Origin of the sequence: Falsiroseomonas selenitidurans (assembly GCF_012103215.1) — a bacterium.
Lineage (GTDB): Bacteria > Pseudomonadota > Alphaproteobacteria > Acetobacterales > Acetobacteraceae > Falsiroseomonas > Falsiroseomonas selenitidurans.
On record NZ_JAAVNE010000044.1, the window covers coordinates 1 to 45,727 of the forward strand.

Consider the following 45,727-nt stretch of genomic DNA (forward strand, 5'->3'; position numbering starts at 1 on the left):
CCTCGAGCTTGAACTCGCGGCTGAATGTCCTTCGTCCCATGCAAGGGCCTCCGATTGGGTGAAAACCTTATCCAGGTGTCCACCAAACCGGCAGCAGGCCAAACAGCGTCGTCGTGCCATGGCGCTTGTAGTCGTGCGTCATGGTCGCGCCCCGGCCACGCTTCATCGGCAGCCCCGGCTGGGTGCGGTCGAGCGCCTGGATCTGGCTCTTCTCGTCCACGGACAGCACCAGGGCGTGTTCAGGCGGATTGACGTAGAGGCCGACGATGTCGCGGACCTTCTCGACGAACTTCGGATCGTTCGAGAGCTTGAAGGTCTCGACCCGGTGCGGCTTCAGGCCGTGCTCGCGCCAGATGCGATGGATGGTGGACGGCGCCAGGCCGCTCGCCTTGGCCATCGAGCGCAACGTCCAGTGCGTCGCCGCGGGTGGCTCCTCGTGCAGCGTGCGCTCGACCACCGCGGCGATCTGGTCGGGCGAGGCGGCGGCGAAGGCGCGGCCTCGCGGGGCGTCACGGAACAGGCCGTCGGCACCGTCCTGCATGTACCGCGCCTGCCAGCGCCAGATCGTCGGCTTGCCTTTCCCCGTGGCCGCCCGGATCGCCATCGTCCCCGCGCCGTCCGCCGTCATCAGCACGATCCGCGCCCGCCAGACGTGGTGCTGCGGGCTCTTGCGGTCGCCGACCACACCTTCGAGCCGCTCCCGGTCGCCCGGACGAAGCCGGACCTCAACGCCTTCCCTCATGCGCCCAGACTCGCAGGTCCAGGCCAGCATGGGAATCATCAACATCGATCAAACCACTAGAGATGGCTGGTGGTGAACGGTAGCCCCCCTGGTATCGTTTCCACCTGTCCAGCAAGGGAAGGCTGGGAGTATCCAGCGACGCCAGAGGAGCGGTTAACTATCTGGAGGAAGCCCGCAACGCAATCAAGGCGCTTGGCCGTTCAATCATCTTGGTCCACCTCGATGAGTGGGCACGGCACCACCGGCAGCGCGCGGGCCTGCATCTGCTGTATCAGGACCACGATGGGGTTTACGACGGCTTCACCCTGTGGCTCCGCCTTCTCCCCATAGCTCCTCGGCAGCATCTTCGCAGCGAACCACCGTCGCGCATCGAACTCCAGCCGGCCAAGGGCGGCGTCAGTTGCTCGCTGAGCGCCGTCCAGCGCACCCTCCGCGATGGCGTGCGCCTGGGCTTCGCGCGCGCGCGCGTAGAGCGCCGAAAAGCCATCGCGGTCCTCGATGGCCCAGAGACGAACGGTGCTGTGTGCCGGCATGCCCGGCGCACGACAGATGGCGGTCAGCGTTTCGCCCTCGGCCATACGGCGACAGATCATGGCAACAAGCTCACGCGAATAGGCGCTGGGGCGGCCAGTCAGCTTGGCAAGCGGCTTCGCCATGGTGGTGGTCGGGGTCTTCCTGCTCATGGTGTTTGATCCTAGCGCCGCAGGTGACAGCCCGCGGGAGGCGGCGCGCGCCCGGTGCCGCAGGGAGAAGGCGCGAGCGTGAAACGTCGCACCCGTCGCCATGCGCGCGCGGACGGCCAGCGCGTGTGGCGACAGGTGCGGAAGGTCCTGCTTCAGCGACCCGAGAGGGTGATTTGCGGGGTTTGCGGGGTCTGCGGGGTTGGTTTCAGCCACCCTATGCAAACTGTCACCACGCACCGCTGTCTCATGTAGAGAGACGCAATCAGAAACTGACAGTTCGCGCGTTGGGGCTGAAACAAGCCCGCCAAACCCCGCAAACCCCGCAGAATAGGTCAGGAGCAACTCTCGACCCTCCACCGCTGAACCTTCTCATGTCCGTCTGCGAGGCCGCGCTTGATGCGGAGGCCGGCCACGATCCGGCCCTCCCGCGCCAGCAGCCATTTGCCAAGGCGCCGCCCGTTCACCTCGCCGCGCTCGCCGAACAGGCGCAGCAGGGCCTCGCGGAGATCGGGAAACCGGTAGTCGGTCGGTTCGCCTATCCGGGTTTCTTCACGGCGCTCAATCATCTGCGAAATCTCGCGGATGGTCATTGCGTCTGCGCCGATCGCCTCGTGCCAAAGCCCCGTCACCTCGCGCAGATCGGTAAGCTCCGGGTCATCCTCCCGCGCCTCCTCCATGGACTTCGCCGGGTCTTCGCAGCCCAGCCAAACCAGGGCGGAGCGAACCCGGTCCGACCAATCTCCGAAGGACGCGATCGGCTTCAGGCGCCCCGGCTGTCCTGCGGCTTCGTATGCCCGCACGATGATAATGCAGGCGGAGACGTAGAGGTTGCGATCGGCCAGCACCGTGACGACGGGTTCGGCCTTGAACTCGCGCAGCTCCGGCCGCTCAACGCCGGCGTCCAGGCTGCAAACGACGGTGCGGCGGACCATGTCGCCGCGGACGCGGAGATTGTTGCCGGTCGCGAAGAGCGTTGCGCGGCTTTCGACTTCCACGATATCGGAGCGGCCCAGCGGCCTGAGTCGGACCAAGGGGCGTTCGATCGCCTGGCACAGCAGATCGCCGCCGAGTTCGCCATTGACGTTATCGAGGCTGCAAATCGGGAAGCCGGCCAGCAACAGGCCGGCGATCCGCTTCTCCGTCTCTGCTTCGTCCGGCGCCGCGGAAGCGACGGGGCAAGGCCTGCCGGTGCTGATCGCGCTAGCGACATCCGCGAGATAAGACTTCCCGGTGCCGGCCGTGTAGGCCTTGAACGCGTGCAGCGGCGCAACCGACAGCGCGCCGCGCACCACTGGCGTGATGAGGCCCGACAGCGCGACAGCGCGGCTGACGTTATCCACGAACGGGAACTCGGTCAGCAGCCGGGACAGCAGCACCAGCGCCTTTTCCGCATGGGATCGGGTCGGGGCCTTGGTGGCGGGGTGAAGGCGAAGATTGGGGTCGGCCATGTGGAAGAGGCGGGTGGCTTCGTCGTAGCCGGGTTCAGCGAGGATGCTCCCGTCCGGCCGCAGGGTCGGCGTGGTGATGACGCCCGCGATGCGCTGGAACTGCCATTCGCCCATGCGGGACAAGATCGTTTGTGCCACCGACATGGGCGGATTGACCTGCACCCAGTCGTCGGAGCGGGCGTCGAACCTCTCCCAGGTCGCCACGCTGCAAAGCTGGTCGATCATGCCATGCGCCGTGATTGCGACCAGGCATGCCGAGTTGGTCGTGCGGCCATGTGCCGCCGGGACAACCTGCAGTGCCGGTCGGACCAAGCCGATGCCGCGCTGGTAGATCGGCCGGCCCGCCGCGATGATGGCCGCTTCGCCGGCCGTGGCTTCCTCGTGCAGGTGACCGCCACGGAGCCGGATAAGGTCGGGCGCACCGGGGTCTGACTCCGCCCGCACGCTCGACGCCTTCCGGCGTGCCTGCTTCTGCGCGGCCGCCGGCGCTTCCACGGTCGGCGCGCTTTCTGCCAAGCGCAGCAGCGCATCAGCCGTGCCGCCGGCAGCCAGCCAGTCGGAGACATCGCCCTTCGTGGGCAGGTCCGGCAGGGCGAGGATGCGAACCGATGCCGCGGTACCGGCGAGGCTGCGTGCAACGTCGGCAGCGTGATCCTGGCCCGGAAGCACCGGCCGACCGTCCGGATGATGAAGCGGGATGCCTCTCGCGTCCTTCGCTTGCGGGTCGTTGTCGGGCAGCACCACGACCGCGCTGCCACGGAAGTAATCAGCGTACTCCTGGCGCCACTTCCCGGCACCGCCCGCATTGCAGGTCGCATAGAGGCCCAGGGCTCGAAGGGCATCGACGTCCTTCTCACCTTCCACGATGAAGACGCGCGCCTGCGGCGGCGCGGCCAGCAACTCGGGCAGGCGGTAGGGCACCAGGTGGGTGCCCTTGACGCTCCAAGTCCACCCGCCAGCGCCGTCGTCCCTGCGCTGCCGGAAGGTCTTCGGCTCGTAGCGCACCACCTGGAAGGCATGGGCGCCGCTGGCGTCATGATAGTCGTAGGTCGCCACGATCCGGCCGAGGGACGACTTCCTCACAGTCGCAGAGGTGCCCCTTGAGGCCTGCGTCTTGATCTCGGGACCGACTTCGCGCTGAAGCCACTCAATGGCCTCACGGTCGACCAGACGCGTTTCGCGCCGCACCAGGTCAAGCACGCCACCGCCCTGCCGCCCTTCATGGTCGAACCAGGTCCCGGCGCCGTCGCCGGCGAGCTTCACAGACAGGCTGCCATTCCGACCGAACCGCAGTTCCACTTCACTGGACAGGGCGTCGTTAGGCTCCCCCAGCAGACGGCGCGCGACGGGGCCAATCATGGAAGCAAAGTCCAGGGCAATGCCATCAAGCATGCGGCTCACCATTCAGCCGCTCCGCCGCGCGCTGCCACATAGCTTCCAGGTTCCGCGTCGCGACCGGGCCGAGGGGCGTTCGTATGGTCAGCAGAGAGACCAAAAAGGCGCGGAGCGCGGGCGAGAACTCCTGAGCATGATAGACCAGCAAGACGCGAGCCCTTGCCTTGACGATCTTGACCGGGAGGCAAGGCGTGCTGGCACGCACGCAATCGGGTGCTTGCATTGAAATCTGTGGTGCAGCGATGTGAATGCGTGCCGACAAGGGCAGGATAGGGTCAGCCCCGGCGGATGCCGCGGGCGCGGCCTTGGAGGGCGCCACAGGCTGGGTGGACGGCGCCGGCGGCATCGGTGCCCACGCATCGCCCAGAAATGCCAGCGCCCAGGCATAGGCGTCCCGCTTGGGGTTGCGCAGCAGATGCGCCACCAGCCCCAAGGGATCGCCGCTGGTCCCAGCTTCGTAGTCATGCCACGAACCGCGCTTCGGCCCGGCCACGATCACGGCAAGGCTACCCTTGCTGCGGAAGCGCCATTCATCGCGGCTGCGGCTGGTCGGCTCCCCAGCAAGCTTTTGCGCCAATTCGGTCATGCGCTCGGCAAGCAACCAATTGACGGTCGGGATGTCGTGGGAGGCGGTCATGCCATCGCCCCCCACGGCTGCTGGCGGGCCGTCACCCGAACCGCCAGCAGGGCGTCGTGTTCCAGCAGGTCGGCGGCACCGTGATCGCCATGGCGGCGCGCGTCGGCGGCCGCGGTCAGAAGTGCGCGCAGCCTGCCGGCGGTGAATGCCGGAAGCAGTGGATTGGGAAGGCGAGGAACGCTAAAAAGGCGAGGATCGTGCTGCCAGGCCGATACCCCGCCCCGCGTTCCGGTGTTGTTGCCGGGCGTGGGGCTTTCCATATTCTAAACGCCCCTACTGCGCTCAGCGCCGATGCTTGCCGCCGGCAAGCTGGCCACCAGCGCCGCCAGCGAGGCGCCGTCGACGATGGTAGTACGGCCGCATTTGCGGAACAGCAGGCGGCCGGCACCCGCCTCGCGGTAGAGCGCGCTGCGGCTTAGGCCGCTCCATGCCACGGCGCCAGAGATGGTGAAGCCGGCGCGGGCCTCGGCAGGTTTGATCGAAGGTTGTGTCGATGAAGCTGACAGCATGCGGGCGGGTTCCTTCCAGAGTCCCGGGGATCTCCGGGGGATGACTGGAAGGTCCATAAAAAAAGCGGGATTGTAAAACTAAACAGGTCGCCTTCGTAAATGAGCGATCCTGCGTTATTTGACATTACTCTACTTCTTTATTTGCCGAATCGCAGCGGTCGCGAATCGATCCCGGCAATCCCCCTTGAGGAGCCCGTTTAGGTTTTTGCGCCCGATGGTGGCTAGTGGAGTGATTCCAGCAGACGTTTCCCGCGTTGGTGCTTGCCGATGATGGTGTCGGCGGGCGCGGTCCAGCGGAATGGCTTTGGGTCGGCGTTGTGCGCGGCGAGGTAGGCGCGGATGGCTTGGTTCAGCTCGATGACGGAGCGGAAGACGCCGCGCTTCAGCCGCCGCTTGGTCAGGGTGGCGAACAGGCCCTCGACGGCGTTGATCCAGGAGGCCGAGGTTGGCGTGAAGTGGACATGGAAGCGCGGGTGGCGGGCCGTCACAACATGCGAGCAGGCCACCCACCACGTGCCACGTGACCTGCCCCCCCCTTGCCGCGGCTGGACCCGCGGCGCGTGCCACGTCAAGGTGGAAGCAGTGCCCGGCATGGAAGCCTCCCTTGCCGCCTGGGTGCCGCACACGCTGAACGGCTTGGCCACCGGCGGGGGCAAAACCATCAAGGCCCCCGACTTGGCACCCCGCCTACCGAAACGTGTCGAGGCGCAGCGGGTGCTGTTGTTGGCGGATCACGCCTTGGCAATTGGTCGGCCGGCGCATTCGCCAGCTCCAAGCACAGCGGCACCCGCCTGCCGTTCACCGACGCACTCACCGTTCAGCACCTGTACGCCCGAGGCGCCGCCAGCTTGGGTCAGGCAGGCGGCTGATCAGCCAGCTTTCAAGGTCGATGCGGGCAAGGATGGGCGGCACGGCAGGCGGTCTTCGCAGGTGCGAGCGGAGGACAAGGTGCAATTACTACCTTCGGCGCAACGGCAATCTCGGCGGCACCCAAGTGGTGGCGACCGCTGCCGCTCAACCCTGGGACGTGCCGACAAGAGGCACAATCTGTGAATTCTCTAATTTTGTGTTTTAATGTCGACTTATGTGTTTTCCGGTCACTGGTGTTCCCCCCCCGGTCGGTGCACGTTAAGGGGAATGGCGCGAGAAGCCGGCATGGGAAACGATGCAAACAGATACTGCGGGTGAAGTCCTGTGTGTGCTCGTCGTCGATGACGAACCGCAGGTCACGCATCATCTCGTCCAAGGTCTCTCTCTCCTCGGCCTGTGTGCCTTGGGGGCAGGCTCGGCGGCGGCCGCCCTTCAGATCCTTCACGACGACCCGCGCGTCGCCGTGGTCATCACCGACATTCGCATGCCAAACCAGGATGGCCTTTCCCTGGCGCAGGCCATCACTGGGTCCCGCGAGGAGGACCAGGCGATCGAGATCATCGTCATGACCGGCCACGCCACGCTGGACGATGCCGCCGCGGCCATGCGCAGCCGCGTGTCGGATTTCCTGCGCAAGCCGTTCCGCCTGGCGGAGGCGATGCGCGCCCTGACCGCGGGGCTGGACCGCGCGCAGCGCCGCCGGGCGCAGGGCCGGGCGCTGAAGGCGCAATCGCTGCGCCTGCGGGCGCTGGAAGCGGAACGCAGCCGCCTGGCCGCGGAGATGGAGGCGGCGTCGCTGAGGCTGGCCAAGGCGCCCGCGCCGCCCGGCCTGACGTGGAAGCTGGAGCGGGACATGCACGCCATCTCCCACGCCCTGCGCACGCCGCTGGTGGCGATCTCCGGCGGTGCCGAACTGCTCGGCATGCCGGCGCAGCAGCAGCAGGAAGCGGAATACCTCGCCTTGCTGCGCAACGGCGTTAGCCAGGCGCGGGAAGCGGTGGAACTGGTGGAGGAACTGCACCAGGTGGAACGCCCGGTGGCCTCGCCGCGGCAGGAAAACGTGCCGCTGGCGGCGCTGGTGGCGCAGCAGGCGGCGTTGCTGCAACCTGAGGCTGCCGCCCGATCCCTGCGGTTGGAGGCCGGGCCGCTGGAGCCGCTGTCCTGCACCGGCGACCGCGCCAGGCTGCGGCGCGCGGTGGCCTTGTGTCTGGGGGCCGCGATGGAATGGGCGCCGCGCGATTCGCAGATCGGCGTGCGCCTGGACCGCGCGGCGCTGGCGGCCGCCCCTGGCGCCGAGACTGGCGGCGAAGCTGGCAGCGAGGCTGGTGCAGGCGCCCCGCTGGGTGGCTGGGCGGTGCTGACCGTGTCGGTCTTTCCCGGCCCGGCACCGGGGCAGGCGCCGCCGCCGGGGATCGCCTTTCCCGAACCCGACACCGTCTGGTCCCGCACCCAGGAAGGGCTGCGCTTCGCCATCGCCCGGCACCTGGCGGAACAGCATGATGGCCGGCTGACATCCTGGAACGGCGGCGCGGGCACCATGGCCCTGCGCCTGTCGCTGCCGCTGTGAGGCGCCGTTGATGCCCTTTGTCGCAGTGCACCGCACCCGGAGCATCCGCCCCCAGGCCCTGCTGCTCGTGCTGCTGCTCGCCTGCGGGCTGGTCGGCCTGTGGGTCGTGGATCGCGCGGTCGAAACTTCCCGCGCCGCCGGCGAACGCGCCGCCTTGCGCGTGACGGAAGCCGCCGTGCAGGCCGTGCGGCAGCGGCTGGAACGCTCGCTGGAAGCGGTGGCCAGCCTGCACGCCATGGCCCGCTACGTGCGGCTGGACCTGCGCGCCGAGCCGTTGGCCGAACCCTCGGCGATCGAGAGCTATCTGGTGAAGCTGGCCCGCGAAGGCCGCTTCGGCGTGCTGCAGGTGGCCATCATCGACGCCGACGGCATGCTGATCTGGAGCACCGTGCCGGGCGTCGAGCGCGGCGCCCGGTCCATGGACCTAGCGGACCGCACCCATTTCCGCGTCCATCGCGATGGCTGGCGCGATCCCTATGTCAGCAGCCCGCTGGTCGGCCGCGCCAGCGGCCGCTGGAGCGTGCAGGTCACCCGGCCGCTGCTGGACGAGACCGGCGGCTTCCTCGGCGTGGTCGTGGTCTCGATCGATCCGCTGGACCTGGGGGCGGACCTGGAGAACCTGGACTTCGCCCCTGGCGCGGTGGCGACGCTGTTGCGCCAGGACGGCATCATCCTGACCCGCAGCGACGAGCCCGTGGCCTTCATGGGCCGCAGCTTCAACGCGGCCGCGGTCGGCTCCTTCGCCACGCGGCCGAGCGGGTCGGGGCGGGTGGCGCAAGGCCCGGAAGGCGGCGCGCGGCTCTGCGCCTGGCAACGCATTCCGGACTGGCCGCTGGTCGTCGTCTTCGAACTGGACGAGACGCCGATCGCCGAGGCCGCGGTGGCATTCCGCCGGCTGCTGCTCCTGGTGTTGCTGGCGGTGCTGACCGGCCTCGGCGCGGCCGGGCTGCTGGGCATCTCCTGGTTTGGGCGGCTGCGGGAAAGGGCGGAAGTCGCCCGGCTGCACGGCGCGGCGCAGGAGGTGCGAACGCTGCTGGAGGCGCTGCCGGGCGCCGCCTATCGCGGCCAGATAAGCGCCACCGGTGAATATCGCCGCCGACACCTGAGCTCCGGCATCGTGCAGGTCTCCGGCTGGCCGCTCACAGCCTTCGAGTCGCAGGATTTCTATGCCGGGCTGATGGCGCCCGGCGAGACCGAGAGCCGGGCGGAATTCCTGCGCCGGGTGTTCCGGCTTTCCGATGCCGTGGCCGAATACCGCATCCGCTCCGCCGCCGGCCCCTGGGTCTGGGTGCGCGACCATTGCCGCGTGGTGCGCTTCACGGATGGCGGCGACCATGCCGAGGTGGTGGGACTCATCATCGACATCACCAGCGAGCGGCAGCTGAAGGCGCAGGCCTTCGCCACCGCCAAGCTGGCCACATTGGGTGAGATGGCGACGGGCCTGGCGCATGAGCTGAACCAGCCCTCCGCCTCCATCACCCTGGCCGCGGACGTGGCCGCCTTCGAGATCGACCGCGCCGCCGCCGGCGACCTCGACTCCGCGCGCGGCCGGCTGGACGACATCGCCCGGCAGGCGATGCGGATGCGGGAGGTGATCGACCACTTCCAGGTCTTCGGCCGCATGGGCGAAAGCAAGGAAGGCGTAGTTGGGTTGCAGGATGTGGTAAGCGGCGCGCTGAAGATCGGCACCGGGATGCTGAAGGCCGCCGGCATCGGCGTGACGACGGACCTGCCGGAGGCGCTGCCGCCGGTCTGCGGACAGCTGGTGCCGCTGGAACAGGTGATGGTGAACCTGCTGGTCAATGCGCGCGACGCCATGGCTGCTACCCCGCCCGACCTGCGCAGCATCGCCATCGCTGCCCGCCCGGATGCGGCGGCCAGCCAACTGGTGCTGACGGTGCGCGACCACGGGCACGGCCTGGCGCCCGAACATGCGGGCCGGCTGTTCGAGCCCTTCTTCACCACAAAGCCGGTCGGCTACGGCACCGGGCTGGGCCTCGCCATCGCCTATGGCACCATCCGCGGCTTCGGCGGCAGCATCGCCATCGAGAACCACCCGGAAGGCGGCGCCGTGGTCATCATCCGGCTCAACCAGGCCGCGACCGGCGCGGTCGCCATCGAGAACGCCGGTGAGAACGTTGTCGAGGTCGCCGGTGGGGACGCCTTCGAGGACGCCTGGGCGGCAGGGCCGCCGCGCGCCGCGGTGCCGGCACCGTGATGGGCGTCGCAGCGCCGCGCGTGCTGCTGCTGGACGACGACCCGGCCTATGGGCGCCAGATCGCCGAATACCTGGAGTTCCAGGGCTGCACCGTGCAGGTGACGCAGGAGCCCGAGGCCTTCGAGGAGCAGGTGCGGCGATCGCCGCCCGATATCGTGCTGCTCGACCAGCGGCTGGGGGAGGTGCGGGGCACCGAGATCCTGCTCCGCCTGCGCCAGCACAGCAGCGTGCCCTGCATCATCGTAACCGGGCTTTCCGAGACGCTCGACCGGATCCTGAACCTGGAGGTGGGGGCCGACGACGAGGTCGAGAAATCCGCGCCGCCGCGTGAATTGCTGGCGCGGATCCGCGCGGTGCTGCGCCGCAACGCCTCCGCCGCGAAACCAGCCACGCCGATGCGTGACCGCCGCCAGGGCGGCTGGACCCTGGCCGCCGCGCGGCGCGACCTCATCCGCCCCGACGGCACCGCCTGCGGCCTGACGGGTTCGGAGTACGAGACCCTGGCGCTGCTGTGGGACCAGCTTGGCCAGCCGGTCAGCCGCAAGGCCATCAGCGACCAGGTCTTCAAGCGATCCTACTGGCCGGGCGACCGGGCGGTGGACACGGTGGTGATGAAGCTGCGCATGAAGATCGGCACCAAGGACGGCCACCAGGTGATCAATTCGGTGCGCCTCGCCGGCTACGTCTTCACCGGCTTCGGCCAGGCGGCGGCGGAAGCCTGATGGCGGATCGAAAGCGGCGGGACAAGGAGCCGGTTTCGCGCCTGCTGCACGAACTGGCGCAGCCGTTGGCGACGGCGGTGCTGGCCGTAGAAATCGCCCGCATCGTGGCGGAACGCGGCGAGGTCGGCGCCGCCGCCCAGCGGCTGGATGCGGCGATGGCGGCGCTGGAGCAAATGCAGGCGCTCCTCGCCGCCCATCGCCGTGCCCGCCGGGAGGATGGCGCCGGCTGAAGCCTGTAATACAGGGCCACATCGATCCCAAGCTGCGCCCTCCGGCGGCGGGCGAGCGAGGCGGCCGAACGGCCAGCCGCGCCCAGTGGCGCGTCGCCAAACCGGCGGGTGCCGGCGCCGTCGCGCCCCGGGCCTGCCTGCGGCACGAATGAGGCGGTTGGAGCTATCGCTCCAACCGGTCACGATCACCAGGATCTGGTATCAGGCCCAGCGTGTGGCGGAGCGCAGCGAAGTGCGCAGCCAGTCCAGCAGGCCGCGGCCTTCCGGCACACGCCCCGCCCTTGCCAGGGCCGCCAACACCTCCACCTGCGCCGACAGCGTCGCAATCCGCGCCTCCAGCGCGGCTTCCCGCTGCCGCGCCGCGGCCTGGCCCTGCGCGATGGTGAGCAGCAGGCCGAGCTGGGAGGGCGCCTGCCGCAACAGCCGGCGCTGCTGGGTGGAACGGTAGGCCGCCTGTTCCGCCGCCGCGATGCCGGGCGGACCGGCCTGGCGCGTGGCGAGCGGCGCTGGCAGCAGGGCGATGCGCCATTCCATCAGCAGGCGCAGGTGCAGGTCCCACCGCGCCGCGCCCATCGGAGCGATATCCCAGCCGCCAACCTGTTCCAGCGCGTCCCGCCGGTAGACAAAGGCATGGCAGCGCGGCGCCGCGTCCTGCAGCACAGCCTCCAGCTCCAGGTCGTGTGGGCCGACACAGGCGGGGTCGGCCTCTACCGCGACGGCGGCGATGCCCGCCTGGTCCCGTGCGCGGAAACGCGCATGGACCGCCGCCAGAAAGCCGGGCGCCCAGCGCTCCGATTCCGTCAGCACGGCGATCGCGCTGCCGCGGCAGCCATCCGCCAGCCGCGCCGCGGTGGACCAGGCGCCAGCGAGGCCATCGGGGGACAGGCCATCGGCGGGCAAGATGCTGACCTCGGTACCGGCGGGCAGGGTGGCGCGCGCCAATGCCGCGGCCTCCGCCGCCTCGCCCGCGCCCAGCGCCACCAGCACCTCCGCCGGAGCCATGGATTGCGCGGCGACGTCGGCAAGGCTGGCGCGCAGCCGTGACAGCCCGCCGCATGACAGGATGATAACGGAAATAACAGCGCCAGATTCGGGAAAGGGTTCGAGCCGTGGCAACATTCCTGGAAATCCCGGATTAAAAGGGCGAAATGATATTAGGCGCGAAATCACCGACAAAATATCGCGCGGAATATCAATAGGGGTCCCATTCAATGCGCTCGATCCGCAACGCGTCATACCAAATGGCCAGGACGACGAACGCCGCGAGAAGGGCAGGGATGAACACGGCGGCCAGAACAACCCCGTAGACAACTTGCATAATGCGTCCTCGGTTCTTGGCAGCGATCTGCTCCGACCCGGCGCGCTCCGGGACATGGAACGGCCGTGTCGCTGAAGGGCGACAGCCACCCTCTTGGGCCCCTCAGCTATAAAGCGCCCCGCTATGCAGCAAGCGGCGAATGGCCGGATCCGCACGGAATAACCAAAGAGCGACGTTGGTATTCAAGGATCCACAGAACTCAACACATCATTCCGTTTCCTTATCGTCCGAAAGCGTTGAGATAGCGACTGTTGAAACGGGGGATCGGGCCGTCATGCCGAAGGGTTGGTGCCGCAGCATCGCAGCGGAAATGGTTCAGCCAATGCCCCGGACGTTCGGGCGGCTGCCGCAGGTCGGGCTGGTGCTGGGCCTGGTGATCGGCCTTGCGCCCACCGCCCCAGTGCTGGCAAACGAGATCGGCGGCAACTACGCTTGGCAGTTTCGCGGCGTGGGCGAGCGCACGCTGTCCCTGCAGCAGCTGGACCTGCTGATGCGGCGCAATGCCGGTGGCTACAACAGCTACTACAACAACACCTACAACACGTACGTCGCCGGCGACCAGGTGAACTGCTCGGTCTCCGCCACCGCGGCGGGCAACACCGGCACCTCCAGCGCCAGCGGCTATTCCTCCTCCCCCACCATCGGCAACACGCCAAGCATTCTGGCGCAGGCGACGGGCAGTAGCCTGGCGTCCCAGGGCTGGCCGACGGGTGGCGCGGTGGCGCCGCTGAACTCGACGCAGGGCAATACCTCGAGCCCGCAGAGCGCGACGGTCAGCGGCACGATGTCGACGCTTGATGCAGCGAACCTGCAATCCTCCGGTGGCGTGCTGAGCCAGGCGCTGAACTCCGCGCAGACCAACACCAACAGCCCGCAGACCGCAAGTGTCGCCGGCAGCACCGCCTGTGCGGGGCGCTGATCCGGTGCGTGGTCCTCTGATGCGCGGTACGCTGCTGGTGGCCGTCGCGCTGTCCCTCGGTGCCTGCGCGGAGCAGACCATGCGGCGGCAGACGCCGGAAGGCGCGCCGCTGTTGCAGGGGCCGGCCGTGGGTGGCAACGGCACGCCGCTGGATACGGCCTTTACCTGCTACGCCGATCGCCTGGCGGAGCGGCCGGCGCCGATCGCCATCGGCGTCGGCGAGGTGCGCGACTTTACCGGCAAGTCCAGCATCAACGAAGGTGCAACCATCACCCAGGGCGGCTCGCTGATGGTGATGTCGGCGCTGGGCAAGCTCGGCCGCGGCATCCGTATCCATGAACGCTTCGACCCGCGCGTGGGCGAGCTGGAGCTGATCTACACGGACCGCCGCCAGCTGGGCGATGGCCGTGCCTACAACATCCCGGAAGGCAACCGCACGCGGCAGGTGCCGTGGGTGCCCTACATGGGCGGCTCCATCCTGCAGTCGCAGTACTACATCGTCGGCGGCATCACGGAGGTGAACTGGTCCATCCAGTCCGGCGGCGTCAGCGCGCGGGTGAACGGCGTGGGGCCGCGGGCGCGGTCCTTTGTGATGAGCATCGCGGCGGATCTGCGCATCGTCGATACGCGCAGCCTGGTGGTGGCGCACACCGTTTCGCTGCAGAAGCAGGTCATCGGCCACGAGATCGACGCCGACGTCTTCCGCTTCTTCGGTGACCGGCTTTTCGACGTGAGCATCGGCACGCGCAACCTTGAGCCGGTGCAGCTGGCGGTGCGCGTGGCGTTGGAACTCGGCGTGTTGGAACTGGTCTCCCACGTCACCCGCGCCCCGCTGGAAGGCTGCCTTGACCAGGCGGTGCAGGCCGGGCTGGTCAGCCGCGCCTATGTGCCGCCGCAATTCCCGCCGCCGCCGGAGCCTGAGCCGGCGCCGGTGGTGGTCGCGCCGCCAGCCCCGCCGCCGCCGCCGCGACCCCGCCCGGCCGCGCGCCCCCGTCCGCAGCCGGCGCCGCCGCCGCATGCCTCCCGCTGCGTCACGGAAGGAACGCCGCCCTCGCTGCGCTGCATCCCGCCGACCGAGGCCAATGCGCCCGCCCGGGCGCCCGAAGCCCCGGCCGAGCCGCCGGCTCCGCTGGTGCCGCCGGTGCTGCAGCAGCAGCCGGTGCAGCCTGCTGTGGCGCCGCTGCAATCGCGGCCCGTGGCGCCAGGCCCCGGCTACAGCCGTCCGGATTCGGCCAGCCGGCCGCCCATCCCGAGCTGGCTGGAAGGCCCGGCACAGCAGCCCGGCGCGCCGGCCTCGCTGTACGGCCCGGGCGGTGCCGGCACGCAGGTGCCGTCGCCGCCGCCGGTTCCGGCCGCACCCGTCATCCCGCCCCACCTGCTGGACGGCAACAGCCCGGCACCGGGTGGACGGGTGAACATCCTCGGCTAGCCCGACCCGTTCGGGCCAGCCGGTGTGACAGCGGCGCTGCACGGAGACGGTGCCGCGGAAACACCCCGCCTCGCTTGAGGCGCGGGTTCCCTCATCGTGCGGAAGACTCCGCGCGATCCAACTAGACAGGAGAGTTTCTTGAGCAGTTCCGCGAAGACAAGACGTCCGACGAGGTCGTTCCTGCTGGCCAGTGCCTCCGCCGCCGCGCTGTTCGCGACGCCGGCCGCCGCCCAGCTGGTGAGCTACGACTTCACGACCGCCCCGGGTTCCGTCACCGCGCCGAATACGGCCGGCGGCGCCGCCATCGGCAACCTCGCCAGTCAGATCAACAGCGCGCTGTCCGCGACCGCGGTGATCACCGGCGGCAGCGGCGTGACCACGACGCCGGGCACCGGCGCCGTGTCGGCCACCAACACGCTGACCAGCAACACCATCGCGGCCGCCGTGTCGGGCAACGTCTCCGGCCCCGCGACCGGGCTGAGCACCTTCGTCGACCTGTCCGCCATGGACGCGTCCGGCGGCGGCTCCGCGGCCGGCACCGTGTTCCAGAGCAACAGCGGCCCGAACATCCTGGCCGGCATCGGCGTCAGCACGACCGGCGTGTCCGACACGCTCGGCGCGACGGTCGCCGCGACCTTCGCCGGCGCCCTGAACAGCACCGCGACGCTGTCGGGCAACACCATCGGCAGCACCGCGGCCGGCAACCAGGCCAACACCCTCGTCGGCGGCGACACGCCGGGCGCGGGCGTGGCGACGCCGACGGGCGGCACGCAGATCGTCATCGGCGCCGAGACGGTGCGTCAGCGCACCAACACGGTGGACTTTGACGCCTATCGCGCCCCGGCCGTCACCGCGTCTGCCACCGGCGTCGCGGGCGGCACCGGCACCTCTGCCACCGCTTTCGGCGTCGATGCGTCCGGCACGACGGCGGGTGCGCTGGTCGGCGAATATCATGACGGCGGCAGCGCCAACGTCACCATCCCGGCCTACACTGACAACTCCTACGCCGCGGGCCGCGAGATCGACCTGACCGGCGTGGTCGTGGCTTCGACCGCCCAGCAGAACACCGGCCTCACGACCGGCGCGACCATCCAGGCCATCACGGATATCGGCTCCGTCGCCGCCACCCTCTCGGGCGGTGCCTCGGGCGGCTCGCTCGGCATGGCAGGCAACAGCATCCTCTCCGCCGCCACCGGCAACACCGCCGCCACGGGCCTTGCCGTGACGGGCGGCGCGCCGACCGTGGCCGGTGGCCTCGGCGTGCTCAACGGGCAGCTGAACTCCTCCTCCGCCGCTGGCGGCGCAGGTGCCGCCGGGATCAGCGCGCTGACCGAGACGGGTTCGGTGACCGCCACGCTGGGCGGCACGACCTCCGCCTCCACCCTGACGCTCGACGCCAATGCAATCGGCGCGACGGCCACCGGCAACACCGCCACCAACACGCTGAGCGTGGCGACGACGGTGCACGCCAATTCGGGCAGCGGTGCCGGCACGGGCGCGGTCTCGACCGGCGTCGTGCTGGCTGAGGAGCGGACCCGGTACACGGAGAGCGTCGCGGCCGGCGATCCCCTCGCGGGCAGCAACACGCTGACCACCACCGGCTACAGCGCGGTGACCGCCGATTCCTCCGGCATCTCGCCCTCCTACAACAGCTTGTCGGTTGCGGCGGACTATGCCGCGGTGAACGTGCAGCGCAACCGTGGTGCCGACACTGCGCCGCTCTCCATCGTCGGCACGCTGCGTGACGCGACGGTGAGCATCGGCGGCGCCACCGCGACGACGGTGACGACGACGTCGAACAGCACGCTGTCGATCGCCGACAGCCAGCTGACCGCGGCGGCCACCGGCAGCACCGCCACCACCGTGGTGGGCAATGGCGGAATGCTGCTGGGTGACCAGGCCACCGTGGCTGGGCTGAACCTGCAGGAAGCGGTGAACACCACCGTCCAGGCCAACAACAGCGGCGCCGGCATCGGCGTCTCCCTGTACCGCGACACCGCCGCGGCGGTGGTGACCGGCGGCAGCCTGGATGTCTCCACCAACACGGTTGGCTCGACGGCCCAGGTCAACGCGGCCACCACGCAGCTGACCAACCTGGCGGCGGACGGCACCACCCTGGCCGCCACGACGGGCCTCGGCGTGAATGTGCGCTCCACCACCGCCACCGCGCCGGAGAACCTGGACGTCAGCTACGGCGCGACCCGCTTCGCGGCGGTCTCGGCGCAGCGGATCGGCACCACCGACACGACCGTGGGCTCGGCCGCCCTCATCCTCGGCGAGGCGAGCACCAGCAACACCACGATCTCCGCGGCGCTGACCCAGGGCGCGGCGGCCGGGCCGTTCACGGCCGCGGCCGGCACGACCACCGCGCTGGAAGGCAACGTGATCTCGGCCGCGGTCGGCGGCAATGCCTCGACCGTCGGGATGAGCTTCGCCAGCGGCTCCGGCTCCACCATCCCGGGCGGCGCCCTGGCCGGCACGGCGCAGATCATCGCGCCGACGGTCGATGGCGCGAGCCTGCAGGCAAGCGTGAGCAGCGCGACGGTCGCCGTCTCTGCGCTGGGCACCGATGCCGGGCCGACGACGAATGCCGGCCTGTTCGACGGCGGGTCTGTCACCGTCGCCGGCAACACCACCAGCGCGCGGGTCATCGGTAACCAGGGCAGCGCCACCATCACCGGTGCGCTCGAACTGATCGCCGGCGGCAGCAACGCCGCGGGTGCCTCGGCCACGCTCAGCTCCTCCGTCGTCGCGGCGGCGGCGGGCACCGCGGCCTCCTCCTCGGCGGGCAGCTACGTCGTCTCGAACGTGCAGCGGACGCAGCCGACCGATGACGGCGCGCCCAGCACGCTCGGCATCACGGCGACGACGGCGAACGCGCAGTTCACCGCGCTCGGCGGCTTCGATGCCAGCACCGCCTCGGTGTCCGGCAACGTGGCGACCTCGGTCGCGGCGGCCAATGTGTTCAGCGGCGGCCTGGTGGATCTCCGCCCGGCGGGCAGCGCGACCCAGCTGGCGGCCAGCCAGCAGGACGTGGCCAGCACCACCGTCACCGCCTCCCTCACCGGGAGCGTGTTCGGCGTGAGCACGGGCCGTGCGGCCGGGACCTGGGATGCCGTTACCGGCACCTCCGGCGACCTGACCGGGGCGGCGGTCACCGTCTCCGGCAACACCGCGCGTGCCTTCGCGGTGATGAACGAGGGCAGCCTGTCGGCCAGCGGCGCGACCCTCACCGACCTCAGCGCGGCTGGGACGGGTGCGGTTGTCGATGCCTCGGCCACCGGTGGCGCCGGCTCCGTGCTGTCGCTCAGCGGTGCCACCATCGGGCTGGCCGGGCAGCAGGCGGTGGCGCTTGATACGGTCAATGGCCGCGTCGGGTCGGCGTCCGTCGGCAACACCTCGGCCGGCATCTTTGGCGGCACGGGTGCGGTCAGCGGCTCCACGCTCACCGTGGCGTCCAACACCGTCGATGCGCGGATGGTGGCCAATGCGGCGACCCAGTCGCTCAGCGGCGACTACTTCGGCGGCGGCGTCGGGGTGATGAACAGCCAGGACGTGACGCAGACGGGCGCGACCAACGGCCTGAGCAGCAGCAACACCAGCACCACGATCGCGATCAATATCGCGCCGCCGGTTGCCGGTGCGGCGACCTCCACGGCCGCGGTCTCGGGCAACACCATCGGTGCCTCCACCATGGTGAACGATGCGACGCAGAGCTTCGTCGCTTCGCGCACCGGCTCCGTCGGCACCAGCTCCGGCACCGGCAGCCTGAGCCTGGCAACCGGCACGGGCGCGACGCCGCTCAACGTGCAGAATGCCGACTACCTGCTGGGCAATGTGCAGACCTCGAACGGGGTGCGCGCTTCGGCCTCCACCACGGGTGCGCAGCTGGCCGTCCTCATGCCGTCCAGCGGTGTCACCTCCTCGCTGCAGGGCAACCGCGTCTATGCCGAGGTCATGGGCAACCGCCTGAGCTCCGCGCAGTCCACGCCTTTCACGACCAACGCCTACACGCAGACGGCGAGCTACCAGGCCAACACCAACAGCTCGTTCAACGCCTCCGTGTCCGGCGCCTCGGTCAGCCTGACGGGCGGCGGTGGGTCCTCCGCGGCCTCCACCGCGCTGCTGTCCGGCAACACCATCGGCGCCAGCGCCATGGGCAACGTGCTGCGCGCAACGGTCGGCGCGCGCTGACGAAACGGCACGGGCCGGCACCCCCCCGCCGGCCCGTGCCACCGATCCACCCGGCCCCCCCGCCGGGTGGTTCCTGCGACAGGGCGCGCGCACCGCGTGCGTGCGCCCTTCCTGCCATCAGGCCTCGGCCGATGCGGCCGCTCCAGGGAGTTTTCGGCGTGCGCTCTGTTCTTCACCACCGGCGGATGCGGATTGCGGCGCTGGCCTTCTCGCTGGGCTGCCTGGCAATGGCCGCGCCCGGTCGTGCCATGGCCGCCGACAACACCGGCAATTACTCGGTCCGCGGCATCGGCAGTTCCACCTGCCAGCAATATGCCGGCGCCGTCGACGGCAACACGCCCGACCTGCGGGGCTTCATCGCTTGGATGGAAGGCGCCCTGACGACGGTGAACCGGCTGTCGCCGAACCTGTTCGACGCGGTGCCCTTCAACTCCGCCGGCGCCTTCGCCGCCGTGGTGCTGCAGATCTGCCGGCAGGCGCCGGCGCTGCAATTCAACGCCGCCCTGATGCGGGGGCTGGAGCGGATGAACCCGATCCGCGTCACCACCAATTCCCCCTGGGTCGAGATGACCGTCGGTACCAACCGCGTGACGCTGCGGGCCGAGACCCTGGCCGGCGCCCAGGCGCGGCTCGGCGCGCTCGGCCTGCTCTCCACCCCGCCGGATGGCCGCTTCACCGTCGCGACGCGGGACGCGATCAAGCGCTTCCAGCAGATCCGCCGCATGAACGTGACGGAACTGCCGGACCCCGACACCATCATGGCGCTGATGGTGGGGCGATGAGCCGCTTCGGCTCCCGTGCGGCGCGGCTGGCCCTGTTTGCCGGCCTCGGCGCCCTGGCCGTGCCGCCGGTTGGCCTGGTGCAGGCACAGGGCCTGGCCTGGCAGCCGCCGACCTTCGGCTTCGCCGGCCCCACCGGCCAGTCTGGCGCTCCCTGGGGGTGGTGGCCGGTCGGCCAGCCGCTGGCCGCCAGCGCGCTGTGGGTGGAGCCGGTCAGCCTCAGCTGGTCCTTCGCCGGCTCCGCCGGCGGCCAGGCGCTGCGCTACAGCCTGCCGGTGCCGGTCGCACCGCAACTCGGCGGGGTGTGGAGCTGGATCCCGCCCGTGATGCCCGCGGCCGCGCCCGACTGGACCATTCCCACTGTGTTGAACGGAGGCACCTTCCATGCCTGGTGAACCGCAGGCCGGCCCCTGGGCCGGCCGCGCCGCCGGCCCGGGCGTGCGCGAGGCATCCTGCCGATGACCGATACCCTGGACCAGGCCATGTCCACCGGCCAGTTCGCCCAGCTCGTCGCCGAGATCGAGGTGGCGGAGCTTGAACGTGGCGCGGCGATCGCGCCCGTCTTCCTGTGGCTGTGGGAACACCGCGTGCAGGTGCGCGGGCTGCTGACCGCCGGTACCTCCTGGGCCGCGCTGGCCGCGGCGCTGGGGCGCATCGGCATCGGCGATGCGCGCGGCGCGGCGCCGAGCGTGGAGCATTGCCGCGCTGCCTGGGGCCGCGTGGTGGCGTTCGAGCCGCTGGTCGCTGGCCGGTCCCTGGAGCGTCCTGCCGTGGCGGCTTCGGCCCCGGCCCCCGCGCCGCCGCCGCCCGTCGCCGTGGCGGAGTCGGCGCCGCGCGCCGCGCCCGCGGTTGCCGGCGGCGCCGGCCCGGCGCCGGCCGCCTCGCCGGCCGGGATGGCGCTGGGCGAGATCCTGGCGCAGCGCCGGCGCTCCGCGCTGGCAGACCCGCCGCCGCTGGACCTGGCGGTGCGTGACCGCCGGCCGCGGCGGGATTCGATGGGAGATATGGCATGACCGCCGGCGTGATGAAGCTGAAGGCCGGGGAGGTCGTGCTGGTCGGATCCGACCGTGGCGGCGTCGGCAAGACCATGACCGCGGAGCTGGTGGCGACGCGCATCGAATGCCACGGCATCACCCCCGTGGTGGTGGAGGTGGAGGCCGAGCCGCGGCTGCGGGAGGTTCTGGGCGAGGCCATGGTGCGCAGCCTGCGCATCGCCAGCCACGGGCCGGAGGAGCTCGAGCGCGACCCGGCGCTGCTCTATGAGGTGTGGGAGGAGCTGGGGGACATCATCCTCGGCGCTGACGCGCCCGTGGTGGTGGACCTCGGCGCGAACCTGACCAAGGCGCTGGCCGCCTACCTGGCGGAAGTCGGCACCGAGGGGCCCTTCGGCAGCGGCGAGACGCTGTGGTTCCTGGGCATCACCGGCGGCGACCGTTTCAGCCTGAGCAGCGTGAACCACGGCCTGTCGTACATGCAGCAGGCCGTGCCGCGGTCGCATCGCTGGCTGGTGATCAACGAGCAGAATCCGCGCTTCCAGATCGGCACGGACAGCGAGCCGGTGCAGGCGATGGTGCGCGCGCACCGGCTGGAAGGCGTGATGCGCCTGCAGGCCTGCACCGCGCCGGTGCTGCAGACCGTGGTCGATGAGTCGCAGCGCCTGGCGGATGCCGCGGTGCGTGAAGCCGCCTACTGGTCCGCCAAGGGCTACGGGCAGAGCGAATCCCGCCGCGCCGTGCGCCGGCTGCGCGCCTTCCTGGCGGAAGCCACCGCCATGCTGGACCCGATCTTTCCCCCCCTGAAGCCGGCGGAGAACGTGGCGTGAGCAGCACTGGCCCGATCACGCTGGACCTTGCCGACCTGCGCCGCCTGCTGCGGGATTCGGAGCGTGACTTCGATGCGCTGAGCCGCGAGGAAGCCGAGCGGATCCTGCACATCCCGGACCCTGCGCAGCGGCTGAAGGCCTATCTCAGCCTGCGCGAGAACTGGAGCCGCGGCGGCGACCGGCTGCTGCCGGAGGATGAGGCGCGGATCCTGGCCAGCCTGTCGCGGCTGGCGGCGGCCGATGTCGCCCCGGTGCCGCGCCCGCCGCAGCCCGGCCTGCCGCTGACGCCTCTGGCGCTACTGTCCTGGGCGGCGCAGTGGCGGCCGCTGCTGGTCGAATCCGGCCTGCGCCGCGCCGCCGCCGCCGCCGCGCCGCTGACGCCTGCGGCCTTCGAGATGCTGGCGACCGCGCAGGAAGACCTGCCGGAGGCGGAACGCTTCCCGGAGGTGGCGATCCTGCGGCTGCTGGAGGCGCTGACGCGGGAGTTGCAGGAAGGTCTGGAAAGCCGCCTGCTGCTGCGCGAGGAAGCGCTGTCCGGCCATGTCGGCAACCTGGCCGGGCTGCTGCGCAACGTGGTGGAGGCCAAGGCGCGGCGCTTCATCCCGGTGCCGGCGGCCCCCGCCACGCCGCCGCTGCGGAGCAGCATCGGCACCATCCTCGGCTGGCTCGAATCGCTGCTCGCCTTCGAGGAGGCGGTCGGCTCCCGCGCCCTGCTGCAGGCCGGGCTGGTGGTGGAACCCACCGACGCCGCGGCGCGCTTCCGCGCCGCCGCCCGCCAGGGTGCCACGGATGTGCAGGGCCATGCGGCGTCGCAGCTGGCGAGCTGGCGCCGCGCCGACCGTGCCCACCGCGCGGTGGCAACGGCGCAGCGCGCCGGCTGGCTGACCCGCGACCGGCTGGTGGTGCTGCCGTCCTATGACGTGGACGAGCTGGAACGCTGGTTTGCGGCCTTCGCCGTGCCGCCCGCGCCGCTGCCGCCGCATCCGGCCACGGCGACGCCGGCGGCGGTACAGCTGTACTGGGTGGAACGGCGGCGCCATGCGTTGCGGCGCATCGCCCTGACGCTGCTGGCGGAAGGCGCGGTGCCCGACCTGGCCACGGCGGATGGCCAGGCCGCGGCCCTGGCCGGCGCCGGCAGCGCCGCCTTCGCCGAGGATGGGCAGGAGGTGCAGCAGGCGGACCGCGTGATCACGCTGTGCGAACGCCTGCTGGTCCGTGGCGCGGCGACCGAGCCGGTGGCCAATGCCGGCCAGGCGGAGGCGGTGCTGGCCGCCTGGGCACAGGCCGATGCGCAGCCGATGGGCCGCTGGCACGGCCTGGCTGCCGCCCTGCCACCCGCGGTCGCCGCGCCGCCGGCGCCGGCGCCCATGCAGCGCCTTGCCAGCCCCCCGCCGGAACCAAGCACGCCGTACCTGCTGGCGGCTGCCGCTAATCCTGCGCCGGTGGCAGCCCCGAACCCCCTGCCGGTGGCGGCGCCAGACGCTGCGCCGGCGGAGGTGCCGACGCCACCACGGGCCACGGCCGCTTCGCCGGCCTCGACCTCCTCTGAGCTGGTGCCGGCGCCCGATGCGGGCTTCGAGCGGGCGGAGCCAGCCACGACGGGGCAGCCGGCGCGCGGGGTGCGGCGGCGGGTTGCCGCGGCCATCGCGCAGGCCGGCTTCCTGACGGCGGCCGGCTTCGTCGTGGTCGGCAGCTGCCTGCTGTATCAGGCGGCCATGGTGGGCCGCGCCGCGCTGGCCGGCGGCGTGCCGGAAGCGGTCTCGGAGTTGGTGTTGCGCAGCGCCCTGCTGCTCGACCCGATTTGGTTCCTCGGCGGCATCCTGCCGCTGCTGGCGGTACTGGTGCTGCTGGCTGATCTGCGGCGGCTGCCCTCGCTCCTGCGCGGCCGGGGCTGGCGCTTCGGCACCCTGGTCCGGTTGGCGGTGGCCGCGGGCCTGATGGCCGGCAGCTCGTTGCTCGACCGGCCGCTGCGCTTCACCTTCACCGGCGTGGGCCTGCCCGCCTGGCCGGAGCGGGTGGTGGAACGTGGCGGCGTGCCGACCTCCACGCTGAATGTCGGCGAAGGCCTGTGGCTGTCCCGCCGGGTTGTGGAGGTGATGCGCAGCGACGACCTGCCGCCGGTGCCACCGGGCCAGGCGCCGCTGGTGCTGCTGCGGGAGGTTGGCTTCTTCGGCGGGCTGCGGAACTGGTGGCTGGCGAATGCGCCGGATGCCGAGGCCCTGGTCGCACGGCCCCTTGCCTCCTTCGCGGATGCCCCATCCGCCGTCGAGCGAAAGAACCCCACGCCATGACCCATCATCTCACCCCCTCGCGGGCCGGCGTCGGCCCCGCGCTAGTGCTCGGCGCGCTGCTGTCCGGACTGGCCGGGGCGCCGGCCCTGGCGCAGCGCAACGGCGCGGCGCCGGCGCCGCCCGCGCCGGCAACCCAGCCCGCACCGGCGGCCCCTGCCACCCCGGCACAACCCGGTGCCGCGCCGCGTGGCTGGGAGACCTTCACGCCGATGGTGCTGGAGCGCGTGTTCCGCGGCCCGCTGCGCGACACGCTGGTGCAACGCTGGCGAGACCCGGTGGATGGCGCCATCTGCTTCATCTACCTGCCGATCAGCGCCGCGGCGGCGGGCCAGGGGCCCTACCTGATCTACGGCCCCAACACGATCGGCTCCATCAGCTGCGTCGCACCGATGCAGGTCATCCAGCTCCAGGGCGTTGCACCGTCGCCGCCGCCTCCGCCGCCGGCCCCGCCGCAGCGCGGCCGGTAGGGCGCTGCCGCCGCGGCGCGGCACCTTCGCAAGAGCAGTGAAAACGGCACGCGGCATCCTCTGCCGCGCGTTCCGCGTTGCAGCTTCGGGCGGGCTGCGGGGTCGCCCGCTTCTCAACCCGGATCGACAGGACTCAGCAGGATCAGGCCGGGCCGTGGCGCGAGACTGCGGCCATGGATTCGCCCCTCAGTCGTCGTCGCGTCATTGCGTTTGGCCTTGCCGCCGCCTGCATCGTTCCGCCCCGAACCGCTCGCGCCACCGCGCCGTGGGAGGACTTCAAGGCGCGCTTCGTCACGCCGGAAGGCCGCGTGCGCGACAACGCCAACCAGGACATCTCGCATTCCGAAGGCCAGGCATGGGGCATGCTGCTGGCCGCCCGGCATGGCGATGCGGTAGCCTTCCGCCGCATCCACCTCTGGACCCTGGCGCGGCTCGGCCTGCGCTCCGACCGGCTTCTGGCCTGGCGCTTCGTCCCCGGGCCGGGCGGCGGCGTGCGGGACCTCAACAACGCGACGGATGGCGACCTCTATCACGCCCTGGCGCTGCTGACGGCGGAGCGGCGCTGGCCGGGGCATGGCTATGCCATGCTGGCGCGCCGCGTGGCGGAGGACCTGCTTCGCCAGGCCGTGCGCCAGGTGGGGCCGCGCTGCGTGCTGCTGCCCGGCTCCGCGGGCTTCGAGGCCGCAGGCCATGTCGAGGTCAACCCTTCCTACTATGCCTTCGTCGCGCTGGACGCGCTGGCGGCGGCGTTCCCGGACCAGCCCTGGGCGCTGGTGGCGCGGGAGGGGGAGGCGCTGCTCGCGGAGGCGCGCTTCGGCCGCTTCGGCCTGCCACCCGACTGGCTGCGGATGGAGCGTCGGGGCGGCGCCCTGGTGCCGGTGCGCGGGCGCGGCGATCGCTTCGGCTACGATGCCATCCGCGTGCCGCTGAACCTGGTCTGGGGCGGGCGCGCGGCGCATCCGGTTGTGAAGGCCGCGGCCCGCTTTTGGTCGAACCCGGACTACCGGCACGTGCCCGCCTGGGTACGCCTCAGCACCGAAGAAATCTCGCCCTATCCGGCCGGTCCCGGCGCGCTGGCCATCGCCTGGCTGGTGCTTGCGCAGCGTGCCGGCTGGGGCGAGCTGTCCGCCATGCCGAGCGCCCAGTCCGCCCACAGCTACTACGACGCGGCGCTGGCGCTGCTGGCGCGCGAGGCCTGGCGCGACCTCACCCAGCCGCCTTCCGGCGCCTAGCCGCTTGACGCGCCGCGGCACCCCGAACCACCCGAGGAGTCGATACCTGCCATGAGTTACGCCAGCCCCGCAGCCGAGCCGGCCGCGCCGTTCGTCGCCGCTTCCAAGGCCGCCGCCGAGCACATCAACGTGCTGCTTGGCCAGCGCGTGCGCGAGCTGCGCAAGCTGCGGCGGATGAGCCAGTCGGAACTGGCCGTGCACCTGGATGTCTCGTTCCAGCAGGTGCAGAAATACGAACAAGGCACCAACCGGATCTCCGTCAGCAGCCTGCTGCAGATCGCCCAGGCGCTGAAGGTACGCCCGGACGTCCTGCTGGGCGAGGCGCCGGGCCTTGATAGCGCCGCGTCCGGGGAGAGCGCCTTACGTCCCGTGGCCGAGCAGGTCCGCCTCCTGGAGCTGTTCGACTCGATCGCTGATGCCGCCTGGCGGGCCAAGGTGCTCGACCTGGTCGAGCTGCTGGGTACGGCGAGCCGGCGCGGTGCATAGCGCCGCCATGCCCGGGGCGAACGCCGCCCCGCAGCCCATCGCCATCCATGAGGGTGTGCGGGTCGGCCGGCTTGTAGTGACCGGCGAGGCGGAGGCTTACTTCTGGCGGGGGCGCTTCGCCCGGCGCCGCTGGGTCTGCACCTGCGATTGCGGTGGCATTACCGAGATCCGGGAGGACCGGCTGCGCCTGGCAAGTACCATCAGCTGCGGCTGTGCCCGGGACGAGGCGGCGCGGGAGCGCCTGTTCCGCCACGGAGCGCGGGCCGGCGGGCGGTGCCGGCCGGAATACGGCGCCTGGCAAGCGATGCTGCACCGGGCGGATGGCGCGCCCGTGGCACGCCGCTGGCAGGATGCGGAGGGCGACGGCTTCAAGGCCTTCCTGCGCGACCTGGGCCCGCGTCCGAGCGCCGTCCATGCGCTGGCACGCCTGGACCCGGCCCGGCCCTTCGAGCCGCGGAACTGTGCATGGCTGCCGATTTCCGTCCGGCGCGGGCAGCCGCGGCGGCTCCTCGAGCTCGATGGCCGACTGGTGTCCCTGAAGGCTGCGGCGCAGGCATACGGTGTAAGCTACGCGCTGCTGTGCAAGCGGTTGGAACGCGGCTGGCCGCTGGTGGAAGCCTTGGGCCGCGTGGCCCGTGGCGGCAGCGCCCTTCGGGCGGTGGCCGCGCCGCCGGCGGGTCATGGCGTGAGCGTCGCGCCGCCGCGCCACTCGGGCTGACGCCCACAACCGCGCCGGGGCCGGGCCTGAGCCCACCGCGGACTTGTACCCGCCGGAGGTCCGACGGCAGGCGTTGGCTCTGGTCCGATCGGGGCGAACGCCCGAGGAGCCTGCCAGGGAGTTCGAGCCGATGGCGCAGTCGATCTGGAATTCGGTCCGGCAGGCTGAGCGCGACGGCGAGGCTCGCAAGGATGGCGGCGTTTACAGCCCCGAGCGAGAGGGACTGGCAAAGCTCCGGTGTGAGAAACATCGCCTGGGCGCGCCGCATCGCCATTGTGGAGGCCGATCAGAAAGGCGCAGCCACGGGGTTGCAGGTCATGGTCACGAACACCGCCTCCGAGCAACCATGGCACTTTCCTGGCGGCATGGTGGAGGTGTCTTTTTGCTGCGTTCAGCAAAGGGGCATGCCTGGGAGCGCGGGCCCGCCTCTGCCGTCAGACTGCCACCGTCCTCCGCCCAACGTCGCGCTTGGCCCGCTCTGCCGAGAGGCTGTGCATCGCCGCGCCTCCAGCTTCGATGCCGTCCAGCCGATCCGCCAGCCGTTGCAGCCCATCCTTCACCGCAGGGAAGTAGCGTGCCCGGTTATAGGTGGCCGCAAGCTGCGAATGGATGGACGTGTGGTTCAGCGCGGCTTCGATGACATGCGGTTCCACGCCCATCTCACCGAGCATGGTGGCGCCCGTGCGGCGCAGGTCGTGGCGGGTCCATCCGCTAGTGCCGGTGGCCTCCATTATGGTTTTCGTCGTGCGATCCCAGTTCGCCAGCTTCTCGCCGCCGCGCGCTGCGAAGATCAGCGTCGTCGGCTTCCCGGCGCCGATGCCAGCCAGCAGCTCCACCGCCTGCCACGACAAGGGCACCCGATGCGGCTGGCCGTTCTTTGTCTCCGGGATGCGCCACTCGCCGGCCTCAAGGTCCACATCGCCCCAGGTCGCAGAACTGGCTTCGTCGCGCCGGCAGAGGGTCAGCAGCATGAACCGCAGCGCCTTGGCGTAGGTGTTCGCCTCCGCTGCGCTGAGGGCCGGCAGGAGCGCTGCCAATTCGTCGCGCGACAGAACCCGGTCACGCCGCTTCACCGCCGCCGGAGGGTCCACCAGCGCCACGTCACGCCCGACATACCCGCGCTGCGCCGCCCATTTCAGGATCGGCCGGACGTAGCGGACTGCTGCCGACGCGCTGGCCTTCGACGGGTGGGCATCGGCCACCATCTGGAAGTCGCTGGCGGTGGCGGTGGCAAGGGGCCGGCGCATCAGGCTGGCAAAGACGCTCTCTACCCGACGGCGCGTCTCTGGCCAGGATTTCAGCGCGGCGCCAGGGCCGATGGTGCGGGCCTTTGGCGCTTCGCCGTCCACCGCCTCGCCCTTCTTCGCCACCGGGCCGCCGTAGAGGTCCAGCAGCGCCCCGAGGGTGCCAATGCCTTCCTTTGCGTCGCGGCCGATGGCGCGCAGCTTCTTCGCCTCCGCGATGGGGTCCGCACCCTGCCGCACCTTCTCCCGGGTGCTGCGCGCCTTCTGCCGGGCGTCTGTGATGTTCAGGGCGGGCCAGGCGCCCAACGGGAAGCGCCTCATGCCGCCCTGAGGGTCGCGGCAGGCCAGCACCCAGGATGCCGAGCCAGAAGGCGTCACGCGCAGCCGCAGCCCTTCCTGGCCGGCATCGGCCAAGTCCCGGCGCTGCGCCTTCGCCGCCGCGTCGCGGAGCGCCTTGTTGATCGCCGTCTCTGTGAGCCGAACCGCCATCACCGCATCCTCCGCCCGCAGCCCGTTCAATCTGGGGCTTCAGCGGGGCTTCGCCGGGGCTTCAACATCCGGACTTTCCGGGGGACGCCACGGGATGAAATGATGCGGAGACGGAAGAAGAAAAGCAAGGGTAAGACTGGGAGATTCGCGACAATCGGGGATGGTCTGATCCGCCAGGGGATGCTCCGGCTAGAGCGCCGCGCGATAACTCTTAATCAGCGGGTCGTAGGTTCGAGCCCTACAGCGCCCACCAATCATTCCAGGCACTTCTGCACGTCCCGGGCTCCGGGCCTTTCGGCCGGGGTCGCGCGCCGCTTATCTGCCTCCAGGCATCGGGTGCGGCCGTGGCCCAGGCGTGCCGCTGGTGCGCTTCGCACGCCCGCCCCGCATCTCATTCCATGGAGACACGCCGTCCGAGAGGACGGGTCGTGCTCTACCGCTTCGCCAGCGCCTCGCGCAGGAACGCCGCCGTGCTGCGGTAGTGTTCCTGCAGCAGCGCCACGGCGCGGGGCACCTCCCGCGCCAGCGCGGCCTCGGCGATCGCCGCATGCTCGGCGGCGACGTCGCGGCCGGGATAGGCGACGCTCTTGGCCACGGCTCGGTAGCGTTCCGCGCGCTCGCGCAGAGTCTCCGCCATGCCGCGCAGCGTGGGGGAGGGGCAGGCCGCCAGCAGGGCCTGGTGGAAGGCGGCATGCGCGCCCTCCCAGGCCGGATCGGCCCGGATCAGGCGCTTGAGCCGCCAATGCGCCACGACCAGCGCCTCCTCCCAGGCAGGATCGCCGGCCAAGAGACTCTCCCGCAGCACGACCTCCTCCAGCCAGCAGCGCGCGCGCACCAGCTCGTCGAAATCCGCAACCGAGGCGGGGGCGGCACGGAAGCCGCGTGAATCGAGCCGCTCCACCAGCCCCTCGGCCGCGAGGGAGGACAGCGCCTCCCGCACCGGGCTCGCCCCCGCCCCGTAGCTTTCCGCCAGCGCCTGCACCTTCAGCTTCGCCCCGGGCGCGAGCACGCCCCGCAGCAGATCATCCCGCAGGCGGCGATGGACCTGGGCGGTGAGGCTAGGGGTGGCGAGGCTTTCGTCGATGTTCGCTTGCATGACGCGTATTCTATCGATAAAATCTCTCGAAAGCTACTTATGTCGAGAGGGGCGTCCGATGCGGTTGGTGAGTTTCGTGGATCAGGGTCGCTTTGTTCCGGGCGTGCGGCTGGGTGAGCAGGTGGTGCCTGTCTCGGCCCTGGCCGGCTTCCCGGACGATGCGCTGGCCCTGCTGGCGGCGGGCGCCGACACGCTGCACCGCCTCGATGCCGCGGCCCGGTCCGCCCCGGCGGCCACGCACCGCGCCCTGTCCTCGCTCACCCTGGGCATGCCGATCCCCCGCCCGGGCAAGGTGATCTGCATCGGGCTGAACTACGCGCTGCACGCCAAGGAAGGGGGCAACCCCATCCCCGACTACCCGGCGGTGTTCCTGCGCGTGCAATCCTCGCTGGTCGGCCCCAACCAGCCGATGCTGCGCCCGGGCTGCTCGGACAAGCTCGACTATGAGGCCGAGCTCGCCATCATCATCGGCAGCCGCGCCCGCTGCGTGAGCGAGGCCGATGCGCTGGCCCATGTCGCGGGCTATTCGCTGTTCAACGACGGCTCGGTGCGCGACTACCAGCGCAAATCCACGCAATGGACCATGGGCAAGAATTTCGACGCGACCGGCGCCTTCGGGCCCGAGATCGTCAGTGCCGATGAGCTGCCCCCGGGTGCCGCGCCGCTGCGCATCACCGCGCGCGTCGATGGCCAGACGGTGCAGGACAGCACGACGGGCGACATGATCTTCTCCGTCGCGCGCTGCATCGCGATCCTGTCGGAGGTGATGACGCTGGAGCCCGGCGACGTGATCGCCACCGGCACGCCCTCGGGCGTGGGCTATGCGCGCAAGCCGCCGCTGTTCCTGGCCCCTGGCAAGGTGGTGGAGATCGAGGTCGAGGGTGTGGGCGTGCTGCGCAACACCATCGCCGATGATCCCGCCTTCGCGGCGTGATCGCCATGCGCCGCCGCACCGCGCTGCTGGCCGCCGCCGGCCTCGCCCTGCCGGGCGCCGCGCGGGCCGCCTGGCCCGAGCGCCCCTTCCGGCTGCTCTGCGCCTTCCCGCCCGGCAGCGCCACCGACATCGCGGCCCGCACCTTCGCCGAGGCGCTGAGCGGCCCGCTCGGCCAGCCGGTGGTGGTGGAGAATCGCGGCGGCGCCTCCGGCAACATCGCCACGGTGGCGGTGCGCAACGCGACCGATGGGCATACCGGGCTGGTGCATGGCGCGGCCTTCTCGGTGAACCCGGCGCTCTATGCCAATCCGGGTTTCGCTATCGCGGATTTCCGCACCATCGCCATCCTCGGCTCCACCCCTGCGGCCTTCGTGGTGAAGGCGGATGGGCCGATCCGCAGCCTGGCGGATCTGCTCGCCGCGGCGCGGGCGCGGCCGCTCGACTACGCCTCCTCCGGCGCGGGCACGGTGCCGCGGCTGGGGGCGGAGCTGCTGTTCCGCCGGCTGGCGCGGGTGGAGGTGCAGCATGTCGCCTTCCCGCCGGCGCAGGCGGTGACGGCCGTGGTCTCGGGCCATGTGCCGCTCGCCGTGGTGGCCCTGCCCACCGCGATGGGGCTGGTGCGGGCCGGGCAACTGCGCGTCATCGCCGTGGGCTCGGCGCAGCGCGACCCGCTGCTGCCCGAGGCCCCCACCGTGGCGGAGCAGGGCTTTCCCGGCTTCGATGTCGGCGCCTGGAACGCGCTGTTCGTGCCGCGCGCCATGCCGGCCGAAGCGGTGGCGAGGCTCGAGGCGGCATGCGCGCCGCTGCTCGCCGCCCCCGGGATGCGCGCGCGGCTTGCCCCCGCGGGCCTCACCCCCGGGCGCTTCGCCGGTGCCGCCGCGCAGGATTTCGTGCAGCGCGAGGCCGCGGTCTGGGCCGAGGTGGTGCGCGCCGCCGGCGTGACGGCGGATTGAGCATGGCCCGGCCGCGCAACATCCTCTTCATCATGGCGGATCAGCTGCGCTGGGACTATCTCTCCTGCGCCGGGCATCCGGCGCTGCACACGCCCCATATCGATGCGCTGGCCAAGCGCGGGGTGCGCTTCGACCGCGCCTTCGTGCAATCGCCGGTCTGCGGCCCCTCGCGCATGAGCTTCTACACCGGACGCACGGTGAATTCGCATGGGGCGACCTGGAACTTCGTGCCGCTCCCGGTCGGCGAGATGACGCTGGGCGACTACCTGCGCCCGAGCGGCATGCGCGTGGCGGTGGCCGGCAAGACCCATGTCTTCGCCGACAATGAGGGCATGGCGCGCGTGGGCCTGGCGCGCGAGTCCGAGCTCGGCCTGTCCATCGCGGAAGGCGGCTTCGCGCCCTTCGAGCGCGATGATGGCGAACATCCGGACAAGCGCACGGGGCCCTCGCTGCGCTACAACCAGTATCTGCGCGCGCAGGGCTATGACGGGGATAATCCCTGGCATTCCTGGGCGAATTCGGCCGAAGGCCCGGAGGGCGAGGTGCTCTCCGGCTGGTCGCTGCGGCATGCGCACCTGCCCGCGCGCGTTGCCGAGAAGCACAGCGAAACCGCCTGGATGAGCGAGCGCGCCATCGACTTCATCCGCGAGAGCGGCGCGCGCCCCTGGCTGCTGCACCTCTCCTACATCAAGCCGCACTGGCCCTATATCGCGCCGGCGCCCTATCACGCGCTCTACGGCGCCGAGGCGCTGCTGCCGGTGGTGAAGAGTGCCGCCGAGCGCGTCGATCCGCACCCGGTCTATGGCGCCTTCATGGCGATGGATGCCGCGCAGGCCTTCGGGCGCGACGAGGTCCGCGACCATGTGCTGCCCGCCTATATGGGCCTCGTGAAGCAGATCGACGATCACGTCGGGCGCGTGATCGCGGCGCTGGAGGAGGCGGGCCGGCTGGACGACACGGTGATCGTCTTCACCTCCGACCATGGCGACTATCTCGGCGATCACTGGATGGGCGAGAAGGAGCTGTTCCACGAATGCTCCGTGCGGATCCCGCTGATCATCGTCGATCCCTCGGCGGCGGCGGCGGCGACGCGTGGCACGGTGGACCACCGCCTGGTCGAGGCGATCGACCTCGTCCCCACCTTCCTCGACCTGCTGGGGCAGAGCCTGCCGACGCACCGCCTCGAAGGGCGCTCGCTGCGCCCGCTGCTGCATGGCGAGGCCACGCCCTGGCGGGCGTGCGTGTTCAGCGAGCTTGATTTCGCCTTCTACAAGGCGCGGCTCACCCTGGGGCTCGATGTGCAGCAGGCGCGCTGCTGGATGATCCGCACCGAGCGCTGGAAGTACATCGCCTTCAAGGCCTTCGACCGTGCGCAGCTGTTCGACCTTGAGAACGATCCCGATGAGCTCAGCGATCTCGGCCAGAGTGCGGCGCATGCGCCGATCCGCGCCGCGCTGCAAGCGATGCTGTTCAAGCGCCTCGCGGACCGGCGCAATCGCGTCACGGTCAGCGATGCGGATGTGGCTGCAAGAACCGATGGCGCGCGCAGCAACGGCGTGATCATCGGCGAATGGTGAGGGGAGACGACATGCAACGGATCACACGCCGCATCGCATTGGGCGGCACGCTCGGCCTGCTGGCCGCGCCACGCCTGTCCCACGCCGCCTGGCCGGAACGGCCGGTGCGGATCACGGTCGCCTTCCCGCCGGGCAGCAGCACGGATGTGCTCTGCCGCGCGCTGGCGCAGGCGCTGACGCCGGTGCTCGGCCAGCCCGTGGTGGTGGAAAACCGCCCCGGCGCGGGCGGCAACATCGCCACGGTCGCGGTGCGCCGCAGCCCGCCGGACGGGCAGGTCTTCCTCGCGCATTCGGTGGCCTATGCCGTCAATTCCAGCCTCTACCGCAATGCCGGCTATGACGCGCTGACCGATCTGGAACCTGTCGCCCTGCTGGCCAGCACGGCCAACGTCATCACGGTGAATCCCGATCGGCTGAATGTGCGCAGCCTGCCCGAGCTGTTCGCCGCGGCGCGCGGCGGGCGGCTCGACTACGGCTCCTCGGGCATCGGCACGACGACGCATCTGGGCCTCGAATTGCTGTTCCGCACGCTTGCGAAGGTGGAGGTGCAGCACGTGCCCTTCGGCCCGGCCCAGGCGGTGACGGCGGTGGTGGGCGGGCAGGTGCCGATCGGCTCCACCAGCCTGCCGCCGGCACTCCCCTTGATCCGCGATGGCAAGATCCGCGCGATCGCGGTCACCTCCGCGCAGCGCGACCCCTCGCTGCCCGAGACGCCCACCGTGGCCGAGCAGGGCTTCCCGGGCTTCGAGGCGCTGACTTGGTTCGCGCTCTTCGCCCCCGCCGGCACGCCCGCCGAGATCACCGAGCGCATGAATGTCGAGGTCAACCGCGCGCTGGGCGCGCCCGAGCTCAAGGCGCGGCTCGACCGCATGGGCTTCGCGCCCGACCCGCGCGGCAGGCCGGCCCTGGCCGCCTTCCTGCGCGAGGAGGTGACGAAATGGGCCGGCGTGGTGCGTGAATCCGGCGCGACGGTGGAGTGAGAACCTCATGCGGAACGTGACGCCCGAGACCCTGACCGAGACCTTCGCGGCCTATGCCGCGAAGGCCGAGGATGCGCGCACCCGGGACGTGCTCTGCGCGCTGGCCAAGCACCTGCACGCCTTCGTCAAGGAGACGAAGCTGACCCATGCGGAATGGATGGCGGGCCTCATGGCGCTGACCCGCGCGGGCGAGGTGACGACGCCCGAGCGCAACGAATTCATCCTGTTCAGCGATCTCTTCGGCGTCTCGGCGCTGGTGGACATGGTGAACACGCCGCCCGGGGCGACGAGCTGTTCCAACCTCGGCCCCTTCCATCAGCGTGGCGCGCCGCCGCTGCCCGATGGCGGGGATCTGTGGAAGGGCCAGCCGGGCGAGGTGATGGTGGTCACGGGCCGCGTGCTGGATGCCGCGACCGGGCAGGGGGTGGCGGGGGCCACGCTCGACATGTGGCAGAACGCCGACAACGGCTTCTACGCCGCGCAGGATCCGGCGCAGGCGCCGAAGAATTTTCATGGGTTGCTGACCTGTGCGCAGGACGGAAGTTTCTGCTTCAGCACAACCCGGCAGAAGCCCTACACCGTGCCCTATGACGGCCCGGCGGGGGACATGCTGCGCGCGCTCAAGCGCGATGCCTGGCGGCCGGCGCATCTGCACGTGATCGCCGAGGCGGCGGGCTATCACCCGCTGGTGACGGAGCTGTTCCTCGAGGACGATCCCTATCTGGATACCGATGCGGTGTTCGGCGTGCGGCAGGACCTGGTGGTGCCGCTCGGGACCATGGCCAAGGCCGACACGCCCGCGCATCTGGTGGCGCGCGGGCAACTGCCCGAGACGGTGCTGCATGCGAGCCTGATCATCCGGATGGCGTCGCGCTGAGGGGCTGTCCCCGCGCGCCGGCGGAATGCGGCCTGGGTGACCGCGCGGGTCGTGATTCCAGCGGGTTGTCCCTCAATCGGCAGGCAGACGGAGCCCCCGACCGGCGTCGGACGGGGCCCCCCGCTTGGCGTGCCGATGCGCGCGGCGCGGTGTCGGGGGCGGCTCAGGCGCGGTTCTTGAACCGCCCGCCGGACCGCGCGAATGGCAGACCTGGTCGCCGGCGCGCGAATGCCTGATCAGCGGGGCGGAGGTTCGAGCCCCACGGCGCGCACCGGTCTCTCGGGGACCGCCGATCCGACCGCGACAGAGTCGACCTGGTCCCGCAGGAGCGGGCGCCAAACGGGGCGCTTCGACGTCGATCTTGTTCTTTATTTGTTCCTGTGCGCATGATGCCCCATGGCCGGCTTGGCGCAGCATCCCGCGAACCTCACCGAATCCGCCGCGCCACAGGGCCTGGTCCGGGCGCTGGCGCGGCTGGTGGCCGAGGATCGGGCGCGCGGCCTGGACGGGGTGGCGATCGCGGAACGGGCCTTGCTGGCTGCGCGTGCCTACAGCCCCGCGCTGCCCCTGCCGCATCTGCGGGACGCGGTCGAAGCCGCGCTGCGCCTTGGCGGCGCGCCCGGCCGCGGCCCGTTCCGAGAGACCCCTTGAGAATGCCGGCGGCTGAGGGTCGGCAGGCGGTATTTCAGCCCTGCAAGGCGCCGGGCGCAGCCGATGCGGGTTGCATCGGCAGGGTTGGCAACGCAGCAGGGAGGGAAAGGCGCCGCGGAACCGACCCGCCGGTGTTCTCGCACGGTCTCTGACGCAGGACAGGAGCTGAGGCCAGGCAGAAGGTGACTCCGGTCGCAACAGTGCGGTGCGCGGCCTCTCGCCTGGCCCGATCGCGGCCGCCTGCGGCGCGAGGCGCGGCGAAGGCCTGTCTTCCGCCCGGCCTGGCGCAACCCCCGCCCGCCTTCCGCGTCTAGCTCCCGCGAAGCACCGCCCGACGCCGGAGGACCCCGCATGGCCGATCTGCCCTTCCCCGTGCCGATCTGCGGCCCGCCGCCCCTGCCGGGCGCCGCGACCTGGAACCTGGAGCCGACCCTGCTGGCCACCCTGCTGGCCGGCGCCCTGGCCATCGCCTGGACGGAGCGGCGGCAGGGCAAGGCGATGGCCTGGCCGATGGCGGGGTGGCTGGTGCTGGCGCTGGCGCTGGTCTCACCGCTGTGCAGTGCCTCCGTCGCGCTGTTCAGCCTGCGCATCACCCAGCATCTGGTGATCTCGCTGGCCGCGGCGCCGCTGCTGGCGGTGGCGGCGATGCGGCTGCGCGGCGTGGCACGTCTCGGCCCCGGGCTGCCGGCCATCGCCTTCGGGGCGCTGCTGTGGCTGTGGCATCTGCCCGGCCCCTACGGCGCCACCTTCGCACCGGATGGCGTGGCCTATTGGCTGATGCACCTGTCGCTGGCCGGTGCCGCCACCTGGTTCTGGGCCGCGCTGCTGCGGCATGGCGCGGCGCGGCCGCTGGCCTCCGCCATCGCCGCGCTGTCCACCGCCATCCAGATGGGCGTGCTGGGGGCGCTGCTGACCTTCGCGCCACGCGCGCTGTATGCGGTGCATGGCGCTTCGGTCACCGGCCCCTGGGGGCTGACGCCGCTGGAGGACCAGCAGCTGGGCGGGCTGCTGATGTGGGTTCCGGGCGGCCTGCTGTTCCTGGTGGTGCTGGCCGCTGCCGCGGCGCAGGTGCTGCGGCCGCAGCTGGCGCGCAGCACGGGCTGAGGTCAGCCCGCCGCGGCCAGCGCCGCCGCGTGGCGCTGGTTGATGGCGGTGCGGGCGGCGGCATCGCCGGTGCCCTCCAGCGCCAGGTCGCGCACCAGGTGCAGGTGGCCGCGGATCACCACGCGCCGCGCCGGGTCCTGCTCCACCTCCGCCACCATTCCCAGTACCTCCTGCAGCCGGATCATGACGGAGGGCTGGCTCGCGGCATTCTGCCGCAGCATGTGGAACATGGCATCCACCAGCCCCTCGTAATCCGGCGCCGGCCAGGTCACGCGCAGCCTGTCGTCGCGCCACACCTCCCCCGCCGGTAGGCGCCGCCCGGCCAGGCCGCAGAGCGCGGCGCCCAGGCGGTCCAGCACACCGATCGCGGTGAAGGGGTCGTTGATGCCGGGGGAAAGCGCCCGCAGCGCGATCTCCACCAATTGCCGCACGGCGAATTCAAGGTCCTGTTCCACGCTGCGCGCGTCGCCGATCGACATGCCATCCGCCACCCTGGCCTGGGCCTCTTCCCGCGTCGCGGCCGGGCTGACATGGCCGATGATGCTGCCGGGGAAGACGAATCCGCCCGGCCGCACCACAAGGTCCAGCCGCGCATCCTGCGCCGCCGCCCAATCCGCCAGCGCGCCGTGGTCCAGCACCCGCAGGTAGCCGCTGCCGGGTGCCTTCAGCGGCACGGCATCGCGCGGCAGGGGCTCCGGCAGGCGGGGCGGGGGCGGGTCCTCGCCGCGCGGGCGGGCGACGAGGTCGAGCGCCGATTCCAGGTCCTGGTGCACCAGCGCCGCCACCCGGTCCACGCTGATGGAGGCCGCGACATGCTGCAGGAACCAGATCAGCACGCCGATGCAGCCGAAGCCCATCAGCAGCCCGACCGAGACGGCGAGCTGCGGCACGAAGGTGGTCTCCGCCGCCTCCTGCACCGAGCGCAGGGCGACCAGGGCATAGGCGAAGGTGGAGAGGAAGGCGCCCAGCGCATACTGGTTGCCTGCATCGCGGGTGAAGTTGCGCAGCAGCCGCGGCCCCATCTGGTTGGAGGCGAGCGTCAGCGCCGCGACGGTCATGGAAAAGGTGGTGCCGGCAACGCCGATGATCGCCCCCGCCAGCACGCCCAACACGTCGCGCGCCCCGCCGGCGGCCCCGGCATAGACCCAGCCGTCCAGCCCTTCGGGCAGCCACACCGCCCCTTCCGCACGCACCAGCGCCTCCGCCAGGGCGATGGCGGCCACCGTCATCAGCGCCGGCCGCACCCAGAAGGAAGCCAGCAGGTCCGCCCACCATTGCCGCAGCCGTGCCGCCGTCACCGCGAATCCCCCCACCTGTCCGCAGGGCGTAACGAGCTGCAGGCGGGAAGGTTCGCGCGCCGCGCGGCCAAAGCGCTGTCAAGCCTTGCGGCTTCGCGAGGTGCCTCGGAAGTGCGTTGGAACAATAAGCCGGAGCCGTTTCGCCGTCTTCGCTTTCGGTGAAGCGGCTTCAGGGTGTGCCCCGCGCTGGAGGAATCGCCGCCCATGCGCTCGCCATTCCTTGCAACGCCCGTTCCGGGTCGACGGGCCAGTCCGCGTGGCGTGACCAGCTCTAGCCGGGGCGCCCGGCCGGAACCACGCTCATCGTCCCATCGGTCTCCAGCACCACGGCGGCGGCCTGTTCCGGCGTGGCGACGCCACCGGAGCGCAGCGCCGCCAGCACTTCCTCCCGCGTCACGCGCTGGCGGCGCATCGCCTCCTCCAGCAGGCGGCCCTGGTGCAGCAGCAGGGTGGGCTCCGACTTGACCAGGTTGCTGAAGCGGGTGGAGCGCACCGAGAGCCAGGCGACCAGGAATTGCAGCCCGATCAGCAGAAGCAGCGCCACCAGCCCCTCCGCCAGCGTCACGCTGCGGTTCAGCAGCACGGTCGCCAGGGTGGAGCCGAGCGCCACCGTCACCACCAGGTCGAAGGCGTTCAGCTTGGCCAGGGTGCGCTTGCCGGACACGCGCAGGAACAACACCAGCGCCGGATAGGCCAGGCTGCCGACCAGCAGCACCCGCAACAGGCCGGTCCAGTCCTGGAACAGCATCTCTCCGATCGCCATGGCGGCTGCTCCTCATGCGAAGGGGGCGGCCTGCCGGCCACCCCCCGTCCGCGTCATGCGTCCCGCCCGGTGTCGCGGCTCAGCCGCGGTCCTGGTCCTGCCAGAAGCGGTCGATCTGCTGGCGGCGCTGGCCATAGACCTGGGCGTTGGCCATGGCATCCGGGTCCACGTTCGGCGCGCGTTCCAGCGCCGCCTCGGTGGTGTTCAGCACGAAGATGTCCATGTTCGGCGTGGCGCGCAGGCGCTGCCACGGCACGGCCACGTAGTCCTCGCCGATGCCCAGGAAGCCGCCGCGGGCCAGGATCACGTAGCTGATGCGGCCGCTGTCCGGATCGACGATCACGTCCTCCACACTGCCCAGCCATTCATCGCGCGGGCTGCGCACATCGGTGCCGGTGATGTTGTCGGCGCGGAAGGCGCGGTTCATCTCCGCCACCGGCGTGGCGGCGACCAGCCGCTGCTGGCGATAATTGCCGATGCTGGCGGCGTCGACGCCGGATTCACGCAGGCGGGTGCCGTAGGCCTGGTAGGCCTCGCGCGCCTCGGCCAGCACCATCTGGCAGCCGCGCTCCTCGCCACGCTGGGCCATCGCCACGGCGCCGGCGTGCAGCGTGCGGATTTCCTGCATCGGCGGGATGCGCCAGGTGGTGTTGGCCCAGGGGCTGCCGGCGCCGACCATCGGTGCGCCGACCGCACCGCCAACGCGGGGCGCGCCGATCGCGCCGCCGCCCTGCGCCTGGACATCCGCCGCGCGGGCGCGGGCGGAGGGACCACCGCGGGCGCCGGCATCGCCGGTGCCGACGGCGGTGTCGGCGACGCTGCGATCGCCGCTCGGGCTGGCCAGCGGCGCGCCACCGCGGTTCCAGCCATAGCCGGTGCGGTAGCCGCTGAGCCACAGCCCGTCCTGGCGCATCTGCTGGCCGAAGCGCTGCAGATCCTGCAGGCACTGCGTCGCCACCTGCCGCCCCTGGTTCTGGTTCTGGTTCTGGGCCTGGTTCTGGGCGTGGCCCAGCGCCGGGGCCAGCAGCAGGGCGGCGGTGGTGCCGAGAATGAGGTGCTTCATCTGTCGCCTCCGTCTTTCGGGGGGAGGGCCGCGGCACGGGGCCGGGCCGGGGCGACCTGGCGGGCGGGAGAATCGGCGCCGGCCGCCAGGGGGCGGCCATCGCGGCCGCCGAAGGGGTCACGGGTCCTGCCCGCCCCTCCCCAACGTGCCCTGGCGCCGGGCGTTCCTCGAATACGGCGGAAATACGGCGGTAGCGGGTGGCCCTGCCGCGCCTCAGGTGCCGCAGAAGGTCTGCGTCACCTGCTGGTCCGGCGCCGCCGGCAGCGCATGGGCGGCGTGTTCCGGCTGGTCCTCCTGCGGGCGGGCCAGCACCGCCAGCAGGGTCTCGAAGGGCGCGAAATCGTCGCGCTCCACCGCGGCGGCGATCGCCTCCTCCACCCGGTGGTTGCGCGGGATGAAGGCCGGGTTCGCCTGGCGCATCGCCGCCGGGTCCAGCGCCCCCCGCGCGCGCCGCTGTCCCCAGGCCTCCGCCCAGGCATCGAAGGCGGTGGGGTCGCGGAACAGCGGCCGCGCCGCCGCCGGGTCGGTGGCCAGGGCGCGGAAGGTCAGGGTGAAATCCGCCGCATTCTCCGCCATCCGGCCCAGCAGATCCTGCAGCAGGGCGGCATCGCCCTCCTCTGCCCCGGCCAGCCCGGCCTTGGCGCGCATCACCGCCAGCCATTCCCGCTGGAAGGTGGGCACGAAACCGGCCAGGGCCTCCTGCGCCGCGTCCATTGCCGCCTGTTCCTGCGGTGCCAGCAGCGGCAGCAGCGCCTCCGCCAGCCGCGCCAGGTTCCATTGCGCGATGCGCGGCTGGTTGGCGTAGGCGTAGCGCCCGGCATGGTCGATGGAGCTGAACACCATCGCCGGGTCATAGGCCTCCATGAAGGCGCAGGGACCGTAGTCGATGGTCTCCCCGCTGATCGTCATGTTGTCGGTGTTCATCACGCCATGGATGAAGCCGAGGCCGAGCCAGCGCGCCACCAGCGCCGCCTGCCGCGCCACCACGCCGCGGAACAGCGCCAGCGCCGGCACCGGGTCGTCGATGGCGTCCGGCTGGTGCCGGGCAACCGCGTGGTCCACCAGCAGGCGCACGGACTCGAGGTCGCCGCGGGCGGCGAAATACTGGAAGGTGCCGACGCGCAGGTGGCTTGCCGCGACGCGCGCCAGCACCGCGCCGGGCAGTGGCACCTCCCGCATCACATGCTCACCCGTCAGGGCGGCGCCCAGGCTGCGGGTGGTGGGCACGCCGAGCGCGGCCATTGCCTCGCTGACGATATACTCCCGCAGCACCGGCCCCAGCGCCGCGCGGCCATCGCCGCTGCGGGAGAAGGGGGTGGGGCCGGAGCCCTTGAGCTGGATATCGCGCCGCAGCCCGTCGCGCCCCACCACTTCGCCCAGCAGGATGGCGCGGCCATCGCCGAGGCGCGGGCTGAAATGGCCGAACTGGTGCCCGGCATAGGCCTGGGCGAGGGGTGCCGCCCCTTCCGGCACCGCGTTGCCCGCCAGCACCCCCGCGGTCAGCAGGGCGGGGTCGATGCCGAGTTCTTCCGCCAGCGCCAGGTTGACGCGGATCAGCCGCGGCGCGGCCACCGGCGTGGGGTCCAGCCGGGCGAAGAAGCGGTCCGGCAGGCGGGCATAGCTGTTGTCGAAGGCAATGGGGGCCATGGGGGGGGCTCCTTGCAAGAAGGGGCGCGGCGCGGGCCCCCGCCCGTTGGGCGCATGCGCCCGACCTCCCCCACCCAACGGGCGGGGGAGGTCTTTCGGGTCAGGCTTCCAGGAAGCTGCGGAGCGCGCGGCCCTGATTGGACTGGCGCAGCTTGCCGAGCGCCTTCGCCTCGATCTGGCGGATGCGCTCGCGCGTCACGCCGAAGGTGCGGCCGACCTCCTCCAGCGTGTGCTCGCTGTTCATGCCGATGCCGAAGCGCATGCGCAGGATGCGTTCCTCGCGCGGCGTCAGGTCGGACAACACCTTGCCGGCGGCGTCGCGCAGCCCGGCGCGGGCGGCGGCGTCGAAGGGCAGGATGGCGTCCTTGTCCTCGATCAGGTCGCCGAGGCGGGCATCGCCCTCCTCGCCGATCGGGGCCTCCAGGCTCACCGGCTCCTTCGCCAGGCCCTGCACGGTCCGGACCTTCTCCAGCGGCATGCCGAGCCGCGTGGCAAGCTCCTCGGGGGTCGGTTCGCGGCCCGTCTGCTGCGCCAGACGTCGGCCGGTCCGGACAACCTTGCCCACGGTTTCCGTCATGTGGACGGGCACGCGGATGGTGCGGGACTGGTCGGCGATGGCGCGCGTCACGGACTGGCGGATCCACCAGGTGGCATAGGTCGCGAATTTGAAGCCGCGCCGCCAGTCGAACTTCTCCACCGCGCGCATCAGGCCCAGGCTGCCTTCCTGGATCAGGTCGCCCAGCATCAGCCCGCGGTTGCGGTACTTGCGGGCGATGTAGACCACCAGGCGCAGATTGGCGCGCGTCAGCTCCTCCCGCGCCCGGCGCATCTCGCGCTCGGCGCCGGCGGCTTCCACATGCAGGCGGCGCAGCTGCGGGGCGGGCAGGCCGCTGGCAGCCTCGATCTTGGCCAGCTCCGCGGCAATGCTGCCGATGCCGTCCTTCATCGCGCGCTGCGCCGCGGCGCCCTTGGCCGCGGCCTCCAGCCGGCCGATGCAGCCGGCGGAGGCGCCGGCCCACAGCTTCAGGAAATCCGGGCGGCCGATGCGGGCGGCTTCCGCCAGGCGCAGGGCGCGGCCATCCAGCATCATCAGCCCGCGATTGGCCTCGCGCAGCCGCTCGATCAGTTCCTCGATCCGCGCCGGGCGCAGGCGCAGCCCGGTGACCAGCGCCACCGCCGCCTGCCGCAGGGCTTCGGCGTCACCGGCCGAGGCGGCGCGCAGCGCCGCCAGGCTGGCCAGCGCCGCATCCAGCGCGGCCAGCGCCTCCGGCTTCAGCCTGGCGTCGATCGTCGCGTGCGGCAGCGCCTCCGCGCCCTCCTCGCCCTCGCCCGGGGCGTCGAGCACGGTCTCCTCGGGCAGGTTGGCGGCGGCAGTCGCCTCCAGCTCGATCACATCGCGCAGCGGCATGCGGCTGGCGGCGATGGCGTCGCGCCATTCCGTTACCGCGCGGGCGGTGGTCGGGCTTTCGCACAGCGCCGCCAGCATGGCGTCGCGCCCAGCCTCGATGCGCTGGGCGATGGCGATCTCCGCCTCCCGCGTCAGCGGCTCGGCCACGCCCATCTCGCGCAGGAACAGCGCCACCGGGTCGTCGGAGCGGCTGGCGGCAGCCACCTGGGCGGCGCTGATGTTGCGCCCGGCCGGCTGGCCGTCCTCCGTCTCGTTCGGCTCATGCGCCAGGGAGGGGCTCTGCGCTTCCTCATCATCCGCATTGCCCGCGGCGCGGTCGTCGCCGGCGCCGTGGCCGAGGCCGAATTCCTCGAGCAGCGAGGTCGCAGCCTCCTCGATCTCGTCCATCGGCAGCGGGTCGGCGACCAGTTCCGCGTCGAACACGTCATGGTCCGGCAGTTCGGCGGTCGTGGCGGCATGCCCGAAGGGAAGCGCCTCGGCGCCCGCCATCTCGTCCCGATCACTTGCCTTGCGTGCGAACATGCCGTCCATCTGTCGATCCACTCCTCTTCGCGCCGCCGCGCGGGCGAAGGCCAAACCGTCACAAATCCCCGTTTCCCTGACCACCGGAGGCACGAGACCCGCCGCCGCGCGGGTGCGCTGGCAGGCAGGCCGGCCTACGGAGGGGGGACGCGCCGCCATAACGGCGAGTGGGCCATATGGGAGTTCGGGCCCGCGCGGACACCCCTTATCGGAAGAAACGAGGCGTTTGTCCCGGCTTTTCTGCATGGCACCGTCCGCGCCCCGGCGGGGGCCGGTGCGCAGGCCCGGGCGGAAACGCGGCAAAGGGGCCGGCCTTGGCCGGTTTCTCGGAAAATGGGTGATCAAAAGCCGCTGCAAGGGCGGCGGCGGCCCTGTTCGGGCCTGGCGTGCATCACAACTGGATTGGATGAACGAAGTGTTTATCAACCGGATCGCGACGGCGACCCCGCAGAACGAGGTGCACGGCGCCTTCCGCGCCTTCGCCGCGGCCCAGGCCCTGGGCCGCGACAGCCGCGCCTTCGCCCGGATGGCGGAACGCGCCGCGATCCGCAGCCGGCAGTCGGTGCTGGTGCCGTCCGCGCCCGAAGGATCCGGCACCGCCTGCGGCTTCTACCGCCAGGGCGGCACCTTTCCCACCACCCGCGCCCGCATGGCGCGGTGGGAGGCGGAGGCCCCGGCCCTGGCCGAGGCCGCGCTGCTGAAGTTGGGGATGGAGCGGGAAGGCCCCGGCATCACCCATATCATCGTCGCCACCTGCACCGGCTTCGTCGCCCCGGGGCTGGACCGCCAGGTGATCGACCGCTTCGCCCTGCGGCGCAGCGTGGAGCGCACGACGGTCGGCTTCATGGGCTGCCAGGCGGCGATCAACGCGCTGAAGCTGGGCTGGCACATCCTGCGCAGCGAACCCCGGGCACGGGTGCTGGTGCTGTGCCTGGAGCTCTGCACCCTGCACCTGCAGGACACCACGGCGCTGGACCAGCTGCTGTGCTTCCTGCTGTTCGCCGATGGCTGCGCCGCGGCGCTGCTGAGCAACGAGCCGGTGGGCCTGCGGATGGAGGGCTTCGCCAGCGCGGTGATGCCGGAGGCGGCGGACCAGATCACCTGGCGGATCGGCGATTCCGGCTTCGACATGACGCTGTCCGGCATGGTGCCCTTCACCCTGGCGCATGCGCTGCCCGGCCTGGCGCCCGCCATGCTGGATGGCCGCCCGGTGGCGGAGGTGGCGCATTGGGCGGTGCACCCCGGCGGCCGCAGCATCCTGGACGCGGTGGCGCATGGGCTGGAGCTGCCGGCCCCGGCGCTGGACCACAGCCGGGCGGTGCTGGCCGAGCATGGCAACATGTCCTCGGCCACCGTGCTGTTCGTGCTGGCACGGATGCTGGCGGAGGGCCGGCCCGGCCCGGGCTGCGCGCTGGCCTTCGGCCCCGGCCTCTCGGCCGAAGCCATGCGCTTCCGGCTCGGCTGATGCGGCGCAGCCGGGCTGCCGAGATCATGGACGACCCGGGCCAGTCGGCGGCGGATTTCGACGCCGCCCTGGCCGACCTCGCCCGCATCAACCGCATGAGCTTCGCCACCGCGCCGCTGCTGGGCTTCCTGGACCGGGTGGTGCGCCGCAGTGGCCCGGCGCCGGGGCGGGTGCTGTCGGTGCTGGATGTCGGCGCCGGCGGTGGCGATGCCCTGCGGGCGATCGCCGCCTGGGGCGCGCGGCGCGGCGTGGCGCTGGATCTGTGGGGGCTGGACCGCAGCCCCTGGGCCGGCCGCCACGCCGCCGCGCACGGCACGCCGGCGCAATGGATCACCGCGGACCTGTTCGACCTGCCCGCCGGCCGGCGGTTCGATGTGGTGGTCTGCGGCCTGTTCGCGCATCACCTGGACGATGCCACGCTGGTGCGCTTCCTGCGCTGGCTGCCTGCCCATGCGCGGCACCGCTGGTTGATCCTGGACCTGCACCGCCACTGGCTGCCCTGGGCCGCCGTCTGGGCCGGCACGCGGCTGCTGCGGATGCACCCGATGGTCTGCCATGACGGCCCGATCTCCGTCGCTCGCGGCTTCGACCGCGCCGATTGGCGGCGCCTGGTGGCGGAGGCCGGGGTGGCGGCCGAGGCGCGCTGGGTGCCGCCCTTCCGCTGGGCGGTGGAGGGGCCGGGGGCGGGATGAACCACGCATGACCCCGGTGCTGGTGCTCGGCGGTGGCCCGGCCGGGGCGGCGGCGGCCATCGCGCTGGCCCGCGCCGGCGCCGCGCCGCTGCTGGTGGAGCGGCTGGCCGGCCCGGCCGAGAAGGTGTGCGGGGAATTCCTGGGCGCCGATGCGGCGGCGCTTCTGGCGGGGCTGGGGGTGGATCTGGCGGCGCTGGGCGCGGTGCCGATCCGCCGGGCGCTGTTCGGCGCCGGCCGCCGGCGCAGCGCCCTGGGCCTGCCCTTCGTGGCGTGGAGCCTGCCGCGCGC

Annotated in this window: 41 protein-coding genes and 1 pseudogene; 26 read left to right on the plus strand and 16 right to left on the minus strand. The window is 71.6% G+C overall.

Annotation, left to right across the window (positions count from 1 at the left end; all coding sequences use genetic code 11):
• Positions 1-85: 85 nt before the first annotated feature.
• The 7 genes and pseudogenes from HEQ75_RS21155 to HEQ75_RS21185 form a co-directional block, all read right to left on the minus strand.
• Positions 86-742: pseudogene (locus tag HEQ75_RS21155) on the minus strand (IS630 family transposase); the annotation flags it as partial.
• Positions 743-942: 200 nt separating this feature from the next.
• Complete coding sequence (locus HEQ75_RS21160; protein WP_168034111.1) at positions 943-1,425, minus strand: terminase small subunit-like protein; 483 nt, start codon at positions 1,423-1,425, stop codon at positions 943-945.
• 332 nt (positions 1,426-1,757) lie between these two features.
• Positions 1,758-4,277 carry a topoisomerase gene (locus tag HEQ75_RS21165; protein WP_168034112.1) on the minus strand — a complete coding sequence of 840 codons (2,520 nt, stop codon included), beginning with the start codon at positions 4,275-4,277 and terminating at the stop codon, positions 1,758-1,760.
• Positions 4,258-4,905, minus strand: coding sequence for a hypothetical protein (locus HEQ75_RS21170; RefSeq protein WP_168034113.1), 648 nt, complete (start codon positions 4,903-4,905; stop codon positions 4,258-4,260). The genes HEQ75_RS21165 and HEQ75_RS21170 overlap by 20 nt, the downstream gene beginning before the upstream one ends.
• The gene (locus HEQ75_RS21175) at positions 4,902-5,165 is read right to left on the minus strand and encodes a hypothetical protein (protein ID WP_168034114.1); all 264 of its coding nucleotides are present in this window, start codon (positions 5,163-5,165) and stop codon (positions 4,902-4,904) included. Before HEQ75_RS21175 ends, HEQ75_RS21170 begins: the two co-directional genes overlap by 4 nt.
• Positions 5,166-5,168: 3 nt before the next feature.
• Positions 5,169-5,414 carry a hypothetical protein gene (locus HEQ75_RS21180; protein WP_209318697.1) on the minus strand — a complete coding sequence of 82 codons (246 nt, stop codon included), beginning with the start codon at positions 5,412-5,414 and terminating at the stop codon, positions 5,169-5,171.
• A gap of 221 nt (positions 5,415-5,635) precedes the next feature.
• Positions 5,636-5,902, minus strand: a complete 267-nt coding sequence (locus tag HEQ75_RS21185) for a hypothetical protein (RefSeq protein WP_168034115.1) — start codon at positions 5,900-5,902, stop codon at positions 5,636-5,638.
• Positions 5,903-6,579: 677 nt separating this feature from the next.
• On the opposite strand from HEQ75_RS21185, the gene HEQ75_RS21190 reads away from it, so the two are divergent.
• Genes HEQ75_RS21190 through HEQ75_RS21205 form a run of 4 tightly spaced genes read left to right on the plus strand, consistent with a single transcriptional unit; the run spans position 6,580 to position 11,021 of the window.
• Positions 6,580-7,851: a response regulator gene (locus HEQ75_RS21190; protein ID WP_235962030.1), complete on the plus strand. Its 1,272-nt coding sequence runs from the start codon at positions 6,580-6,582 to the stop codon at positions 7,849-7,851.
• Between the two features lie 10 nt (positions 7,852-7,861).
• Positions 7,862-10,069: an ATP-binding protein gene (locus tag HEQ75_RS21195; protein ID WP_168034117.1), complete on the plus strand. Its 2,208-nt coding sequence runs from the start codon at positions 7,862-7,864 to the stop codon at positions 10,067-10,069.
• The gene (locus HEQ75_RS21200; protein ID WP_168034118.1) at positions 10,069-10,791 is read left to right on the plus strand and encodes a response regulator transcription factor; all 723 of its coding nucleotides are present in this window, start codon (positions 10,069-10,071) and stop codon (positions 10,789-10,791) included. The genes HEQ75_RS21195 and HEQ75_RS21200 overlap by 1 nt, the downstream gene beginning before the upstream one ends.
• Entirely contained in the window at positions 10,791-11,021 is a 231-nt protein-coding gene (locus HEQ75_RS21205) for a hypothetical protein (RefSeq protein ID WP_168034119.1), read from the plus strand. The genes HEQ75_RS21200 and HEQ75_RS21205 overlap by 1 nt, the downstream gene beginning before the upstream one ends.
• 201 nt (positions 11,022-11,222) lie before the next feature.
• On the opposite strand, the gene HEQ75_RS21210 is transcribed toward HEQ75_RS21205, so the two are convergent.
• Together HEQ75_RS21210 and HEQ75_RS28870 are read right to left on the minus strand one after the other, a co-directional pair.
• Positions 11,223-12,023, minus strand: a complete 801-nt coding sequence (locus tag HEQ75_RS21210) for a hypothetical protein (protein WP_168034120.1) — start codon at positions 12,021-12,023, stop codon at positions 11,223-11,225.
• Between the two features lie 190 nt (positions 12,024-12,213).
• Positions 12,214-12,339 carry a hypothetical protein gene (locus tag HEQ75_RS28870; RefSeq protein ID WP_268887792.1) on the minus strand — a complete coding sequence of 42 codons (126 nt, stop codon included), beginning with the start codon at positions 12,337-12,339 and terminating at the stop codon, positions 12,214-12,216.
• A gap of 322 nt (positions 12,340-12,661) precedes the next feature.
• Between HEQ75_RS28870 and HEQ75_RS21215 the strand changes: the two genes are divergently transcribed.
• The 12 genes from HEQ75_RS21215 to HEQ75_RS21270 all read left to right on the plus strand — a co-directional run bounded on the left by HEQ75_RS21215 (position 12,662) and on the right by HEQ75_RS21270 (position 26,676).
• Positions 12,662-13,258 (plus strand): hypothetical protein, encoded by a 597-nt coding sequence (locus HEQ75_RS21215; protein ID WP_168034121.1) that lies wholly within the window; start codon positions 12,662-12,664, stop codon positions 13,256-13,258.
• A 19-nt stretch (positions 13,259-13,277) separates the two neighbouring features.
• The gene (locus HEQ75_RS21220) at positions 13,278-14,687 is read left to right on the plus strand and encodes a CsgG/HfaB family protein (protein WP_168034122.1); all 1,410 of its coding nucleotides are present in this window, start codon (positions 13,278-13,280) and stop codon (positions 14,685-14,687) included.
• Between the two features lie 138 nt (positions 14,688-14,825).
• Complete coding sequence (locus tag HEQ75_RS21225) at positions 14,826-18,881, plus strand: beta strand repeat-containing protein (RefSeq protein WP_168034123.1); 4,056 nt, start codon at positions 14,826-14,828, stop codon at positions 18,879-18,881.
• A gap of 158 nt (positions 18,882-19,039) precedes the next feature.
• On the plus strand, positions 19,040-19,663 hold the full coding sequence (locus HEQ75_RS29095) for a peptidoglycan-binding domain-containing protein (RefSeq protein WP_168034124.1): 624 nt from the start codon (positions 19,040-19,042) through the stop codon (positions 19,661-19,663).
• Positions 19,660-20,055 carry a hypothetical protein gene (locus tag HEQ75_RS21235; RefSeq protein ID WP_168034125.1) on the plus strand — a complete coding sequence of 132 codons (396 nt, stop codon included), beginning with the start codon at positions 19,660-19,662 and terminating at the stop codon, positions 20,053-20,055. The genes HEQ75_RS29095 and HEQ75_RS21235 overlap by 4 nt, the downstream gene beginning before the upstream one ends.
• A 63-nt stretch (positions 20,056-20,118) precedes the next feature.
• Positions 20,119-20,673: a hypothetical protein gene (locus tag HEQ75_RS21240; RefSeq protein ID WP_168034126.1), complete on the plus strand. Its 555-nt coding sequence runs from the start codon at positions 20,119-20,121 to the stop codon at positions 20,671-20,673.
• Positions 20,670-21,482, plus strand: coding sequence for a hypothetical protein (locus tag HEQ75_RS21245; RefSeq protein ID WP_168034127.1), 813 nt, complete (start codon positions 20,670-20,672; stop codon positions 21,480-21,482). Before HEQ75_RS21240 ends, HEQ75_RS21245 begins: the two co-directional genes overlap by 4 nt.
• Positions 21,479-23,773, plus strand: a complete 2,295-nt coding sequence (locus HEQ75_RS21250; RefSeq protein WP_168034128.1) for a hypothetical protein — start codon at positions 21,479-21,481, stop codon at positions 23,771-23,773. Before HEQ75_RS21245 ends, HEQ75_RS21250 begins: the two co-directional genes overlap by 4 nt.
• A complete protein-coding gene (locus HEQ75_RS21255; protein WP_168034129.1) occupies positions 23,770-24,240 on the plus strand; it encodes a hypothetical protein in 471 nt (156 codons plus the stop codon). The genes HEQ75_RS21250 and HEQ75_RS21255 overlap by 4 nt, the downstream gene beginning before the upstream one ends.
• A 173-nt stretch (positions 24,241-24,413) precedes the next feature.
• The gene (locus tag HEQ75_RS21260; RefSeq protein WP_168034130.1) at positions 24,414-25,472 is read left to right on the plus strand and encodes a glycosyl hydrolase family 8; all 1,059 of its coding nucleotides are present in this window, start codon (positions 24,414-24,416) and stop codon (positions 25,470-25,472) included.
• 51 nt (positions 25,473-25,523) lie between these two features.
• Positions 25,524-25,958, plus strand: coding sequence for a helix-turn-helix domain-containing protein (locus HEQ75_RS21265; protein ID WP_168034131.1), 435 nt, complete (start codon positions 25,524-25,526; stop codon positions 25,956-25,958).
• Positions 25,959-25,965: 7 nt separating this feature from the next.
• The gene (locus HEQ75_RS21270) at positions 25,966-26,676 is read left to right on the plus strand and encodes a hypothetical protein (RefSeq protein WP_168034132.1); all 711 of its coding nucleotides are present in this window, start codon (positions 25,966-25,968) and stop codon (positions 26,674-26,676) included.
• Positions 26,677-27,110: 434 nt separating this feature from the next.
• Here HEQ75_RS21270 and HEQ75_RS21275 read toward each other — a convergent pair whose 3' ends face one another.
• Complete coding sequence (locus tag HEQ75_RS21275; protein WP_168034133.1) at positions 27,111-28,439, minus strand: tyrosine-type recombinase/integrase; 1,329 nt, start codon at positions 28,437-28,439, stop codon at positions 27,111-27,113.
• Positions 28,440-28,842: 403 nt separating this feature from the next.
• Entirely contained in the window at positions 28,843-29,505 is a 663-nt protein-coding gene (locus tag HEQ75_RS28875) for a GntR family transcriptional regulator (RefSeq protein WP_168034134.1), read from the minus strand.
• Positions 29,506-29,563: 58 nt separating this feature from the next.
• Here HEQ75_RS28875 and HEQ75_RS21285 point away from each other — a divergent pair, with 58 nt between their 5' ends.
• The 7 genes from HEQ75_RS21285 to HEQ75_RS21315 all read left to right on the plus strand — a co-directional run bounded on the left by HEQ75_RS21285 (position 29,564) and on the right by HEQ75_RS21315 (position 36,581).
• Complete coding sequence (locus tag HEQ75_RS21285; protein WP_168034135.1) at positions 29,564-30,439, plus strand: fumarylacetoacetate hydrolase family protein; 876 nt, start codon at positions 29,564-29,566, stop codon at positions 30,437-30,439.
• A gap of 5 nt (positions 30,440-30,444) precedes the next feature.
• Entirely contained in the window at positions 30,445-31,392 is a 948-nt protein-coding gene (locus tag HEQ75_RS21290) for a Bug family tripartite tricarboxylate transporter substrate binding protein (RefSeq protein ID WP_168034136.1), read from the plus strand.
• A gap of 2 nt (positions 31,393-31,394) precedes the next feature.
• On the plus strand, positions 31,395-32,969 hold the full coding sequence (locus HEQ75_RS21295; protein ID WP_168034137.1) for a sulfatase-like hydrolase/transferase: 1,575 nt from the start codon (positions 31,395-31,397) through the stop codon (positions 32,967-32,969).
• An 11-nt stretch (positions 32,970-32,980) separates the two neighbouring features.
• Complete coding sequence (locus HEQ75_RS21300) at positions 32,981-33,949, plus strand: Bug family tripartite tricarboxylate transporter substrate binding protein (protein ID WP_168034138.1); 969 nt, start codon at positions 32,981-32,983, stop codon at positions 33,947-33,949.
• Positions 33,950-33,965: 16 nt separating this feature from the next.
• Positions 33,966-34,826, plus strand: a complete 861-nt coding sequence (locus HEQ75_RS21305; RefSeq protein WP_168034139.1) for a dioxygenase family protein — start codon at positions 33,966-33,968, stop codon at positions 34,824-34,826.
• A 396-nt stretch (positions 34,827-35,222) separates the two neighbouring features.
• Positions 35,223-35,477: a hypothetical protein gene (locus HEQ75_RS21310; protein WP_168034140.1), complete on the plus strand. Its 255-nt coding sequence runs from the start codon at positions 35,223-35,225 to the stop codon at positions 35,475-35,477.
• 351 nt (positions 35,478-35,828) lie between these two features.
• Positions 35,829-36,581: a cytochrome c oxidase assembly protein gene (locus HEQ75_RS21315; protein ID WP_168034141.1), complete on the plus strand. Its 753-nt coding sequence runs from the start codon at positions 35,829-35,831 to the stop codon at positions 36,579-36,581.
• 2 nt (positions 36,582-36,583) lie between these two features.
• Here the strand turns inward: HEQ75_RS21315 and HEQ75_RS21320 are convergent, their stop codons facing one another.
• The 5 genes from HEQ75_RS21320 to rpoD all read right to left on the minus strand — a co-directional run bounded on the left by HEQ75_RS21320 (position 36,584) and on the right by rpoD (position 43,282).
• Positions 36,584-37,894, minus strand: coding sequence for a DUF2254 domain-containing protein (locus HEQ75_RS21320; RefSeq protein ID WP_168034142.1), 1,311 nt, complete (start codon positions 37,892-37,894; stop codon positions 36,584-36,586).
• A 256-nt stretch (positions 37,895-38,150) separates the two neighbouring features.
• Positions 38,151-38,642 carry a DUF421 domain-containing protein gene (locus tag HEQ75_RS21325; RefSeq protein WP_235962032.1) on the minus strand — a complete coding sequence of 164 codons (492 nt, stop codon included), beginning with the start codon at positions 38,640-38,642 and terminating at the stop codon, positions 38,151-38,153.
• A 79-nt stretch (positions 38,643-38,721) separates the two neighbouring features.
• Positions 38,722-39,705: a PRC-barrel domain-containing protein gene (locus HEQ75_RS21330; RefSeq protein ID WP_168034143.1), complete on the minus strand. Its 984-nt coding sequence runs from the start codon at positions 39,703-39,705 to the stop codon at positions 38,722-38,724.
• A 213-nt stretch (positions 39,706-39,918) separates the two neighbouring features.
• Positions 39,919-41,352, minus strand: coding sequence for a protein adenylyltransferase SelO (locus HEQ75_RS21335; RefSeq protein WP_168034144.1), 1,434 nt, complete (start codon positions 41,350-41,352; stop codon positions 39,919-39,921).
• Between the two features lie 100 nt (positions 41,353-41,452).
• Positions 41,453-43,282: an RNA polymerase sigma factor RpoD gene (rpoD, locus tag HEQ75_RS21340; RefSeq protein WP_235962033.1), complete on the minus strand. Its 1,830-nt coding sequence runs from the start codon at positions 43,280-43,282 to the stop codon at positions 41,453-41,455.
• Positions 43,283-43,688: 406 nt separating this feature from the next.
• On the opposite strand from rpoD, the gene HEQ75_RS21345 reads away from it, so the two are divergent.
• The 3 genes from HEQ75_RS21345 to HEQ75_RS28880 all read left to right on the plus strand — a co-directional run.
• Positions 43,689-44,747 carry a type III polyketide synthase gene (locus tag HEQ75_RS21345; protein WP_168034146.1) on the plus strand — a complete coding sequence of 353 codons (1,059 nt, stop codon included), beginning with the start codon at positions 43,689-43,691 and terminating at the stop codon, positions 44,745-44,747.
• Positions 44,747-45,439, plus strand: a complete 693-nt coding sequence (locus HEQ75_RS21350) for a methyltransferase domain-containing protein (protein WP_168034147.1) — start codon at positions 44,747-44,749, stop codon at positions 45,437-45,439. Before HEQ75_RS21345 ends, HEQ75_RS21350 begins: the two co-directional genes overlap by 1 nt.
• 7 nt (positions 45,440-45,446) lie before the next feature.
• The coding region (locus HEQ75_RS28880) for an FAD-dependent monooxygenase (protein ID WP_209318698.1) at positions 45,447-45,727 on the plus strand (281 nt) is incomplete at its 3' end.

Bases quoted from the DNA above. Each gene is read 5' to 3' on its own strand.
- HEQ75_RS21160 (WP_168034111.1), bottom strand. From the start codon at position 1,425: ATGAGCAGGAAGACCCCGACCACCACCATGGCGAAGCCGCTTGCCAAG.
- HEQ75_RS21165 (WP_168034112.1), bottom strand. From the start codon at position 4,277: ATGGTGAGCCGCATGCTTGATGGCATTGCCCTGGACTTTGCTTCCATG.
- HEQ75_RS21170 (WP_168034113.1), bottom strand. From the start codon at position 4,905: ATGACCGCCTCCCACGACATCCCGACCGTCAATTGGTTGCTTGCCGAG.
- HEQ75_RS21175 (WP_168034114.1), bottom strand. From the start codon at position 5,165: ATGGAAAGCCCCACGCCCGGCAACAACACCGGAACGCGGGGCGGGGTA.
- HEQ75_RS21180 (WP_209318697.1), bottom strand. From the start codon at position 5,414: ATGCTGTCAGCTTCATCGACACAACCTTCGATCAAACCTGCCGAGGCC.
- HEQ75_RS21190 (WP_235962030.1), top strand. From the start codon at position 6,580: ATGCAAACAGATACTGCGGGTGAAGTCCTGTGTGTGCTCGTCGTCGAT.
- HEQ75_RS21195 (WP_168034117.1), top strand. From the start codon at position 7,862: ATGCCCTTTGTCGCAGTGCACCGCACCCGGAGCATCCGCCCCCAGGCC.
- HEQ75_RS21200 (WP_168034118.1), top strand. From the start codon at position 10,069: ATGGGCGTCGCAGCGCCGCGCGTGCTGCTGCTGGACGACGACCCGGCC.
- HEQ75_RS21205 (WP_168034119.1), top strand. From the start codon at position 10,791: ATGGCGGATCGAAAGCGGCGGGACAAGGAGCCGGTTTCGCGCCTGCTG.
- HEQ75_RS21210 (WP_168034120.1), bottom strand. From the start codon at position 12,023: ATGGCTCCGGCGGAGGTGCTGGTGGCGCTGGGCGCGGGCGAGGCGGCG.
- HEQ75_RS28870 (WP_268887792.1), bottom strand. From the start codon at position 12,339: ATGCAAGTTGTCTACGGGGTTGTTCTGGCCGCCGTGTTCATCCCTGCC.
- HEQ75_RS21215 (WP_168034121.1), top strand. From the start codon at position 12,662: ATGCCCCGGACGTTCGGGCGGCTGCCGCAGGTCGGGCTGGTGCTGGGC.
- HEQ75_RS21220 (WP_168034122.1), top strand. From the start codon at position 13,278: ATGCGCGGTACGCTGCTGGTGGCCGTCGCGCTGTCCCTCGGTGCCTGC.
- HEQ75_RS21235 (WP_168034125.1), top strand. From the start codon at position 19,660: ATGAGCCGCTTCGGCTCCCGTGCGGCGCGGCTGGCCCTGTTTGCCGGC.
- HEQ75_RS21240 (WP_168034126.1), top strand. From the start codon at position 20,119: ATGACCGATACCCTGGACCAGGCCATGTCCACCGGCCAGTTCGCCCAG.
- HEQ75_RS21245 (WP_168034127.1), top strand. From the start codon at position 20,670: ATGACCGCCGGCGTGATGAAGCTGAAGGCCGGGGAGGTCGTGCTGGTC.
- HEQ75_RS21255 (WP_168034129.1), top strand. From the start codon at position 23,770: ATGACCCATCATCTCACCCCCTCGCGGGCCGGCGTCGGCCCCGCGCTA.
- HEQ75_RS21260 (WP_168034130.1), top strand. From the start codon at position 24,414: ATGGATTCGCCCCTCAGTCGTCGTCGCGTCATTGCGTTTGGCCTTGCC.
- HEQ75_RS21265 (WP_168034131.1), top strand. From the start codon at position 25,524: ATGAGTTACGCCAGCCCCGCAGCCGAGCCGGCCGCGCCGTTCGTCGCC.
- HEQ75_RS21270 (WP_168034132.1), top strand. From the start codon at position 25,966: ATGCCCGGGGCGAACGCCGCCCCGCAGCCCATCGCCATCCATGAGGGT.
- HEQ75_RS28875 (WP_168034134.1), bottom strand. From the start codon at position 29,505: ATGCAAGCGAACATCGACGAAAGCCTCGCCACCCCTAGCCTCACCGCC.
- HEQ75_RS21285 (WP_168034135.1), top strand. From the start codon at position 29,564: ATGCGGTTGGTGAGTTTCGTGGATCAGGGTCGCTTTGTTCCGGGCGTG.
- HEQ75_RS21290 (WP_168034136.1), top strand. From the start codon at position 30,445: ATGCGCCGCCGCACCGCGCTGCTGGCCGCCGCCGGCCTCGCCCTGCCG.
- HEQ75_RS21295 (WP_168034137.1), top strand. From the start codon at position 31,395: ATGGCCCGGCCGCGCAACATCCTCTTCATCATGGCGGATCAGCTGCGC.
- HEQ75_RS21300 (WP_168034138.1), top strand. From the start codon at position 32,981: ATGCAACGGATCACACGCCGCATCGCATTGGGCGGCACGCTCGGCCTG.
- HEQ75_RS21310 (WP_168034140.1), top strand. From the start codon at position 35,223: ATGGCCGGCTTGGCGCAGCATCCCGCGAACCTCACCGAATCCGCCGCG.
- HEQ75_RS21315 (WP_168034141.1), top strand. From the start codon at position 35,829: ATGGCCGATCTGCCCTTCCCCGTGCCGATCTGCGGCCCGCCGCCCCTG.
- HEQ75_RS21325 (WP_235962032.1), bottom strand. From the start codon at position 38,642: ATGGCGATCGGAGAGATGCTGTTCCAGGACTGGACCGGCCTGTTGCGG.
- HEQ75_RS21330 (WP_168034143.1), bottom strand. From the start codon at position 39,705: ATGAAGCACCTCATTCTCGGCACCACCGCCGCCCTGCTGCTGGCCCCG.
- HEQ75_RS21335 (WP_168034144.1), bottom strand. From the start codon at position 41,352: ATGGCCCCCATTGCCTTCGACAACAGCTATGCCCGCCTGCCGGACCGC.
- rpoD (WP_235962033.1), bottom strand. From the start codon at position 43,282: ATGTTCGCACGCAAGGCAAGTGATCGGGACGAGATGGCGGGCGCCGAG.
- HEQ75_RS21345 (WP_168034146.1), top strand. From the start codon at position 43,689: ATGAACGAAGTGTTTATCAACCGGATCGCGACGGCGACCCCGCAGAAC.
- HEQ75_RS21350 (WP_168034147.1), top strand. From the start codon at position 44,747: ATGCGGCGCAGCCGGGCTGCCGAGATCATGGACGACCCGGGCCAGTCG.